The sequence below is a fragment of the Gillisia hiemivivida genome (genome assembly GCF_007997295.1).
Taxonomy (GTDB): Bacteria; Bacteroidota; Bacteroidia; order Flavobacteriales; family Flavobacteriaceae; genus Gillisia; species Gillisia hiemivivida.
The window spans coordinates 115,343-173,013 of the sequence record NZ_VORY01000004.1; the positions used below are offsets into that span (position 1 = coordinate 115,343).

51 protein-coding genes (2 of these 51 running past the window's edge) are annotated in these 57,671 nt (G+C 34.8%); 25 read left to right on the forward strand and 26 right to left on the reverse strand.

Annotation, left to right across the window (positions count from 1 at the left end):
- The 5 genes from ES724_RS05905 to ES724_RS05925 all read left to right on the forward strand — a co-directional run.
- On the forward strand, positions 1-1,252 hold the 3' portion of the coding sequence (locus ES724_RS05905; RefSeq protein WP_146930884.1) for a TIGR00341 family protein. It extends 617 nt beyond the left edge of the window; 1,252 of the gene's 1,869 nt are visible here — the last part of the coding sequence; the start codon falls outside the window, past its left edge; it ends in the stop codon at positions 1,250-1,252.
- A gap of 195 nt (positions 1,253-1,447) precedes the next feature.
- Positions 1,448-2,077, forward strand: coding sequence for a chloramphenicol acetyltransferase (locus ES724_RS05910; RefSeq protein WP_146930887.1), 630 nt, complete (start codon positions 1,448-1,450; stop codon positions 2,075-2,077).
- 74 nt (positions 2,078-2,151) lie between these two features.
- Positions 2,152-2,607 (forward strand): FKBP-type peptidyl-prolyl cis-trans isomerase, encoded by a 456-nt coding sequence (locus tag ES724_RS05915; protein ID WP_026837961.1) that lies wholly within the window; start codon positions 2,152-2,154, stop codon positions 2,605-2,607.
- Positions 2,608-3,254: 647 nt separating this feature from the next.
- On the forward strand, positions 3,255-6,059 hold the full coding sequence (locus ES724_RS05920; RefSeq protein ID WP_246136831.1) for a TonB-dependent receptor: 2,805 nt from the start codon (positions 3,255-3,257) through the stop codon (positions 6,057-6,059).
- A 158-nt stretch (positions 6,060-6,217) separates the two neighbouring features.
- Positions 6,218-7,255: a flavin-containing monooxygenase gene (locus ES724_RS05925; protein WP_146930890.1), complete on the forward strand. Its 1,038-nt coding sequence runs from the start codon at positions 6,218-6,220 to the stop codon at positions 7,253-7,255.
- A gap of 91 nt (positions 7,256-7,346) precedes the next feature.
- On the opposite strand, the gene ES724_RS05930 is transcribed toward ES724_RS05925, so the two are convergent.
- The gene (locus ES724_RS05930) at positions 7,347-10,553 is read right to left on the reverse strand and encodes a TonB-dependent receptor (protein ID WP_146930893.1); all 3,207 of its coding nucleotides are present in this window, start codon (positions 10,551-10,553) and stop codon (positions 7,347-7,349) included.
- 660 nt (positions 10,554-11,213) lie between these two features.
- On the opposite strand from ES724_RS05930, the gene ES724_RS05935 reads away from it, so the two are divergent.
- Positions 11,214-11,666, forward strand: a complete 453-nt coding sequence (locus ES724_RS05935; RefSeq protein WP_146930896.1) for a hypothetical protein — start codon at positions 11,214-11,216, stop codon at positions 11,664-11,666.
- 241 nt (positions 11,667-11,907) lie between these two features.
- Here the strand turns inward: ES724_RS05935 and ES724_RS16595 are convergent, their stop codons facing one another.
- Together ES724_RS16595 and ES724_RS16600 are read right to left on the reverse strand one after the other, a co-directional pair.
- Positions 11,908-12,750, reverse strand: coding sequence for an IS3 family transposase (locus ES724_RS16595; protein ID WP_211362747.1), 843 nt, complete (start codon positions 12,748-12,750; stop codon positions 11,908-11,910).
- A 23-nt stretch (positions 12,751-12,773) separates the two neighbouring features.
- Positions 12,774-13,208, reverse strand: a complete 435-nt coding sequence (locus ES724_RS16600) for a helix-turn-helix domain-containing protein (RefSeq protein WP_211362748.1) — start codon at positions 13,206-13,208, stop codon at positions 12,774-12,776.
- A 415-nt stretch (positions 13,209-13,623) separates the two neighbouring features.
- Here ES724_RS16600 and ES724_RS05950 point away from each other — a divergent pair, with 415 nt between their 5' ends.
- The 3 genes from ES724_RS05950 (at position 13,624) to ES724_RS05960 (ending at position 15,140) form a co-directional block, all read left to right on the forward strand.
- Positions 13,624-13,938, forward strand: a complete 315-nt coding sequence (locus ES724_RS05950) for a putative quinol monooxygenase (RefSeq protein WP_146930899.1) — start codon at positions 13,624-13,626, stop codon at positions 13,936-13,938.
- A 251-nt stretch (positions 13,939-14,189) separates the two neighbouring features.
- Positions 14,190-14,468 carry a hypothetical protein gene (locus ES724_RS05955; RefSeq protein ID WP_026837956.1) on the forward strand — a complete coding sequence of 93 codons (279 nt, stop codon included), beginning with the start codon at positions 14,190-14,192 and terminating at the stop codon, positions 14,466-14,468.
- Between the two features lie 3 nt (positions 14,469-14,471).
- A complete protein-coding gene (locus ES724_RS05960) occupies positions 14,472-15,140 on the forward strand; it encodes an ATP-binding cassette domain-containing protein (protein WP_146930902.1) in 669 nt (222 codons plus the stop codon).
- A 46-nt stretch (positions 15,141-15,186) separates the two neighbouring features.
- On the opposite strand, the gene ES724_RS05965 is transcribed toward ES724_RS05960, so the two are convergent.
- Positions 15,187-15,933, reverse strand: a complete 747-nt coding sequence (locus ES724_RS05965; RefSeq protein WP_146930905.1) for a DUF6503 family protein — start codon at positions 15,931-15,933, stop codon at positions 15,187-15,189.
- A 205-nt stretch (positions 15,934-16,138) separates the two neighbouring features.
- On the opposite strand from ES724_RS05965, the gene smpB reads away from it, so the two are divergent.
- Together smpB and ES724_RS05975 are read left to right on the forward strand one after the other, a co-directional pair.
- On the forward strand, positions 16,139-16,594 hold the full coding sequence (gene smpB, locus ES724_RS05970; protein ID WP_026837954.1) for an SsrA-binding protein SmpB: 456 nt from the start codon (positions 16,139-16,141) through the stop codon (positions 16,592-16,594).
- Positions 16,595-16,648: 54 nt separating this feature from the next.
- A complete protein-coding gene (locus ES724_RS05975) occupies positions 16,649-19,132 on the forward strand; it encodes a DUF5686 and carboxypeptidase regulatory-like domain-containing protein (RefSeq protein ID WP_146930908.1) in 2,484 nt (827 codons plus the stop codon).
- A 297-nt stretch (positions 19,133-19,429) separates the two neighbouring features.
- Here ES724_RS05975 and ES724_RS05980 read toward each other — a convergent pair whose 3' ends face one another.
- Positions 19,430-20,071 (reverse strand): protein-L-isoaspartate(D-aspartate) O-methyltransferase, encoded by a 642-nt coding sequence (locus ES724_RS05980; RefSeq protein WP_146930910.1) that lies wholly within the window; start codon positions 20,069-20,071, stop codon positions 19,430-19,432.
- Between the two features lie 157 nt (positions 20,072-20,228).
- On the opposite strand from ES724_RS05980, the gene ES724_RS05985 reads away from it, so the two are divergent.
- The 7 genes from ES724_RS05985 to miaA all read left to right on the forward strand — a co-directional run bounded on the left by ES724_RS05985 (position 20,229) and on the right by miaA (position 27,344).
- On the forward strand, positions 20,229-21,194 hold the full coding sequence (locus ES724_RS05985) for a Gfo/Idh/MocA family protein (RefSeq protein WP_146930913.1): 966 nt from the start codon (positions 20,229-20,231) through the stop codon (positions 21,192-21,194).
- Positions 21,195-21,204: 10 nt separating this feature from the next.
- Entirely contained in the window at positions 21,205-22,092 is an 888-nt protein-coding gene (locus ES724_RS05990; RefSeq protein WP_146930916.1) for a 3-hydroxyacyl-CoA dehydrogenase family protein, read from the forward strand.
- A gap of 70 nt (positions 22,093-22,162) precedes the next feature.
- Positions 22,163-23,398: a DUF1015 domain-containing protein gene (locus ES724_RS05995; RefSeq protein ID WP_146930919.1), complete on the forward strand. Its 1,236-nt coding sequence runs from the start codon at positions 22,163-22,165 to the stop codon at positions 23,396-23,398.
- A 43-nt stretch (positions 23,399-23,441) separates the two neighbouring features.
- Positions 23,442-24,101 carry a YggS family pyridoxal phosphate-dependent enzyme gene (locus tag ES724_RS06000; RefSeq protein WP_146930922.1) on the forward strand — a complete coding sequence of 220 codons (660 nt, stop codon included), beginning with the start codon at positions 23,442-23,444 and terminating at the stop codon, positions 24,099-24,101.
- A gap of 14 nt (positions 24,102-24,115) precedes the next feature.
- Positions 24,116-25,498, forward strand: coding sequence for an exonuclease domain-containing protein (locus tag ES724_RS06005; RefSeq protein WP_146930925.1), 1,383 nt, complete (start codon positions 24,116-24,118; stop codon positions 25,496-25,498).
- Positions 25,499-25,591: 93 nt separating this feature from the next.
- Positions 25,592-26,434 carry an ion transporter gene (locus ES724_RS06010; RefSeq protein WP_146930928.1) on the forward strand — a complete coding sequence of 281 codons (843 nt, stop codon included), beginning with the start codon at positions 25,592-25,594 and terminating at the stop codon, positions 26,432-26,434.
- Positions 26,424-27,344 carry a tRNA (adenosine(37)-N6)-dimethylallyltransferase MiaA gene (gene miaA, locus ES724_RS06015; RefSeq protein ID WP_146930930.1) on the forward strand — a complete coding sequence of 307 codons (921 nt, stop codon included), beginning with the start codon at positions 26,424-26,426 and terminating at the stop codon, positions 27,342-27,344. Before ES724_RS06010 ends, miaA begins: the two co-directional genes overlap by 11 nt.
- Before the next feature lie 950 nt (positions 27,345-28,294).
- On the opposite strand, the gene ES724_RS06020 is transcribed toward miaA, so the two are convergent.
- The 15 genes from ES724_RS06020 to ES724_RS06090 all read right to left on the reverse strand — a co-directional run bounded on the left by ES724_RS06020 (position 28,295) and on the right by ES724_RS06090 (position 46,178).
- The gene (locus ES724_RS06020) at positions 28,295-32,716 is read right to left on the reverse strand and encodes an Ig-like domain-containing protein (protein ID WP_146930933.1); all 4,422 of its coding nucleotides are present in this window, start codon (positions 32,714-32,716) and stop codon (positions 28,295-28,297) included.
- Between the two features lie 206 nt (positions 32,717-32,922).
- A complete protein-coding gene (locus tag ES724_RS06025) occupies positions 32,923-33,642 on the reverse strand; it encodes a response regulator transcription factor (RefSeq protein WP_026837943.1) in 720 nt (239 codons plus the stop codon).
- A 3-nt stretch (positions 33,643-33,645) separates the two neighbouring features.
- The gene (locus ES724_RS06030; protein ID WP_146930936.1) at positions 33,646-35,205 is read right to left on the reverse strand and encodes a sensor histidine kinase; all 1,560 of its coding nucleotides are present in this window, start codon (positions 35,203-35,205) and stop codon (positions 33,646-33,648) included.
- 66 nt (positions 35,206-35,271) lie between these two features.
- On the reverse strand, positions 35,272-35,862 hold the full coding sequence (coaE, locus tag ES724_RS06035) for a dephospho-CoA kinase (RefSeq protein WP_146930939.1): 591 nt from the start codon (positions 35,860-35,862) through the stop codon (positions 35,272-35,274).
- The gene (locus ES724_RS06040; RefSeq protein WP_146930942.1) at positions 35,859-36,815 is read right to left on the reverse strand and encodes a CdaR family protein; all 957 of its coding nucleotides are present in this window, start codon (positions 36,813-36,815) and stop codon (positions 35,859-35,861) included. The genes coaE and ES724_RS06040 overlap by 4 nt, the downstream gene beginning before the upstream one ends.
- Positions 36,805-37,815, reverse strand: a complete 1,011-nt coding sequence (locus ES724_RS06045; RefSeq protein ID WP_146930945.1) for a glycosyltransferase — start codon at positions 37,813-37,815, stop codon at positions 36,805-36,807. Before ES724_RS06045 ends, ES724_RS06040 begins: the two co-directional genes overlap by 11 nt.
- A 206-nt stretch (positions 37,816-38,021) precedes the next feature.
- Positions 38,022-38,843, reverse strand: a complete 822-nt coding sequence (locus tag ES724_RS06050) for an enoyl-ACP reductase FabI (protein ID WP_146930948.1) — start codon at positions 38,841-38,843, stop codon at positions 38,022-38,024.
- Positions 38,844-38,894: 51 nt separating this feature from the next.
- On the reverse strand, positions 38,895-40,547 hold the full coding sequence (gene recN / locus ES724_RS06055) for a DNA repair protein RecN (RefSeq protein WP_146930950.1): 1,653 nt from the start codon (positions 40,545-40,547) through the stop codon (positions 38,895-38,897).
- A 61-nt stretch (positions 40,548-40,608) separates the two neighbouring features.
- A complete protein-coding gene (gene porD, locus ES724_RS06060; RefSeq protein ID WP_146930953.1) occupies positions 40,609-41,499 on the reverse strand; it encodes a type IX secretion system protein PorD in 891 nt (296 codons plus the stop codon).
- Entirely contained in the window at positions 41,492-42,700 is a 1,209-nt protein-coding gene (gene coaBC, locus ES724_RS06065; RefSeq protein ID WP_146930956.1) for a bifunctional phosphopantothenoylcysteine decarboxylase/phosphopantothenate--cysteine ligase CoaBC, read from the reverse strand. The genes porD and coaBC overlap by 8 nt, the downstream gene beginning before the upstream one ends.
- A gap of 6 nt (positions 42,701-42,706) precedes the next feature.
- Positions 42,707-43,036 (reverse strand): DNA-directed RNA polymerase subunit omega, encoded by a 330-nt coding sequence (locus tag ES724_RS06070; RefSeq protein ID WP_026837934.1) that lies wholly within the window; start codon positions 43,034-43,036, stop codon positions 42,707-42,709.
- 11 nt (positions 43,037-43,047) lie between these two features.
- Positions 43,048-43,875 (reverse strand): outer membrane protein assembly factor BamD, encoded by an 828-nt coding sequence (locus ES724_RS06075; protein WP_026837933.1) that lies wholly within the window; start codon positions 43,873-43,875, stop codon positions 43,048-43,050.
- 197 nt (positions 43,876-44,072) lie between these two features.
- A complete protein-coding gene (dapA, locus tag ES724_RS06080) occupies positions 44,073-44,948 on the reverse strand; it encodes a 4-hydroxy-tetrahydrodipicolinate synthase (RefSeq protein WP_146930962.1) in 876 nt (291 codons plus the stop codon).
- Position 44,949: 1 nt separating this feature from the next.
- Complete coding sequence (locus tag ES724_RS06085) at positions 44,950-45,459, reverse strand: DUF6913 domain-containing protein (protein ID WP_146930965.1); 510 nt, start codon at positions 45,457-45,459, stop codon at positions 44,950-44,952.
- A gap of 20 nt (positions 45,460-45,479) precedes the next feature.
- The gene (locus ES724_RS06090) at positions 45,480-46,178 is read right to left on the reverse strand and encodes a hypothetical protein (RefSeq protein WP_146930967.1); all 699 of its coding nucleotides are present in this window, start codon (positions 46,176-46,178) and stop codon (positions 45,480-45,482) included.
- 168 nt (positions 46,179-46,346) lie between these two features.
- On the opposite strand from ES724_RS06090, the gene ES724_RS06095 reads away from it, so the two are divergent.
- Entirely contained in the window at positions 46,347-47,114 is a 768-nt protein-coding gene (locus ES724_RS06095; RefSeq protein ID WP_146930970.1) for a 5'-nucleotidase C-terminal domain-containing protein, read from the forward strand.
- Positions 47,115-47,117: 3 nt separating this feature from the next.
- Entirely contained in the window at positions 47,118-48,026 is a 909-nt protein-coding gene (locus tag ES724_RS06100) for a bifunctional metallophosphatase/5'-nucleotidase (protein ID WP_146930973.1), read from the forward strand.
- A gap of 90 nt (positions 48,027-48,116) precedes the next feature.
- Here the strand turns inward: ES724_RS06100 and ligA are convergent, their stop codons facing one another.
- From ligA to ES724_RS06120, 5 genes are all read right to left on the reverse strand, one after another.
- Positions 48,117-50,117, reverse strand: coding sequence for an NAD-dependent DNA ligase LigA (gene ligA / locus ES724_RS06105; RefSeq protein WP_146930976.1), 2,001 nt, complete (start codon positions 50,115-50,117; stop codon positions 48,117-48,119).
- 22 nt (positions 50,118-50,139) lie between these two features.
- On the reverse strand, positions 50,140-50,820 hold the full coding sequence (locus ES724_RS06110) for a VOC family protein (protein ID WP_146930979.1): 681 nt from the start codon (positions 50,818-50,820) through the stop codon (positions 50,140-50,142).
- 338 nt (positions 50,821-51,158) lie between these two features.
- Positions 51,159-51,770, reverse strand: coding sequence for an LOG family protein (locus ES724_RS16705; RefSeq protein WP_246136832.1), 612 nt, complete (start codon positions 51,768-51,770; stop codon positions 51,159-51,161).
- A 27-nt stretch (positions 51,771-51,797) separates the two neighbouring features.
- Positions 51,798-52,610: a peptide chain release factor N(5)-glutamine methyltransferase gene (gene prmC / locus ES724_RS16710; protein WP_231367579.1), complete on the reverse strand. Its 813-nt coding sequence runs from the start codon at positions 52,608-52,610 to the stop codon at positions 51,798-51,800.
- Between the two features lie 85 nt (positions 52,611-52,695).
- Entirely contained in the window at positions 52,696-53,184 is a 489-nt protein-coding gene (locus ES724_RS06120) for a GNAT family N-acetyltransferase (RefSeq protein WP_146930982.1), read from the reverse strand.
- 28 nt (positions 53,185-53,212) lie between these two features.
- On the opposite strand from ES724_RS06120, the gene ribD reads away from it, so the two are divergent.
- The 4 genes from ribD to ES724_RS06140 are packed head-to-tail and all read left to right on the forward strand — an operon-like array spanning position 53,213 to position 56,367.
- Entirely contained in the window at positions 53,213-54,277 is a 1,065-nt protein-coding gene (gene ribD / locus ES724_RS06125; RefSeq protein ID WP_146930985.1) for a bifunctional diaminohydroxyphosphoribosylaminopyrimidine deaminase/5-amino-6-(5-phosphoribosylamino)uracil reductase RibD, read from the forward strand.
- Positions 54,270-54,878, forward strand: coding sequence for an HAD family hydrolase (locus tag ES724_RS06130; RefSeq protein ID WP_146930988.1), 609 nt, complete (start codon positions 54,270-54,272; stop codon positions 54,876-54,878). Before ribD ends, ES724_RS06130 begins: the two co-directional genes overlap by 8 nt.
- Entirely contained in the window at positions 54,875-55,741 is an 867-nt protein-coding gene (locus ES724_RS06135; protein ID WP_146930991.1) for an EamA family transporter, read from the forward strand. The genes ES724_RS06130 and ES724_RS06135 overlap by 4 nt, the downstream gene beginning before the upstream one ends.
- Before the next feature lie 11 nt (positions 55,742-55,752).
- Entirely contained in the window at positions 55,753-56,367 is a 615-nt protein-coding gene (locus tag ES724_RS06140; protein WP_146930994.1) for an IMPACT family protein, read from the forward strand.
- On the opposite strand, the gene ES724_RS06145 is transcribed toward ES724_RS06140, so the two are convergent.
- Positions 56,364-56,762: an acyl-CoA thioesterase gene (locus ES724_RS06145; protein WP_146930996.1), complete on the reverse strand. Its 399-nt coding sequence runs from the start codon at positions 56,760-56,762 to the stop codon at positions 56,364-56,366. The two genes, ES724_RS06140 and ES724_RS06145, sit on opposite strands and share 4 nt — an antisense overlap.
- 205 nt (positions 56,763-56,967) lie before the next feature.
- Here ES724_RS06145 and dnaA point away from each other — a divergent pair, with 205 nt between their 5' ends.
- Positions 56,968-57,671, forward strand: the 5' portion of a protein-coding gene (gene dnaA, locus ES724_RS06150; RefSeq protein ID WP_146930999.1) for a chromosomal replication initiator protein DnaA. 724 nt of this gene lie beyond the right edge of the window; the window shows 704 of its 1,428 coding nt (coding positions 1-704); the start codon lies at positions 56,968-56,970; the stop codon falls past the right edge of the window.

Here is a 57,671-nt window from a genome sequence, read left to right on the forward strand (position 1 = left end):
TCTTTCACCTCAAAGCATGTTTCAGCTTTTAGCCTTTCTATTTAAAAGTTTACTACCCAACCCCACTACCAAACCAGAATTACCTTCATTCATAGGACATATAAAAACCACGAATATAAAAATAGTGAATGGAGTGCCTATAGATTTTTCTGTAGACGGCGAGAAATTAACTGCAAAAGAAATAAACATAAGTGTGCATAACCGGGAAATAAAACTTCATCAAAAAAGCGAATATGCTTCAAAAAATGAAGGAGTCGACGAAAAAAAGAATCTCAAAATAGACAAATTACCCACGGGGGAAAAAAGGGAAGAACTTACTCAACGGAAAATACCTTTTTTACCCAGAGCCACGACAGAGGAGTTTCAGGAACTATTCAAGGTTTTAAAAGAGAATGCAAAACTTAGCTCTTCCTTTTTGGTTATGATGATTCTCGCTACGCTAATTGCCACTTTTGGACTATTTGGAGACTCGTCTCCGGTAATTATTGGCGCTATGATCCTTGCGCCCATCATCGCTCCAATTGTTTCATTTTCTATGGGAATGGTGCGTTATGATATCAATATGCTAAAAACTGGAATCGTTACCATCCTTATTGGAACTATTGTAGCATTAATATTTGCAGCCGGCGTAAGTATGCTTATACCTCTCAAAGTTCTAACCTCTGAAATTGATGCACGCCTTACCCCTACCCTTTTAGATATGGGAATAGCCGTTGCCTCTGGAATTGCTGCAGCCTATGCGCATGCAAAAGAAGGGATCGCGAAAAGCTTAGCGGGTGTTGCCATTGCGGTTGCCTTAGTACCACCATTGGCTGTTGCAGGTATTGGAATTGGATGGTGGGACTGGGATGTGTTTTCTGGTGCTTTTCTACTTTATTTAACCAACCTTGCTGGAATTATCATGTTTGCCGGTATCACATTTTTACTTTTAGGTTTTGCGCCTTTTAGGCGTGCAAGAATAGGATTGGTTTATACCCTTATCACAATTAGTATAGTAATGATACCACTTTCTCTTTCATTTAATCGAATAAAACAAGAAGCTAGAATTACTTCAAAACTGGAAGGAACTAATTTTGATGATATCCTTCTGAGAAATGTAAAGGTAAGAACCGGAAAACCACTTATGGTCTCTTTAAAACTGGTAAGTCCTGAAGCTATAGATTCTAAAGAAATGACAAAAGTCAAGAAGCAAATTGAAGAGAAAATTGGAGAACCAATTATTTTAGAAGTTATAACTGCAATTGAATTTTAAACCCTCATTGAGTGTTTTGTCCTCCTGAAAAACCGGAAAGGATTTCCGAGGCTTGCCCGAAACATTCAGACGGGCTTGCCTTGAAATCTCGAAAGTATTTTTCATTTCAGCATTTATCGGGAAATAGGTAGTGAACTTGGCCGAGGATCTTGATTCAATTATAATTTAACAACATATTAAAAGCACATACCAAAGATGAAAAAGTTAGATTTTCAAAACTGGAATAGAAAAGAACATTTTGAATTTTTCTCATCCTTCGACGAACCTTTTTTTGGGGTAGTTTCTGAAGTAGATTCTACAAAAGCATATGATTTCTCTAAAAATAATGATCGTTCGTTTTTCGCACATTATCTACACAAATCCTTAACTGCGGTTAACGAGATCCCAGAATTTAAATATAGAATATTAAATAATGAAGTAGTTGTGTGCAATGAAGTACATTCCGCAGCTACTATTGGTAGACCAGATGGTACTTTCGCGTTTTCCTTTGCTGAATTTGATATAGATTTTCACGTTTTTCAGAAGAGATTGAAGAAAGAAATTGAAGAAGTTCAAAATTCCTCTGGACTTAGATTTAATGAAGATGCGAAACGCTTGGATACAATTCATATTTCCTCTTTTCCTTGGCATAAACTAACCGGGCTAACACATTCTCGAAATTTTAAATATCCAGACAGTGTTCCCAAAATCACATTCGGTAAGATGTATTCTATAGGGAATGAGTATAAGTTACCTATTGCTATTAATGTTCATCATGGATTAATGGATGGTTTTCATGTTGCGAAATTCCTTGACGTATTTCAGGAATTGTTGGATTCTGAATAAACAAAAACTAAGTTGAAATTTATATTCAAAAGCAGTGTTTACTTTCCATATATTTGAACTCTAAAAACATAAAAATGAAATATACCCTACTAGCATTTGTAATTACTCTATTCTTATCCTGTGATGATAATGACAATAAAAATGTAGACTATAAAGTTCAAAACGAACAAGATATTGCTGCATATATCGATGAAAATGATCTAAATGCTCAAAAAAGCGAATCTGGATTATATTATGTAATAAATGAAGAAGGAGCCGGTGTGCAACCTACTGCAAATTCTGATGTTACTGTTGCCTATAAAGGAACTTTTTTGAATGGATCTATCTTCGATCAAAGTAATTCGAACGGAATAAGCTTCAACTTACAACAAGTTATAAAAGGATGGACAGAGGGAATCACTTATTTTAAAGAAGGAGGATCAGGACTATTATTAGTTCCTTCACATTTGGGTTATGGTTCTAATGATAATAGAGGTATTCCTGGTGGTTCTGTACTCATCTTCGAGATTAATTTGATCTCTGTAGATTAGAAACTAATCATTTTGTAATAGATAATTTGCAAGAAACTATTTGTTTCCCTTCATCATATGTTTTTATAAACTTATTGAGTAGCGACTGCTAAAACTCTATAAGTATGTTGCTGTATACAATCGACAAACAATAAAAGAGCTTCAAAAAATGAATTTAGAAGGTGTTTTTGATCTTCATTTTCATAAAAACCATTCACATAATTAAAATCAAACACAATTCTATCCCACATTTCGAGCTATTGTAAACTCTTCAATTAAGCTTTTTCATTATTCAATTCAAAGAGAATTATTTAGTCTTCAATAATATCACATAACTACATAAGCCTCTGCATTGGAGCAAAATGGGTGCTTCAGTTATATTTTGCATATATTCGTTCCTTCGTAACTAGGAATTCCTCCTAATTATTCAAAAAATAGTGAGTTTTAAGAATGACTCATTAAACAATATAATTTTCCTAAAACTATAATTAATAGAGAATAGGGAAATTCCTTTTTTGGAGATCCAAAATTCCAGTTCAGATAATTCTAATCTGATATCGTTATTCTGCCCTATCAGTTTTCCCGATATTTTTAATTCAACTCAGAGTTGAAGTTTTACTGCTTAAATGTGTTGAAAATCAACATGTTTTCAATTAATATCTAATAAAATGAGAAAAGAATACTCAAAAAAATCATTATCCAATTTAAAAAATTTGAATAGCAAGATGTCCTTGGCGCTAAAATTCAGCTTTTGCATTTTTGCTCTCTGTACAGTTCAAATGTCTGCTTCCAGTATTGATTTTAAAGGTGCAATAGAGAATTATAATCCATACCAAGAGCGCGAGGTCTCCGGAATCGTTAGAGATAATACTGGCACTCCACTTCCAGGTGCAACGATTTTAGTTAAAGGGACTAATGTAGGCGTTCAAACAGATTTTGATGGAAAGTTTAGCCTAATGCTACCAGAAGGAAAAAACATTATAGAGATTTCTTTTATAAGTTTTAAAACTAAAGAGGTAGATGTTTCAAAAACAAAGACCATCGATATCCAATTGGAGGAAGCTGCTGCAAGATTAGACGATGTAGTAATTATTGGAAGTCGTGGGAAACCAAGAACATCTTTTGATTCCCCGGTACCTGTTGATAATATTTCAACTTCGGAATTGAAACAAACAGGAAAAGCTGTTCTGGATCAACAACTAATGGCTAAAGTACCCTCTTATAACTCTACAGAGCAACCGGTATCTGATGCTGCAGCACATTTTAGTCCTGCAGGCCTAAGGGGCTTGTTTCCTAGTAGAACGTTGGTTTTGGTAAATGGTAAAAGAAAGAATTTAAGTGCATTAGTATATAGTTATGTAACCCCAGGGCGTGGTGAAGTTGGGGTAGACATGAAGGCTATACCTTCTGCCGCTTTAGAGCGTGTCGAAATTCTAAGAGACGGTGCTGCCGCTCAATATGGCTCTGATGCCGTTGCCGGAGTGATCAATCTAGTGCTTAAAGAAAATTCGGACCCATTTATAAACACAAGCTATAGTATAACTACGGAAGGTGATGGAGAACAGTATCAAATTGAAACCGGATTTGGGGTTAAAATAGCCGATAAAGGCTTTGCGAACTTCACTTTCAGTTATTTCGATCAGAAACAAACTCAAAGAGCAGGAGAAATAACTAGTTTAGAAGATGAGGCTAGCTATTGGGGAGTTACTGATGATACCGAATATTCCAAATCAGATTTACAATCTTTCCTACAGCGTAACCCGAGTGCCGGATTTCAAGTGGGATCACCAGATATGACCATTACAAATTTCGCTTACAACACAGGTTATACCTTAGATGAAGAGACCAATACCGAAATTTATTCATTTGGTACCTTAGCTAATAGAAGCGGATCTTCTCCTCAATTTGCCAGAGTACCTTACTGGGTTCCTGGTTTTGAACAAATTTATCCGGGCGCAGATTTTTTCTTAGCACAAATGGCACCTAGAATTAATGATTACACTTTTGCATTAGGTTTAAGAACTACTTTTAATGAGTGGGATTTCGACTTAAGCTCTACTATGGGAAGGAACAGAATAGATTATTATATTGAAAACTCCTTTAATCAATCTTTCGGAGCAAGTAGTCCATCAGATTTTTATAATGGTGCACATCAATTTAGCCATGTTGTAAATAATCTAGATATAGTAAGATCGTTTGAAGATACAGGCTTAAATGCATTAACTGTAGCCTTTGGTGCAGAACATCGTACAGAACGTTTTGTTACTGAAGAAGGAGAATTTGCTTCTTATGGTGATGGAACCCCAGATGATCTAACAGATAGAACTGGATCTGAATCTTTTGGTGGGTTTAGACCCGAAAACGCTTCCAATGATTACAGAAGTAATTTAGGACTTTATACAGATGTTACCGCAGATATAACAGAAGACTTTTTACTGGGAGGTGCTTTACGTTATGAGAATTATTCTGATTTTGGATCTAATTTAAGCTGGAAAGTAAACACCAGATATAAAACCTTAGATAACAAATTAGCCATTAGAGGTTCAATAAGTACTGGTTTTAGAGCACCTGCTTTACACCAAATTTATTATACGGCCACTACTACCACCCTTACAGAAAATGGGATACAACAAAATGGGATTTTAAACAATGCAGATCCTGCATTGCGTGCTTTGGGTATTCCAGAATTAGATGCAGAAACCTCTTTTAACATTGGAGCAGGTTTAACTTACCGATTTACTAGAAAAATTGGAATAACAATGGATGTGTATCAAATAGATGTGGATGATAGAATTGTACTTTCTGGCCAGGTAACTCCAACCGGAGATCCTAGCAGTCCAATAGATCAAACGTTATCTAGTGTGAATGTAGGAGCAGCAGGATTCTTTTTAAATGCTATAAACACTCGTACCAAAGGAATAGATATTGTGTTTAGCTATGACAAAATTGAACTTGGAAAAGGTTTTTTGAGTGGTAGTATTGCTGCCAATTTTAATGAAACAGAAGTTAGAAGTACTCAGTTTCCAAAATTCATTGAGGATAACAATCTAGGAGATGCTTTATTCTCTAGAGAAGATGTTTCTCGTGTAGAAACATGGAGACCAAGATCTAAGATTATAGGTACGGTAAATTACAGCCTAGATAAATTCTCCACGAACTTATCTATGATGCACTACGGAAAAGTTACTTACAGACATCCAAGTAACCCAGCAGATGATGCTACCTATGGTGGTAAGTTATTAACTAATCTTAGCTTTAGTTATGCTTTTACAGAGAAGATCGCTTTAACTGTGGGAGCTAATAATTTGTTTAATGTATATCCAGATACCTTCGCCGATGCGTATAGCAGTAATGGCGGAGTTCCTAATGACAGAAACTTAGATTTTGTAGGAAGATTTAAATACCCTTGGCAAACTACTCAATTTGGAATTGATGGAACAAGAATATTTACTAATCTTGCTTTCAAATTCTAGAAAACTGTAATAGTTTATATAATCCGCATTCAAGTAAAATTGAATGCGGATTTTTTTATTTATAGAATATTAACATATACTATCTTCAAATATTTTAAACCTTGACCAAAGTTAGAAGAGACCGGTTAACTCTATTATCTTTGTAATAAAACCTAAAAATGCTGGATTTCATTATAATAGGTAGCGCACAAGCTGGGCTTAGCATGGCTTATCACTTAAAGCAACTAGGGAAATCTTTTCTTGTTGTAGATAAGGAAGATAAAATTGGAGAGTCTTGGTTAAGTAGATGGGACTCCCTTAGGCTTTTTACACCTACAGAATTTAATCATTTAGAAGGGATGGAATTTCCGGCTCCTAAGGGTCATTATCCTAATAAATACGAAGTAGCAGCCTATTTTAAATCTTATGTTGAAAAATTCGAGATTCCCATTCAGTTCAATACACTTATCACTTCAATAGAACAGAAAAAAGGCATATTCACATTAAAGCATGAGAACGGTGAGTTCAAATGCCCGAATGTTATTATTGCTACTGGTCCTTTTCATACTCCTTACACTCCCCCATTTTCAATTAAAATTAATAAGAAAGTTACCCAGATACATAGTAACTATTATAAGAATGTTGAACAATTACAGCAAGGCGATACTTTGGTAGTTGGTGGAGGAGATTCTGGATTTCAGATCCTTGATGAGATTTCAAAAGATGGTTTGAAAACATATTTTGCAGGTCCAGACGATGCTAAAACTTTGCCCCAAGAGATCCTAGGTAAAACATTGTGGTGGTGGTTTACAAAAACCGGATTTCTTAGTTCCAGCAAACATTCATGGATTGGTAAAGTGATTGCTAACAGTCCTCAACCTATTATAGGGATTAACATCAAAGAAATATTAAATAGAGAGAACGTGATCCCTGTTGGCCGAGCCCTAAATGCAGATGGGAATTCTATAAGTTTTGATAGGAATGAAGTAAGCACCATTAAAAATGTTGTGTGGGCAACAGGTTACCGTCCAAATTTCAATTGGATTCAAGGCTTAGAACTCGATAAGAAAGGATATCCTAAGAACAAAAGAGGAATAAGTTCTATAAAAGGTCTTTACTTTATTGGCCTACCCTGGTTGTATACCCGTGGTTCTGCTACCTTGGGTGGGGTAAAGAAAGATGCAGCTTACATTTCTAAGGTCATAGAAACAGAATAAAAGATATAGACCCCAACTACAAAAAGGATATAAATAAAAAAACTGCCCCATTTCTGGAGCAGTTTTTTTATGCTTATAATTTTGAAGGAGCTTAGAAAATATATCTAAGACCAACTTGCATTTGCCATCTAGAATCTAAACTAAAGTCGTTAGCAAAAGTGTTTTTCTGAGATGGATCAAAACTATATACCGGAGTATTAGTTTGGTCTACAGAAACACCGAGAGGCTGATCGTTCACAGGAATTTCAATAACTCCCCAATCAGAATTAATTAAGTTTCCGAAGTTTAAAACATCTAAACTCAACTGAATCGTATTTGTACCATTACCAACTTTAAAGTCGTAATCCTGTAAGAACTTCACATCCCATCGTCCTCTCCATGGGCTTATTACAGCATATTTCTCTGCATAATCTCCTCTTCTATCTCTTAGGTATTCATCTTGCTGAATATAAGATTCGAAAGCCGCTCTTTGTGCTTCTTGCTCTGCATCAGTTCCAGTAAAGTTATATCCTGAAAGATCAGATTGTGTTGGAATATAGATCAAGTCATTTAATACAGACCCGTCATTGTTGATGTCTCCTGAATAAGTATAAGAGAATCTACCACCTTGAGCATATTCGTAAAATGCTCCAAAAGATGTTCTCCATTGTTTATTTTCACCATAACTGAAAGACTTGTTCAGTTGTCCAACAATTCTGTGTTTGTCTCCATAACGAGAAGTAGAACTTACCGCTCTATTCACGTTTCCAATTGCAGGGTTTCTGTCGTAAGCATCACTAGAAATTTCAGCATCCAACGAACTTGCATCTTCAGACTCTAAATAGTTGTAAGCTATAGTAGCAAACAATCCATTACTAAAATTCTTTTGTAATTTAAAAGACCAGTTAAATGAGTAACCAACATCTGTATTAGAGAATACATAAGCATTGGTAATTCCACCAAATTCGTTTACCGCTCTATCAGAATTCAAATAAACTATTCTATTATCTGCTCCATTTAGAGTTCCTGTTGGCGTTGCTAAACCGTAGTTTCTAACCATTTGAGAATTAACATCTCTTGTATAGATAATATCTGTAGTGGCAAGGATACCATTTTCAAACTTATAATCTAATCCTAGATTACTTCTCCAAACCTGTGGAAATTGGAAGTCTGGTGCAGAAGTAGTGTAAAAGAAGAAGTTAGGATTTGCCACTTGGTTTCCAATCCATACAAATGGTAAACGACCTGTAAAGATCCCTGTTCCACCTCGTACTTGAAGTGTCTTATTTCCTCGAACATCATAGTTAAAACCTAATCTTGGGGAGAATAATAATTTTTTAGAAGGAAGTTCCAAACTGCTTAATTTAGTTTCTGCTCCATTCTCATTGAAATAAGTAATACCTGGTTGGTAGTTCCCGTCAGGAAAAGTTCCTCCAGCCGCTCTATCAATATTTTCTTGGATTTTATCCTGAGTATCAAAATATAAAGGTTGATCTACTCTTAATCCGTAAGTCAAGGTAAATTTATCTGTAGCTTTCCATTTGTCCTGAGCATAAAATGCTAATTGTCCAACATTTGTTTCAGCTAAAGCCCATGAGTCATTTGCATTGTTGTTATCAAAAACATTTTGAGCATTTGCAAGTGCTGCTGCAATTGTTCCATTATTTACAGCTTCCTGAAAACTTCCAGCTCCATCTCTAACACTCGTAAAAGCATCAAAGAAAGTACTTATCGGGCCTTGACCTGCATCAGCATTTCCACCAAAATCATAGGCTCCTAAATTAAAAGAATTATCAAATTCAAATCTTTCAAAACTAGCTCCTAAAGTGATCGTGTGGTTTCCAAGAATGAAGTTTAGGTTGTTAGTAATTTGATAAACCTTCTGATCTAATTTATTGTTGATCGAGAAAGGCTCATGCCCTGCAACTATATATCGAACTCCATCTTCCTGAATGTTTATTGGAGGTGCCGGAGCAGAAAACGGATCTCTACTATCTTCAAATCTAGTATATCCTGCTTGAAATTTGTTAGTGATGTTTCCAGAAAAATTCGAATTCAATTCAACTAAGAAAGAGTTAATCTTGTTATTGATCCTGTATCCGGAATTTCTAAACTGTAAAGTTGTTAGATCTGGTCCTCTGCGTCCAATAGCCTCTCTGTTTGCTGGCAAATCTCTTGAAGCATTTAAAAAGTTATAAATAAAAGCTACACGATGTTTATCTGAAACGTTCCAGTCCAGTTTAAAAAGTCCTTTAGTAGATTCTGTTTTATGAGTATAACCTTCATAAGCACCTGTTTCGTATCCTAAAGTTCCTAATTGAGTAGAAACAAAATCTAGATCGTCTGCAGTAACTCTAGAAACATTAGAGCCTGTTAATCCAGGTCTAGCTGCTAAAAAGTTTGATCCAAGATCTTCTCTATCATCTTTTTCGAAATTCCCGAAAACGAACAATTTGTTTTCAATAATTGGTCCTCCAACGCTTAATCCATATTGGGCTTGAGTAAGGTCCGGAACAATAATTTCATCTCCTTCAACTTTACTTCCAGTTAAATCCTGGTTTCTATAAAAACCATAAACCGTTCCTTTCCAATCGTTCGTACCACTCTTAGTTACCGCATTTACAGAAGCTCCTGTAAAACCAGCCTGAGTAACATCGTAAGGTGCAGTAGAAACCTGAATTTGCTCAATCGCATCTAAAGATACCGGCTGTGCATTGGTTTGTCCTCCTGGCGTTGCAGCATCTAGCCCAAATGGGTTATTAAAGATAGAACCATCTAAACTAAAGTTGTTAAACTGGTCGTTTCTACCTCCAAAAGACCCATTGCTGGAAGCAGTTGGTTCTAATCGGTAAAAATCGGCAGCAGATCTTGTAATAGAAGGTAATGTTTTTAATTCTCTGCTCCCTATGTTAGTTTCTGCTCCAGTACGATCACTATTAATCACTGTGTTTTTTGCACTATTAATAACTACAGCATCTAAAGAAGTTGCATCTGCAGTCATGATAACATCCATATTAAATGTTTGTCCAAGTCTAAGATCTACATCTTTTAATATATACTCTTTAAATCCAACAAAACTTACTGTGATCGTATATGGACCACCAATTCTTAAGTTTAACATGTTAAATCTTCCGTCAAAATTTGTTACCGCTCCATAAACAGTACCTGTTGGGGTATGCACAGCTTTTACATTGGCTCCAGGAAGCACCAAATTTTGATCTTCATAAATAATACCGCTAATCTCTGCTGTAGTTACTTGAGAAAACCCAGTAAAACCCAGAAAAAGAGCGGTTACAAATAAAAGTAAATTCCGTTTCATTTTTAATTTTTTGATGTTGTGTTATGATTGTTAATATTTTGCAAAAATACTGTAAATTAATTGTAAAAAGTAGCTACTAAATGCGAAATTAAAAATATAAGTATGTTTCCTCTCTATATAATATGACTATATTATTAAATTTGTAAATACTTGATTTAAAGTAAGTTATAGTTAATTATTTTGATTGATCTATAAAGCAAATGAAATCAAGCATGTGTGTCGCAACATATCGAAGACCATTATGACAAATTACAAGTTGTGGGTAGTATAGCTAAGATAAAATTATATCGGGGGTCAAGATTTGTGAGATTCTTGAGGTTTATATGAAGCTAAAGATCAAAAAAACGAAACAGGTGATTCTTTTTTAGAATCGAAAGAAATTATAGCCGGTCATTTAATTATTCGGACTGAAAGTATAGAGATAACAATTAAATTTTATCTGCAGGTGCACTGATAATTAAATTGTACTTAATGTCCGTTTTTTGTATTTTTAAGTTATAATCATCATATCTATCCCTATAATACTTGAAATTCTCATTTTAGAACGACAAGCCTAAAAAACTACCCTATATTTATTTAAATAAAATTCACAATACTGTAAATGATAATCCTCTAAGTATGAATAGCCTTAAATCACCTCTTATTTTTTTGCTACTAATAATGGGATTATCACTTTCCTGCAAGAATGGATCTGAGCATCTCGAAATTGGTTTGAATGAAAAAATCCATCATGACAACTTTGTATATTTAGTGACAGGTTTCGAGGTTTTATCTGTAGATGAATATACCAAAAGATATGTAGTAAAATTTAAAGTAATTAATAATGACGAGGTTTTAAAACATACTTGGAAAAACTCTATTGCATATATAGTAGATTCTAAGGGTAATATTTATAACAACAATAAAAAACTTCAAATTAAACTCAATGAATTAGAACCCTTTGAATGGCAAAATGAATATCACACCTACCCTAAATCTGAAGAAACCACTACATTGATCTTCGATCTACCAAAAAAGGTAGCAAAACCATACTTAAAAGTGAAAGGTGAATTTTTTATAGGAGATGTATTGGATCTCAGCGAGTATAAGAAAATGAAAGTTAAATTGTTTTAATAAGGGTTTTTAGAAATCCCATTTTAGTACTCTAAAATTATAAGCAGAGACATCTCAAAAAATTCAATCTTTTTTGTCATTACTAAATATGAACAGTTAAGTAAACGTTACAGATCAGCTTGTGCGTCTTTTAGATAGGGTTTTCAATAGTATTGTACTCCAAAACTTCCTCTGCCATTTATTAATATTCTGTCTAGTCCTAAATAATCGATACAGATTATTAAAGGATTAAATTTATTAATTAAAGCTGAACAATGACTTCATTGTTCAGCTTTTTTGATTTGTATTGTTTTCTTTTTAGTTTTTGTTGTTTGTGCATTTTATCTGGTGTGAGCATATGGTTCGACAAATGAGGTCTCAGCGAGTTGTAAAGATTTATAGCATTTTTAACTAACAATTTTTTCGTTGATAAGTCAGTGTCGTAAGCTGCTATTGCAAATTCTTGTTTTAAAATTCCATTTACACGCTCGGCAATTGCATTCTCGTAGGGGTCATACTTTTCGGTCATACTTGTACTTACGAGTTTGTCTTTTAGTATTTGTTGGTATTCATTTGAGCAATACTGCAAACCTCTGTCTGAGTGATGTATCAGAGGTTTGTTTGCATAACTTCTTTCTTTCAACGCCATTTCAAGAGCTCTTAGAGAACCTCCCACTTCGAGACTGGCCGATACATCATATCCCATTATCTTCTTTGAGTAAGAATCTGTGATCAGGGCAAGATACGATGGGTTTTTCCTATTTCCCGTATATGTTATATCGCTTACCCAGACCTGTTCCGGACGTATAAATTCAATCTCATTTACAATATTTTTATGCTTTCTGAACCTGTGATGGGAGTCTGTTGTTATGTGATAGCGCTTTTTGGGAGTTATGAGCATGTGGTTGGCCTTTAGAATTCTAAATAGTTTATCTCTTCCCACATTGATATTACTCAGTTCAACCCTGAGCATGTGATATAGTTTTCTTGTGCCCAACCTAGGCATTAAATTCCTTATAGAGCGCACCAAGCTAATAACCTGCTGGGCTATTAGCTCCCTGTTCTTCTTTGATTTTAGTGCTCTGTAATATACCTGTCTATTCACCCCGAGTAATTCACAGGAAGAGATTATGGTCTCTTTTTGTTCTTCTTTGAAACATTTGATAACTCGGGTGTGTAATTTTTTCTGATTTGGATGTCATATTCTTTTTCAGCCATATCCACTAGCATATCGAAGATAATTACCTTCTTATCCGCTCGTTCTGCGAGGTATTCTGCTCTTGCTTTCTGCTTTTCTAGCAGCTTTACTTTTGACTCTAGTTCCAGGATTCTTTGTTCAGGTGTTTTTGCCACGGTTATTTTTGATTGGTTCTCCCAATCAAAGTTACCATATTTTCTAAGCCATTCCTTAATTGTGGATTTAGCCTGAATACCATATTTATGACAGGCTTCTGTTCTTCCTAGCTCTCCGGACTCAATTTCTTGGACTACTTGCAGTTTGAAGGAAACTGAATAATCTTTTTGGGTGCGCTTCACATACCCTTGGTTTTCTGATGTTTTCATTACACTAACTTTTTAGTGTATCGCTATTTCAGGACGTGACATTCCTTCACAAAAAAAAATCATAGCATTTTATCACTTAGGGATTTATGCGAATAAAGACTTATTAGATTGGTTTGTAAGTGAATTTCCCAAGCATAGTAAATTATACCTCGATATGGGAAAAAGCTGTATTAGATTAAAAAACCAGAACAAATTCCATTTGAGCTAATTGACGAACTAGCTTCGTAAATGAGCTGAAAAGAATGGATTGATGTTTATGAATCTAAGATAAAAAGATCATATGCTTACATTAGGATAGGATTAAATTAAATTTTATAACAAAATATAAAGCAAGAATTACATATAACATATGATTATAAAATTTGTTATATCTTGTCTTCATTATAATTAATCTAACCCTGCTAAAAAAAATATTATGTATAAATACGGACTTAGCGTAAAATTCAAATCTACTGAAGATAACAGACAGAAATTGTCTTCTGTATTATTGAAAGCTTCAGAATTAGTTTCAAGGGCAAAAGGCTGTCAATTATATTTAGTGAGTTTAGATGAAGACGAACCAGACACTGTATGGACCACAGAAATATGGGATTCTAGAGAAGATCATGAAAATTCTTTATCTGTTATTGGAGTAAAAGAGCTTATTTCTCAAGCTTCTTGCCTATTTGCTGCTCCACCTGAAAAAGTTAAGGAAATAAAAATATTAGGCGGTTATGGGATAAACCCATAGTCGTCAAAGTGTCTAAAATTGTTTGGATCCTCGTCTTTAAACTAAAATTAATGATCTTTATAATTACAGTTCTTACCTAACTTTTTTTTTAGCTTTCCAGAGCCATTACACTTCTTGCAGCATGCTATTTATAATCCAAATTTCCTGGAATTTGGAAGTTTGAATCCTCTACATCGTATTCAAAAAGGAATCTGAGAAATAAAAAAGTCATAACTTCATCAAACCAATTTAATTTCTAAAATATCTAGGGAATGAATGTAAGAGCAATCTGGAGCTATTATATAGATATTAACATCGTGAATTTGATCTTTTCTATATTTATCATGCACCTATTTAATAGGTATTGGGGCATCTTCATGTTTTGCTCTCTTGGAGTTTTTGTAGGTCGTTTTGCCTTTAAATATTTTAAAAACAATGAATACAATCTTTATTACAATCTTGGTTTTAATAAATTGAAGTTGCTTAAAATAGTCTGGATACTCAATCTTATTGTTGGCATCCCGCTACTAATAATCGCTTTATTTATATAAATTATGGATCATCTTTTAGAAATAAGCGGAGCTTATAAATCCTTTGGTAAAAAAAGAATTCTAGAGAACATTTCCTTTGAGCTGAAAACAGGAGATATTCTGGGCGTCTTCGGAAGAAATGGTAGCGGGAAATCCTCGCTTTTAAAGATGATATTTGGCACCTTGCCTGCAAACCACATCCAAATAAAATTTGATTCAGAAATTATTGAAGCAAATGAAATAATTCCACGTCAACTTATTGGTTATCTGCCGCAAGACAGTTTTTTGCCAAAGAGTACGAAGGTTAGAGGTATCATTGCTCTTTTTTGCGATGATGAAGAAAAACAGAACAAAGTCTTTTATGCTCCCGGAGTTTCAAAATTCGATCATCTTAAAATAGGGCAGCTTTCCATGGGCCAATTAAGATATCTGGAAACATTGCTGGTAGGTTCTTTGGAGCATCCATTTATAATGCTAGATGAACCCTTTTCTATGTTGGAGCCTCTTTACAAAGAGCTTCTTAAAGAACTTTTACGTAATCTAAACCAAACCAAAGGGATTATTGTAACAGATCATTATTACCATGATGTTTTAGACATCACCAATGCAAATTTTCTTCTTAAAGATGGACATAAAATAGAGATTTCAGAAAAGATGGACTTAGTTAATAATGGTTATATCTCGTCTCTATAGAACCTTATGCATAATATCTTAATGAATATTTTCGGGGAAACTGATCCTAAGATTTCTTCAGAATCACCTTAACATCTTCAGTCTCAATATTAGACAGCAATTTCAATTTACCTTCTTCAAACAATTCATCAAGTTGACATAGGTCTGTATTAAAATCTTCTTGAGTATAATTTTTATAATCTACAAACCTAATTCCTTCGATCACACGTGGATTATAAGCCTCTCTAAAACGAAGCCCACCTTCATTGATATGAAACTTATAAGCAAGATAATCTATAGTAAAATTCTCTTTATGGATCCAATATAAAAACTCATCATGATGATCTGTACCTCCACCGTTCTGACTAAAAGTAACTTTTAATTGGTAATAAGGCATTCCATTAATTTCTGCATCTCCCACCAATTCCTTATTAACAGCTTTATCATTTAAACCGTAAGGTAAGTGTGCAAAATAATGCACAGAATTTACACTACTAATATATTTAACCATCATACTGTCTGGTACGGTAATTAAACTATCATTCAAAAATCGCTGGTATCCGGTGTTGCTAACTACATCCCGAATGGTATCTAAAGAGTCTTTAATTTCTCGCTCTAAAAGGAATTCCCCACCATTACGAACACTCTTATATTTATTTTCTCGAAATTTAAAGTCGATCGTTGCTTTTTTGTAAGTATCACCACCCGCGGTAGCTATAGTTTTATTGATGATCTCGTCTGCAGAAAACTGCTCTTTTTCATTCTGGCAGGAAGCAAATAGCACAAGTAAGGCAAATATTAAAAGGTATCTCATAGTATAGTTAAAGTAGGCGCTAAGATAAAAAAATTAACACAATAGACATTTTATAATCTAGTATATCAACATTCTAAGACTACATTTCACCTAACTCCTTACACCTTAAATAATTCTTCTCGAATTAATTAGAATAGGTCAATCTTAAAACTTTACAAAATCATTATAGGAATTTCTAAAGAAACCTTCCTATTTTTGTGCCTCTATGAAGAATACCATCAACATAAAGAACCGTAAAGCGAAATTTGAATATGAATTTCTGGAAACCTATGTAGCAGGAATAAAACTTGCAGGGACAGAGATCAAAGCAATTCGTATGGGGAAAGCATCTATTACCGAAAGTTTTTGTGAATTCCAGAATAACGAACTCTTTGTAATAAATATGCATGTAGAAGAATATTCTCATGCCACACACTTTAACCATAACCCCAAAAGTGAGCGTAAACTGCTTATGCAAAAACGGGAACTTAAAAGTCTGGAGAAAAACGTTAAGAATTCTGGATTAACAATTATTCCTATCAGACTCTTTATCAACGATCGTGGTATTGCAAAACTTAAGATCACCTTAGCAAAAGGTAAAAAGTTATACGACAAACGGGAAACAATCAAGGATAGGGATAGCAAACGCAGACTAGATAGAATTAAAAAAGACTTTAATTAAGCCCCATACTCATTCCTTTTATTTAGCTATTTTGCAGTGTTAAAACCTCTGTTTATGAATGGTAGCTTAAAATCTCTCCTGTTTCTTTTACTTATTTCTCAATTTACATTCGCGCAAGTTACCGGTACTGTTAGGGATATTAACGACCTTCCACTCCCCTATGTGAATATTTATACTGAAGATGGTACACAGGGAACCACCACAAATGAAGATGGAATTTTTGAGCTCCGTCTATCTAAAACTGGCGAATACGAATTAGTTTTTCAATTTCTAGGCTATCAAACCCTCAAAAAAAAGATAGTTGTAGATAAATTCCCTTTTCAATTAGATGTCCAATTAACTTCAGAAACAACCAATCTGGATGAAGTAACTATTAACTCTAAAGATAATCCTGCTGATAGAATTATTAGAAATGCCATCGCAAGCCGAAAGGAAAACCTCGCAAAATTAGAACAATACACAGCCAATTATTATTCCCGTGGTTTATGGCGAATTAAAAATGCACCAGAAAAGATCCTGGGTCAAGAATTGGGAGATCTGGGTGGCGGTTTAGATTCTACCCGGAGCGGAATTATTTATTTAAGCGAAACTATTTCTGAAATCACTTTTCGTGCTCCAGATGATTTTAAAGAGAAAATAATAGCCTCCAAAGTAAGTGGAAATGACAATGGCTTCAGCTTAAATTCTGCTGAAGAATCTGATTTCTCTTTTTATAACAATACTATAAACATCAATGCAGAGATCGTCTCTCCCATTGCCGATTATGCCTTTAACTATTACGATTATAAATTGGAAGGTGTCTTTTATGATAATGAGGCACAGCTCATCAATAAGATTCTCGTAACTCCTAAACGTCCCAAGGATCGTGTTTTTAGCGGTTTTATTTATATTGTAGAAGATACATGGCAGATCTTTGGTACAGAATTAAAAACTACGGGACAAGCAATCCAAGTGGCCCCAATAGAGGAACTCACTTTTACTCAAAACTTTAAATATTCTGAAGAAAATAAATTCTGGATCAAGATAAGTCAGGCGGTAGATTTTAGCTTTTCGATGTTTGGTATTGGTGGTGATGGAAGATTTACTGCGGTTTATAGCAATTATAATTTTGAACCTCAATTTGAAAAAAGAACTTTTACCAGAGAGGTTTTGAGTTTTGCTGAAGAAGCCAATAAAAAAGATTCTTTATACTGGAATAAAATAAGGCCCGTACCTTTAACTGCTGAAGAACTTACAGATTATGTAAAGAAGGATAGTCTCCAAGAATTAAAAAGTTCTAAAAAATATCTGGATTCTGTAGATACCGCTCAAAATAAGTTTTCTATTTCCGATCTGCTTTTTGGCTATAGCTATGGGAACTCTTATAAAAAGCAACGATTTAATATCTCGTCGCCATTGTTTGGAACTCATTACAATACAGTTCAGGGATATAACACCTCTTTAGATGTCTCTTATAGAAAGAACCAAGATGATAATTTTGGGAAATATTGGAGAATCTATTCCAAGATGAATTATGGTTTTAGTGATGATCGTTTTCGAATAAAAGCAGGTTTTCAGAAGAAGTTCAACAATATCTCCAAACCCATTTTAAACCTGGAAGCTGGGGTAGAAACTGCGCAAATAAATCCTACGCTTCCAATTTCTGAAAGAATAAATGATATTACTAGTTTGTTCTTCGAACGAAATTATTTGAAATTATACGAAAAACAGTTTGCTGAAATCTCCTATCAGCAAGAGCTTTTTAACGGATTCCGTTTGTTTTCAGATGTTAGCTATCAGCAACGAAACGCATTATTTAATACCAGTGATAATTCCTGGATAAATCAAGATGATATCGCCTACACCTCCAATAATCCGTTACAGCCAGAAAATTTTGGAAGTGTGCCGTTCGAAGATCATCATATTTTCAAAATCAATATTTCCGGAAGAATAGATTTTGCACAGAAATATTTGAGTTATCCGGATAGCAAGGTAAATGTTGCTTCTAACAAATTTCCAACTTTATGGCTAGCTTACGAAAAAGGTTTTGGAAGTGATATTTCTGAATATAGTTTCGATCAAGTTCGCGCAGCTATTACCCAAAACATAAAACTAGGTAATAAAGGGAATTTTGGATATACACTAAAGGGTGGTGCATTTTTGAATGATAATGAGATAGCATATTTAGATTACCAGCACTTTAATGGCAATCAGACCCGAATTGGAAGTGGTAGTTATCTGAATAAATTCAATTTATTGCCTTATTATAAGCTTAGCACCAAAAACAACTATTTGGAAATGCACGCCGAACAGGATTTTCAAGGTTGGATCCTTGGGAAACTTCCCTTGATAAATAAATTAAATTATAATTTAATTCTTGGAGCACATGCGCTGTCTATAGAAAATAACAAAGCCTACACAGAGTTTTCTGTGGGGATAGACAATTTAGGATTTGGGAAATATAGGTTATTGAGACTGGACTATGTAGTCTCTAATTATCAAGGAAAAACAGAAGCTGCTTTTATTTTCGGACTTAAATTCTTGGGGATATTTGAGTAAGAAAGATTTTCTTTGAGATTCTTCACTTCATTACATTGCGTTCAGAATGACAACATGAGAAACTTGTCATTCCGACGAAGGAGGAATCTCCAGCATACTTTAATTCTGATTCCTTGAGATTCTTCAATGCGCTACGCTACTTTCAGAATGACAACACAAGAAACTTGTCATTCCGACGAAGGAGGAATCTCATAAAACAGTAAATGAATATAAAAAAATAAAGACCCAGAAACAATTCCGATAGCTATCGGAACAGGATTACGAGATGCTATTAGAATAGTAACCCTCAATGAGGATTTAATTTTTATCCTCCAAAAGAGGAACAAATCTAAAGTCACCAAATTCTTTCTTCTCGAATTCCTTGGCAGACTTTCTCACAAAAAGGGTCATTACCTGCACATCTTCACCTACCGGGATCACTAAGCGTCCACCTATTTTTAATTGAGCTAGTAATGGATTTGGAACATAAGGTGCACCGGCGGTCACTATAATCTTATCATAAGGTGCATACTCGTCTAATCCCTTGTACCCATCTCCAAAACTCAAATATTTGGGTCTGTAGCCAATTTTAGATAAAAATACCTTGGTTTTTCTATATAATTCTCGCTGGCGTTCTATACTATAAACCTTCGCCCCTAATTCACATAAAACGGCGGTTTGATAGCCACTTCCTGTACCAATTTCCAGAACGCTATCTCCCTTTTTGATCTCCAATAATTCGGTTTGAAAAGCTACAGTATAAGGTTGAGAAATAGTTTGATCTGCAGCTATGGGAAATGCCTTATCTTGGTAGGCATGATCTTCAAAACTACTATCCATAAAGAGATGTCTAGGGATCTTATTGATTGCAGCCAAAACCTTCTTATCCTTCACCCCTTTTGCCTCTACAATTGCTGCCAATTGTTGCCTTTTCCCCTTATGTCTAAATGTATCCTTCAACTTAATAAATTCCAATTATGGCATAAAATTAAACAATCTAAGCCAAGGCTTCAAGCTAAGTTTTAATTATTATTTAACGATTGTACTAAATCATTTACACTCAAAATGGTATTGGCTTTATGCGAAGAAATGCTATTTTTGTTGAAAACGTAAAAACATGCTAAAAGCTGGTGTATTTGGTGCAGGACATTTGGGGAAGATCCATTTAAAACTGCTCCAGCAATCTTCGGAATATGACTTAATAGGATTTTATGACGGAGATAAGCAAAGAGCCAAAGAGATAGAAGACGAATTTGGATACAAAAGTTTCGATTCTGCTGAAGCTCTTATAGAAGCTGTAGACATGATAGATGTGGTAACCCCTACTATCACTCACTTTGAAACCGCTAAAAAAGCGATCACTGCCGGAAAACATCTTTTTGTAGAAAAACCTATCACCTCCACCTATGAAGAGGCTGAAGAATTGATCAGTTTGGCTAAAAAACATAAGGTTAAAGGGCAGGTTGGTCATGTAGAACGTTTTAATCCGGCATTTACTGCGGTTAAAGATAAAATTGGACAACCGATGTTTATAGAAGCACATAGATTGGCAGAGTTCAATCCGCGCGGTACAGATGTGCCGGTGGTGTTGGATCTTATGATTCATGATATAGATGTGATCTTGAGTGTTGTAAAGTCTAAGGTGAAAAATGTATCTGCCAGTGGTGTTTCGGTAATTAGCGAAACCCCGGATATTGCGAATGCCAGAATTCAATTTGAAAATGGATGTGTTGCCAATTTAACAGCAAGCCGAATATCTCTTAAGAATATGAGAAAAGCGCGCTTCTTTCAGCGTGATGCATATATTTCTGTAGATTTTCTTGAGCGTAAATGTGAAGTGGTTAAGATGAAGGATGCGCCTAAAGATCCAGATGATTTTGCTATGATCCTTCAGAATGCGGAAGGAGTGAAAAAACAGATCTATTTTGAGAATCCTACTATAGATACCAACAACGCCATTTTAGACGAGTTGGAATCTTTTGCACAAGCAATAAACAATAATACAGAACCTGTTGTAAGCTTAGAACAAGGGGCAGAAGCCTTGAAAGTGGCTAACATGGTGATAGAAAGTTTTAAAAAATAAAAAATATAGTATGAAAAATATAGCAGTAATTGGAGCAGGAACAATGGGTAACGGAATTGCCCATACTTTTGCACAAAGCGGATACCAAGTAAATTTAATAGATATTTCTAAGGAAAGTCTTCAAAAAGGATTGGATACTATTTCTAAGAATCTGGATAGAATGCTTGCTAAAGAAAAGATTACAGAAGCTGATAAAAAAGCAACTTTAAAAAATATTCAGACTTTCATTGATATCCCTTCAGGAGTAAAAAATGTTTCTCTGGTAGTAGAAGCTGCTACAGAAAATGAAGATCTAAAATTGAAGATCTTCGAACAATTAGATTCTAATTGTGATGAAGATACTATTCTTGCTACTAACACTTCGTCGATCTCTATTACACAGATCGCATCAAAGATCTCTAATCCATCTCGGGTAATTGGAATGCACTTTATGAATCCGGTGCCGGTGATGAAATTGGTTGAGATCATAAGAGGATACAATACCAGTGATAAGGTTACTAAAACCATAATGAATCTTTCAGAGAAACTTGGAAAGAGCCCTGTAGAGGTTAATGATTATCCTGGTTTTGTGGCAAATAGAATTCTTATGCCAATGATCAACGAAGCTATTGAGACCTTATACACTGGGGTTGCTGGCGTTTATGAGATAGATACCGTGATGAAACTAGGAATGGCTCATCCAATGGGACCATTACAGTTAGCAGATTTTATAGGACTGGATGTGTGTCATTCTATCCTTGAGGTGATGTACAATGGTTTCAAAAATCCTAAATATGCTGCATGTCCACTATTAACAAATATGGTACACGCAGGAAAACTCGGAGTAAAATCTGGGGAAGGTTTCTATGATTATTCTGAAAACAGAAAAGCGGAAAAAGTTTCAAACCAATTCAGCTAAAACACTAGAGGCTCAAAAGCTAAGCGACATTTAAAATTGCTCGCATTATAATTTCTGAAACTAAAATTCATTGGCTAAAATAGTTCCGTTTAAAGCAGTAAGGCCTACTAAAGATAAGGCAGGAATGGTTGCATCCAGACCTTACGAAGATTATAGTGTGGGGGAATTAAAGGCCCAACTGGAATACAATCCTTTTTCTTTCTTGCATATCATAAATCCCGGCTATAAATTTCAGCACGAAATTACCGGTGAGAAACGCTTTCAGCTTGTAAAGAATAGATATCTGGAATTCAAAGAAGAAGAGATCTTTATTCAAGACCCTTCTGCTTGCTATTATTTTTATAAAATAGTCACCAGAACAAAAATGTTCTCCGGAATTATTGCAGCAGCAAGCGTACAAGATTATGAGGATAATCTCATAAAAAGGCATGAAGACACTATAGCCTATCGGGAGAATCTTTTCAAGGATTATTTAAAAGTAGTAGGTTTTAATACAGAGCCGGTGCTCCTCACCTATCCAGATTCAGAAGTTATAGACAACCTGATGAAGAAAGTGATGCAGGGAGAACCAGAATATGAGTTTTCTACTTATAATAAGGAAACCCATTATTTATGGAAGATCTGTGAACCAGAGTCTGTTAATCAGATAAAATCTGAATTTGAATCTATGCCTACACTTTATATAGCAGATGGGCATCATAGAAGTGCCTCCTCCTATTTACTCGCTAAAGAATCTAAGGATGCAAATCCTAATCATACCGGAAACGAGCCTTATAATTACTTTATGAGCTTTCTTATTTCTGAAAGCAAACTACAGATCTACGAATACAATAGATTGATCAAAGATCTAAACGGTTTAAGCAAGGAGGAGTTTTTAATGCAATTGGATCTTTGGTTTAGGATAGAAAGCAGAGGATTAGAAGTATATACTCCTAGTAAAAAGCATCAATTTAATATGTATCTGGATGGGGAATTTTATTCTTTATATCTGCGGAAAACGAATTACGAATTCACAGATTCCTTGAGTAGTTTAGATACTTATATCTTGTATCAGAAGGTATTAAAACCTATTTTAAACATCCAGGATCTCCGTGATGATGACAGGATTGCTTACATCCATGGAAGAAATGATCTTATAGAGATCAAGACTCAGGTAGATAATGGTAATTTCGCTGTGGGATTTGGCATGTTGCCTTTAACAATAGATGAAATAAAAAAGGTGGCAGACGAAGGCTTGACAATGCCTCCAAAAAGCACATATATAGAACCTAAACTAAGAAGTGGATTAACGGTTTATGAATTTTAGGACCAATAATTCTTTACAGGATATTAATTACTTAAATTAGAGAATGGAAATTTCCCAAAACATTAAAAAATATAAAGAAGAACTTGGAGAAAAAGTAGCCTTAGTTGCGATTTCCAAAACCAAACCTAACAGTGACCTCCTGGAAGCATACGAGGCAGGGCAGCGTATATTTGGAGAGAATAAGATCCAGGAAATGACAGACAAGTGGGAAAGCCTTCCAAAAGACATAGAATGGCATATGGTTGGGCATGTACAACGCAATAAAGTGAAATACATGGCACCATTTGTGAGTTTAATACATGCCGTTGATAGCCTTAAATTATTAAAAGAAATCAATAAGGAAGCAGAAAAAAATGAGAGAACTATCTCTTGTTTGCTTCAGATTAAAATTGCTGATGAAGAATCTAAATTCGGTCTAGAAGCAGAAGAAGCAAAAGAAATCTTAGCTTCAGATGAGATATTGGAATTGAAGAATGTTCAAATAACAGGATTAATGGGATTGGCTACTTACTCTGACGATGAAGCAAAAGTAAGAGGGGAATTCGATTATTTAAGATCTGTTTACGTTGACCTCAAGAAAAAGCAACCCCAATTCAAAGTGCTTTCTATGGGGATGAGTGGCGACTATAAAATAGCAGTAACCTGCGGAAGTAATATGGTGCGAATTGGAAGCGCTATATTTGGAGAACGAAGTTATAATTAAGAAGAAGAGAATTTTTGTACGCAATATTAGACATAGAAACTACCGGTGGTAAGTATAATGAAGAAGGAATTACAGAAATAGCCATTTACAAATTTGATGGTTCTAAAGTAGTAGATCAATTTATTAGTCTTGTTAATCCAGAACAACCCATTCAACCTTTTGTAGTTGGGCTTACGGGTATTAATAATGACATGCTTCGCAATGCTCCCAAATTTTACGAGGTAGCCAAGCGAATTGTAGAAATTACTACTGGCTGTATCATCGTTGCCCATAACTCCAAATTCGATCATAGAATACTAAGATTGGAATTTCGCCGACTAGGTTTCGATTTTGAGCGAAAAACTCTTTGTACCGTAGAATTATCCAAAAAACTAATCCCTGGACAAGCATCTTATAGTTTAGGAAAACTCGTAAAGTCTTTAGGAATTCCATTAAGCGACAGGCACAGAGCAAATGGAGATGCACAGGCAACTGTAAAGTTGTTTAAAATGCTAATGGCAAAAGATCTGGAAAAAGAGATCCTTAAAGCCTCTGTTAGGAATGAACCTTCCAAGCAAATAGATACTAAACTCATTCAGATCATAGATGGATTACCATCTATCACTGGGGTTTACTATTTACATAATGATGAAGGTGAGATCATTTACATCGGTAAAAGTAAGAACATAAGAAAGCGTATCAATCAGCATTTTACTAACGATCAACATAAGTCTAAAGAAGTTCAGAAGGAAGTAGCCTCTGTAAGTTTTGAAGCTACGGGGAATGAATTGATCGCTCTGCTGAAGGAAAATGAAGAGATCAAACAGATTAAACCCAAATACAACAAAGCACTAAAAAAGAATATTTTCAATTATGCCTTGTATCATTTTGTAGATGAGGATGGGTATATCAATCTAAAGATCGCAAGATCTGATGCTCGTAAAAAAAGCATTACTACTTTCACAAACTTGCAACAAGCAAAATCTGTACTTCATAACATAGTAGACAAACATCAGCTTTGCCAGAAGCTAACAGGTTTACACCTGGGAAACGGAAATTGCTTCAGCTATACCATAAAATCTTGTAAAGGTGCTTGTATAAAGGTAGAAACTCCGGAAGAATATAATTTACGTGTATTGGAGGTAATAGCCTTACATAGTTTCCATAATCAAAATATGCTGGTGATAGACCGAGGTAGGGAAATAGATGAAAAAAGCGCGCTTTTGGTAGAAGAAGGAGAGTTTAAAGGAATAGGTTTTTTTAACTTAAACCATCAAATGAATAATTTAGATATTGCACGTTCTATCATCACTCCTATGACCAATGATAGAGATGCTAGGCATATCATCCAGAGTTACCTAAGAAAAAATAGCAAATTGAAGATTATTCAATTTGCTACTCAAGATACTGGCATTTAATACCCATCCAACTTTTTTTATTTTTTCAATTCTTGGTTTTATTTCTTAATTGTAGAAAATAGCTAACTTTATACATAATTAAAAATCTCCTTTTTGGAAAAACCATCCTTAGATAAGAACCTTACTACCTGGAAAAGAAAGCTCTATATTATTATATATGGGACAAGTACTAAACTAGGAAGGTTGTTCGATATTGTGTTATTGGTATTAATCGTACTTAGTATTATCCTAGTAATGCTGGAAAGTGTAGCCAGTTATAATATTAAATATCACGACCAGTTTTATTTTGCAGAATGGGTAATTACTATTTTCTTTAGTATAGAATATATTCTAAGGATCATTAGCATAAATAAACCTACCAAGTATATTTTCAGTTTTTATGGGATTGTAGATCTCCTCTCCACAATCCCATCTTATATTATCTTTTTTGTTGGAGGAAGTAATATGTTCTTGGCAGTACGAGCCTTGCGCTTACTTAGAGTATTTAGAATCCTGAAAGTCACTAGATACATTGGGGAATCACAAAAGTTAATAAGTGCTTTAAAGAACAGCAGGGCCAAGATCAGTATCTTTCTATTTGCCGTAGTTATTATTTGTATTATCACAGGTACTTTAATGTATTTGGTGGAAGGTCCAGAAAATGGCTTTACAAATATACCGCTAAGTATCTACTGGGCCATAGTTACTCTTACAACAGTTGGGTTTGGGGATATACATCCTCTAACTCCTTTAGGAAGATTTATCGCCTCGTTTATTATGATTATAGGTTATGGAGTGATTGCAGTTCCTACAGGAATTGTTGGAGCAGAAATGTCAAAGGACATGAGTAAGGCTGATGAAATAAAACCTTTTATATGCCCAAACTGTGGAGAAAAAGAACATAAGCCATCTTCAGAATTTTGTCATAATTGTGGTAAAAAATTAAATGAAAACTAAACTTCTTATTAGCATTGTTGGGCCAACGGCCATTGGAAAGACGGCTTTAAGCATTAAACTTGCACAAACTTTTTGTGCAGAGATCCTTTCTGCAGATTCCAGACAATTCTATAAAGAAATTCCCATTGGTACTGCCGCTCCCAGCACAAAAGAACTGGCTGCAGCACCGCATCATTTTATCCACAATAGATCTATAGAAGAGGATTACTCTGTTGGAGATTATGAGCGGGAGGCGATAGAAAAGCTAGACAAACTTTTTGAAGATCATGAGCTGCTCGTATTAGTTGGAGGCAGCGGACTTTATATTAAAAGTTTAATTGAAGGCTTGGATAATTTCCCAGAGATAGATCAAGAAATCAGAGAACAGCTAAACGACAGGCTATTAAATGAAGGTTTAGAACCTTTAAAGACACAGTTAGAACAACTGGATCCAGAATATTACAATAAGATAGATCATAACAACCCACATAGAGTAATTCGCGCTTTAGAAGTTTGTATAGGTTCAGGAAAAACCTTTTCCTCTTTTTTAAATCAGCCTAAACCTACCAGGGATTTTAAAACAATTTCAATTGGTCTTAGCGCTCCCAGAGAAGAAATATACGAGTGTATTAATCAAAGAGTAGATATTATGATGGATGAAGGTTTGCTGGAGGAAGCACAAGAATTGTATCCAAAACGCAGGTTGAATGCCTTAAATACGGTAGGCTATAAAGAATTATTTTCTTTTTTTGAGGGCAGGATAGATCTCGAAACTGCTGTAGAAGAGATAAAGATGAATTCACGCAGATATGCTAAAAGACAACTGACGTGGTTTAGAAAAAATGAAGAAACCACTTGGTTTAATTATAAAACCCCTTTCTCTGAAATTGAAAATTTCATTAAGTCTGAGATTCAGGAGAAATATATGTAGCTGAAATTGCTTAAAGCAAATTTTAATGTCATCCCGACGCAGGAGGGATCTTGTTTTTTGTTTTGAATAAGAAAATCCCTCGACAGGCTCCCATTGACGAATTAAATTGATATCAAAGAGATCCTTCACTACGTTACTCTTCGTTCAGAATGACACATTTTTTGTCATCCCAACGACAGGAGGGATCTCGTATATTGTTTTGAATAAGAAAATCTTTCGACAGGCTACCATTGACGAACTAACGTGATATCAAAGAGATTCTTCACTGCGCTACTCTACGTTCAGAATGACATCTTTTTTTGTCATCCCGACGACAGGAGGGATCTAGTTTATTATTTTTAGTAAGAAAATCCTTCAACAGGCTAAGGAGGAGGCATGAAAGTGATAACATAGAGATTCTTCACTGCGTTACTCTTCGTTCAGAATGACATCTTTTTTTGTCATCCCGACGCTAGGAGAGATCTCTGATAAAGATGATACAGTTTCCTGGATATTATTCAATTCGTTTCACTTAAGATCCTGAAATAAATTCAGGATGACGCGCTTCAGTGATATCATGAGATTCTTCACTGCGCTACTCTACGTTCAGAATGACATCTTTTTTGTCATCCCGACGCTAGGAGGGATCTCTGATAAAGATGATACAGTTTCTTGGATATTATTCAATTCGTTTCACTTAAGATCCTGAAATAAATTCAGGATGACGCGCTTCATTGATATCATGAGATTCTTCACTGCGCTACTCTTCGTTCAGAATGACATCTTTTTTTGTCATCCCGACGCTAGGAGGGATCTCTAAATAAAGTAAACTCCATTGGAATTCTTCAATATGTTCAGAATGACATCTCTTTTTGTCATCCCGACGACAGGAGGGATCTCGTATATTGTTTTGAATAAGAAAATCCTTCGACAGGCTAAGGATGACGAATTAAAGTGACATCTGCTTAAAGCTAATCTATTATCACTCTCTTAATTTCCATTCCTTCTGAAGTAAATAATTTTAGAACATACACGGCATTTTGTACTCCGGTAAGATCCATGCGGTATTGAAGATCTGTTTCAGAAAAATCTTTGAATAGGATCATCCTTCCACGAAAATCAAAAACTTCTACTCGCTGGATAGTTACTCCCGTAGGCGTTGCAAACTGAAATGGTCCTGATGTAGGGTTTGGATAGATAAAGATAAACTCTACCTCTGGTTCCGGTTTTATAGTACAATCACCCGTAACAGTAACTGTCGCGGTTGTGCTAGTGAAATTACCACTAGCATCTGTTGCAGTAAAGATCACCGTGTTCTCCCCTAGTTCTTTACATCCAAAAGTCAGTTGACTTAGGCTAAAGCTTAAATTCTCGCATTTATCTGAAGATCCATCATCCAGCATCTCTGGAGTAATAGTTACAGATCTAAATTCATTTAAAGCTACGCTAATGTCTTTAACTCTAAGTATAGGTGGAGAAACATCTTTAACTATAATCTTTATCTCACATGTGTCCTGAATCTCATTGTTAGAATAAGATAGTGTAACTATATTCTCTCCCAGATCTTCACAAGTAAAAACCTCTTGATCTACAGAAAATTGAAGATCCGCAGGTCTTGCGGTGAATAATTCCTTTGCAATTAAAGTAGCATTTCCATTTCCATCTAACTCTAAGGTAACTGATTCTTTACAAATAACTGAGTTGTCTGAAACTTGTATAACTTCGATACTTGCCGTGGATGGTACAGAATTTTGATTTCCATCATTGGCTGAATAAGTAAAGAAATCATTTCCGAAAAATCCTGTGTCTGGCACATATTCAAAAGAACCATCTGGGTTCAGTGTTAATGTTCCCGAAGTTACATCAGATATTAGGACAGCTGTAAGTGACTCCCCTTCTGGATCTGAATCATTACTGAGCACACCGCTAGAACTAGTTACTGTTAGGGTATTATTTTGCATTGTAGAATAACTATTATTAGTAGATATTGGTGGAGTGTTTGCTGTATTTTCTTCCGTTAAAATCACATTAAAGGTGCAAATGGACGAATTCCCAGAGATATCCTCGATCCGCACAGTTACTACAGTATCTTCAAATATCAGCGTTCCTACATCCGGAATTTGCTCGATCTTAGCCACTGCACAATTATCTGAAGTTTGAGCCTGTAAAGAATAATTAGGTAATGCAAAACCATCATCAGGATTATATGTTTCACTCACATCTCCAGGGCAAACAACCACAGGATCTATGCTGTCTTTTGCCATTAGATCTACGGTACAAGTATCCGTTTGACCTTCAAATTTTGCAGTAATTGTTAACGTAAGCGAATTATTTACTCTGAATCCAGGAGTTATATTTTGAGTTACCACTGCACCTTCTATATTGGTAGTTATGCTAGATGCTATATCTGGGATAAGGTAGCTACAATTTGAATCCACCTCAAAAATTTGATCTCCAGGACAATTCAGAATTTGAAGTTCGGATTCTTTATAAAATTTAACCTCAAAATTACAGCCACTCATATTATTATTTTCATCGGTAATAGTGAATTCAATTATGGTGTTTTCAGAAACAATATTGCCTGGTTGCGGTGTTTGAGTATATGTAAAACTATCTGAACAATTATCTGTAATTATTAATTGAGAGTAATAATCTTCAATCTCATATTCTTTTGAATCCGTATATGGAATAAGTATATCATTAGGGCATGTGACTACTGGTGGAATTTGATCTTCTAAATTAACTAGAAACTGGCAACTTCCAGCTTCTTCCCCATTAACCCCATCAAAAACTTTAATTGTTACTGCTAAAACATCCTCATTTCTAACTTGGGTTTGAACAAAGAAAGGTTCATTCATGAAATTCTGAAAGTTGGTAACTCTACCTGAATAATCTGGAACACTGTAGGTACAGTTTTCATCTAATTCCAAGACCGTAGTTTGGTTAGGATCCAGGCAATCAAAAGTTGGGTCTGGTTTTTCTGCTACATTTATTGAAACCTCACAGGTGTTAGAAACATTTCCCGATTCATCTTTGGCGATAAGAGTAATAAGAGTTGTTTCAGTAATTGATGTTCCAGAAGCGATACTTTGAGTTATAACTGGATTTGAATCACAATTATCTGTTGCAGTTAATTGTGAAACAAAGTCTGGTACTGCATAGGTTTCCCCATTTTCCAACTCCACATTTATGTCCTGAATATTACATGAAGTAAATTGTGGAGCAGTAACATCTATAAGGTCAACAACTAAATTACATTCTCCAACAAAACTCCCTCCCTCACCATCATAAATTTTTATATTAACAGACAGTGAATTTCCACTTCTATTCTCAGATTGAACGAAGAATGGTGAATTTTCAAAATTGTTGAAATTTGTAATCAAGTTGTTATACGAAGGAGAATCGTAATTACAATTAACATCTAAATTTAAATCTGGCGCAGCATCTGTATCTGGACAAGTAAAAGTAGGATTTTGCTTTTCTGTTATAATTATTGAAACCTCACATTTATTAGAGATATTTCCCGACTCATCTTTGGCGATAAGAGTAATAAGAGTAGTTTCTGTAATTGGTGTTCCAGCAGCTATACTTTGAGTTGTAACTGGATTTGAATCACAATTATCTGTTGCAGTTAATTGCGAAACAAAGTCTGGCACTGCATAGGTTTCCCCATTTTCCAACTCCACATTTATGTCCTGAAGATTACATGAAGTGAATTGTGGAGAAGTAACATCTATAAGGTCAACAACTAAATTACATTCTCCAACAAAACTCCCTCCCTCACCATCATAAATTTTTATATTAACAGACAGTGAATTTCCATTTCTATTCTCAGATTGAATGAAGAATGGTGCAATTTCAAAATTAGAGAAATTTGTAATCAAGTTGTTATAAGACGGTATATCGTAATTGCAATTAACATCAAAATTTAAATCTGGTACAGCATCTGCATCTGGACAAGTAAAAGTAGGAGAAATGCCTTCATCTTCAATAATAACTTGAAATGTACAAGCTTCAGATACATTTCCAGCATCATCGGTAGCCGTTATGGTAACTGTCCTAGTTCCAGTAATACTTGTATCTTTTGGAGGGTTTTGAGTAATTTTGAGATCTTTATCACAATTATCTATCGCATTAAAAACTGCTAAACCTGTATAATCTGGCAAAATAAATTCCCCATTCGTTAAAGTGGCATTTTGATTTGGAACACAAGAGATAATTTCTGGTTTTTCAATATCAAAAGAAGGGGTTCTTTTATAAATTTCTAATTCGAATTCTATTTTTTCAGGAACGAAAAATATAAAACCAAAAATATTTCGATATTCTCCAAATATTTTTGAATTATTTAAAAATAATCTATCACAAAGGTTTGTAGTTAAATCAATTGGGAAATCAATTTGATCTTTAATTGTTTTGTTACTTAAAAAAATCAGATTTGGATCAAAAATTTTAATGGAAAACTCATTATTTTCCTGCCCCTCATATATTTCCTCAATTAATGCAGCTAATTCGGTTGTAGATAGTCTCTCATAGTTTATAAACTGAGAGAAATTAACTCTACCGTTATAATCTACTACATGTAGAAAATCTTCCTTATCCACGACCAAACTTCCTGGAGACTTTATATTGGTGTTAGGCAAAGATTTTACAAAATTCAAGTCATTATCAAAAACTCTAACCTCCCCATTAGTATTACTAAGTGCTTGACTAACGTAAACATTCATTTTTGAATCTACTGCAATTCTAAAGGGTTTATCTACTTGGGTTTCATTTATATCTATTTGAGAAAAATATACAGCATCAAATTTTCTTATTCTACTCTTATTAGCCTCACAGGTTCCTGGTAATGAATATTCCGCAGAATATATATTGTCATTTTTATCAACTGCTAGTCCTATAGGTCTAAAATAACTTGTAGAAATTATAGCTATTTGAACTCCGGAATTATCAAATACCCTTATTTTTCCATTATTTAAACATGTAGATCCATCATCTTCATCATAATCGGCAATAAAAACCAAACCATTACTATTTACAACTATATCCGTAGGACTTTTCAACTGATTTCCAACAATAAATTTAGCATCTGATACAGAACCATCAGGATTTCTTTTTGAAACGCCATTCCCAAATGTTAAAGAATAAATGAAATTATCAGGACCATTTGTTACTGCAATTTGAATATCACTAGTTTCTCCTGAAAGTGGTAATACTGTGGGCTGGGGTATTGAATCGAACCACACATAACTAGGAGGAATGGGAACCTGCCCCACCACACTCAATGAAGAAAAAAATATCAAAAACAACACGCTAAAAAACAGTATAGAATTCTTCCCAAGGTGAGCACCTTGAGTCAGCTGAACCCATATGTTGTTAGCGTAGTTATGTTTCATATCTATTGCTCGGGAATTACAAATATAATGCCGATTCCCGTATAATATTGTGCTTGCTTGTTAACTTTAAAATACAAAAGGACTGTATAAAAGTTGTAATAGCTTTTTAGAAGTATAAAATCTCAAGAAATCATTCCCAAAATTCAAACCCCAAAATGCCCATTAACTTTTATACAGTCCCTCTAGGAAACTGAAATTTCTTATGTTTAGGCTTCGCCCTCTTTATTCTTAACTACCAATCTAAATCCTTCCCCATGAATATTCAAGATCTCAACGTTCTCGTCTACTTTTAGATACTTACGAAGTTTAGCGATATAAACATCCATACTTCTAGATGTAAAATAATTATCGTCTCTCCAGATCTTAGTAAGCGCCAATTCTCTTGGCATAAGATCGTTTTCGTGTAACGCCAACAACCTTAATAATTCGTTCTCTTTTGGAGATAATTTAATAGGCTCCTTATCCTTATAAGTTAAGAATCTTAACTTAGAGTTTAAATGCAAACCACCAATCTGGAATTCAAATTGTTTGCTGTCTGCAACACTATCTGTAGCTTTACGCTGCATAATAGCTTTAATCTTCATAAGAAGTACTTCACTATCAAAAGGTTTGTTCAGGTAATCATCTGCCCCTACTTTGTATCCTTTTAATACATCTTCCTTCATCGCTTTTGCGGTTAGAAAAATAATAGGCACATCTTCATTCTTATCTCTAATTTCTTTTGCAAGAGTAAATCCGTCTTTATAAGGCATCATTACATCTAGGATACAAAGATCGAAATCGTCTTTTTTAAACTTCTCAAAACCTTCCATCCCATTTTTAGCATGAGTAACTTCGTAGTCGTTCATTGCTAAATAATCTTTTAGTACCGTTCCAAAATTTGGATCGTCCTCTACTAATAAAATTTTCTTGTTTTCAGTTTCCATATATTATGTTATTAATGGTAATTTAATTATAAATGTACTTCCTTTTCCACGTTCGCTTTCCACATGAATGGTAGCGTGATGGTCGTCCAGGATTCTTTTTACATATGCAAGACCTAAACCATGGCCTTTTACATTATGAATATCTCCGGTATGTTCCCGGTAAAATTTTTCAAATATTTTTTTCTGAACAGCTTTGCTCATTCCAGAACCTTGGTCTCTGATCTTCAAAATTATGGAATTTCTAACGTTTTCAGTATAAATATCTATTTTAGGCTCATCTACAGAGTATTTTATAGCATTATCTAAGACATTTACGATCACATTTGTTAAATGATTTTCATTTCCTAAAACCGAGGATTTTAAAGCTCCGAAATGGTTTTTAACATAGCCACTTCTATCTTCCACGATCAACTCTACATGTGTTAGTGCTTCTTCAACTAATTCATGAAGCTGTAAGCGTTCCTTTTTAAGGTCCAGCTCATTCTTCTCTAACTTGGAGATCTGCAATACATTTTCTACTTGTGCATTCATTCTCTTATTTTCATCTCTAATCATTTGCAGGTATCTAGCCACCTTGCTTTGATCATTAACTACTTTTGGATTCTTGATCGCATCTAATGCTAAATTTATAGTCGCAATAGGCGTTTTAAACTCATGCGTCATATTATTTATAAAATCGGTCTTAATCTGCGAGATCTGTCGTTGCTTAATTAATTGCGATAAAGCACTGGAATAGGCAATCACAATAATAAGAGTAAATACTATAGACAAAGCTGCCATTAATATAACAGAAGAAAGTACCACTTCCTTCTTTTCAGTAAAATTAACCAATAGCTGATAATTGCTTTTTCCCGATATATTTACAAATAATGGAACCGAATAAGTTGCAGGGGAATCGAGTATGAAATTATCTGAATGAACTTTAGTCGCTAGGGAATTGGCATAAACGCCATATTCAAAACCAGACTTCAAATTATAATTTTGCAGTTTCTCTTTCAAGGATTTTTCTACCAATTGTTTAGAAAGTCTCTTATGAATTGGTATTTTAGAGGTAAATTCAGAAATATAGGCACTTAACATGTCTTTCTCTACCTCCTCCATTCTCATTAAGCGATCTAAACGTTCCTCTGCGGATATACTCCCGGAAACCTTATCTTTATTCAAAAAATCGTTTACCCTATTATTTATTAGCTTAGCAAGCTGTATACTATCTGAAGTAGAAACCAAAAAATCAGAAGATTCTTTATGGTTTGTTTCTAATATCTTGTTATAATCTTGATTTGCATTCTCCCCATACTCATTTAAACCGAAATATTGTTCCAGATTGTCACTGTTCAATTTTAATGCTGTGCTATCTTCAAAATCAAAATTAAACCAAAAAGCTTCTAATTCTTTGTTTTGAAGTTCTTTAGAAACATTAATAAGTACCTGTTTAGCATTATAAGAAAACTGCTCTTCCTTATCATCTACGGTGCTTTTTATCCAATACCCCTGAACGAAAATTATTCCAATGAGCGATAAACTCATAAGCACAACAAGGAGGAAGAATAATCGTTTATTCATGCCTCAAAAGTAAGATTTTAACATTTAGAGAATCACCCCTTTAACCAAATGTTAACAAAACTGAGGCTAATTTTTACCAGTGTTTATCAGAATTTCATGAAGATTTCGCACTTGCTCTTTTGTTGAAGCGAGATTTTTATTAATTATCTCGAAATTACACAATTTTCGTTTTTTCTCATCGCTCCATTGATGCTTCATTCTCGCTTCAATTTCTTCTAAAGAACTTTTATCTCGAGCCTGTAATCTTTTAATGCGTTCTTCCATAGGAGCAGTAACTAAAACTACAAGATCACATTTTTTATAGCCTCCAGTTTCAAAGAGAATAGCGGCTTCGTAGATTACGTAAGAGCTGTCTTGCTTGTTTTTCCATTTAAGAAAATCTGAACCAACTGCTGGATGCACAATTTCGTTTAATTCCTGAAGTTTTTCTGGGGAATCAAAAACTTGATCTGATATATATATTCTCTGTAAATTCCCATCCTTATAAGCCTGTTCCCCAAACAATGAGCTGATCTTAGCTTTAACCTCTGGGTTGGTATTCATTAAAGTTTTCCCAGCATCATCGGCAATATAGATAGGCACTCCTAATTCTTTAAAATAATTAGCTACAGTGGTTTTCCCACTACCCATCCCACCGGTAAGTCCTACAATCCTCATCTTTTAATTACGAATTGAATTTTCTTCTCGTTAAGTCGAATGTTATTTACTTGTGTTGGTTCCTCTAGAATTTGAGCTATCAGAAACCCGTCGCTGTCCTTTGCATTCTTAAAGTCTACAGCAACTAAAAATGAAGAGGAGTCAATTTTTTCAAAATCTTTTAAACTCACCTGGTAATAAATAACAACATCTTTTGGAAAGATAACAACATTGGTTCCCTCTGGCACATTCAGTAGCTTTATAGGGATCTCCACTTTCCCTTCTGTAAATTTTTCGGTTCTAACAGAATAATTTACCTCTTCTTGGTATAATGAAACCTCCTTGAGGTTCCCAGTTTCCAGTTTCACCTTCCCCTTCACATCATTACTAATATTATTGATCTTTAAAGATTTGGTCTTTATCGTTTTTAGCGTATCCAAAATGGTAGCGGCTCCACTTACCATTATAGAATCTGGCTGTAGTTTTATTTCTTCTAATGCTGAATAACCTACCGCAAAACTGAGATCTATGGAGGATAAAATCGCTACTTTTTTAACCGCTCGCTGCTCAAAGTTTATTTTTATATTCTTCTGAAGAAAAACAACTTTTTCATAATCTAGATCTAACTGAGATAAAATAGCTGCTTTTTGTAGCTCAAGATCATAGACCAAAGATTTTCCTTCTTCGCTGGCATCACTAATATCTATGGTGATTTTCTGAGGAAACACTCTGTTCCATGCAATATAAAAACCGCGGTCCCTAATTCTAAGATCCAGTGTTTTTGGAGTATCTCCTACCAGGATTTTATCCTTGGGAAGATTGGTATAGATAATAGGCATTTCTATCACCTCTGTATATTCCTTGGAAAATTGAACAACCACCCATATCACTGCAGAAAATCCAAGAAAAAATGAGAAGGTCTTTAAAGGCCCTCTTTTAATCCATGGTTTTTTGTCTTTTAATTTAGTTTTCATTTGTAAAAAATAGAGTTGGGAATGCTTCCTGAGGTTGCATTTTTAAAAATTTCAGTTTCCAAATAGAGTTTAAAAATCCCACTCCATATCCTAAGAACTGAATGAATGTTGCTATTATTGCAGCAATTCCAATATAACCACTTTTATTTTTTATTCCGGCATCTATTCCAATTATTAAAAAATAGAGCAGATAAAGCCATATTAAAAAAGAAAATCCTAGCAGCCATAAAATAACTGCAAAAACAAATCCAGAAATAAACAAAGTGGGAAACCAAAAAGTGATCTTAGCCGATTGGGGGTGCCAAGAATTTAAAATTGGACGTACCATCCCAAACTTATTCACCTGCGTATAGAATTTATTCCAATCTATTCTTCGTTTGTGAAAGACTACTGCTTTGGGAATAAGGATGGTTTTAAAACCTTCTTTAAGTAAGCGCAATGCAAGATCTGGATCTTCCCCAGGGTGGATCAATCCAAAACCACCAGATTCTAAAAATGCCTTTTTAGATAAGCCCATATTAAAACTTCGCGGCTGGAATTTATTTACTGCTTGTTTGCTCCCGCGAATTCCTCCTGTAGTCAATAAGGAAGTCATCGAGTAATTGATCGCTTTTTGAAGATCTGTAAAACTTTCGTGTGCCGCATCTGGGCCACCAAAACAATCGTAATAATTTGTAGATAAAAAAGAATCTACTTCTTGCAAATAATTTTTCGGGAGTATTACATCTGAATCTAAAATAAGGAAATAGTTCCCTTTAGCCAGCTTCATTCCATAATTTCTGGAATCTCCGGGGCCAGTATTCTCTTTGTAATAATAACTGATATTCAATTTGTCTTTGAAGTCTTCTAGTACTTCTTCCGAAGAAATACTAGAACCATCTTCCACGATCACTATTTCAAAACTGCCATCAAAATCTAATTCCTTCATGCTTTCCAGAAGCTCTCGGATCTCATCTGGCCTATTGAAAACAGGGATTATAAAAGAATATTCTAATTGCATTTCTTAAAATTACAAACTTAAGTAAAATGATATTTCAATTAAGATTACAAAAAAACTGTCCAAAAGTAATGACTAACGTCAAGCTGTCACGAGGCTTCGGGAGTTTTCAGCTTCTAATTAAGATCCTGAAACTCCCGAAGCCTCGGGACAGGATGACACACAGCAAATACCTTCTGGACAGCTCCTTAATATTATTATGAGAAAACTTAATCCATATCCTTCGTAAAAGTTTCCATTACTTGCTGGCTTACACCCATATTAGAGAATCCACCATCATTGTAAAGATTTTGAAGAGTTACTCTTTTGGTAAGATCTGAGAATAATGAAATCGTGTAATTAGCACAATCTATAGCAGTTGCATTTCCAAGAGGCGACATTTTCTCGGCATACGCGATAAAACCATCAAATCCTTTTACTCCTTGTCCAGCTGTAGTTGGGGTTGGAGATTGAGAAATAGTATTTACTCTTACTTTTTTATCCTTTCCGAAGAAATATCCAAAACTACGTGCGATAGATTCTAAATATGCTTTGTTATCTGCCATGTCATTGTAATCCGGGAACACACGTTGTGCTGCCATATACGTTAATGCCACAATACTCCCCCACTCATTCATTGCATCTTTTTTGTAAAGCGCTTGCATTGTCTTATGGAAAGAAACCGCAGAAACATCCCAACCTTTGGTAGTAAAATCATAATTCATATCTGTATAATGATTTCCTTTTCTCACATTTACAGACATTCCTATAGAATGTAATACAAAATCTAATTTCCCCCCCAAGATCTCTTGAGCTTTATCTACTAAATTTTCAAGATCTTCTACTTTCGTAGCATCTGCAGGTATAATTTGAGAATTCGTTTTTTCAGCAAGCTGATTAATGCTCCCCATTCTCATAGCAATTGGTGCATTGGTAAGCACAAAACTTCCTCCCTCTTCATGAACCCGCTCAGCAGTTTTCCAGGCGATAGAATTTTCATCTAAAGCTCCAAAAATAATTCCTCTTTTCCCTTTAAGTAGATTGTATGACATGTATGTTGTTTTTTTTGAGTTGTATTAGCTGGCAAATATAACAAACTTGAATTAATTTAGAAGGGCTTTTGCATGTGCCATCGCCGATTCACTTTTAGTGTTCCCACCAAGCATCATTGCGAGTTCTTCTATTCTATCTTCTGTTGCAAGTTCTTCAATTTTTGTAACGGTAGTTTCGCCGATATCTTCCTTGAATATTTTAAAATGTTTGCTTCCCTTCCCTGCAATTTGTGGTAAATGGGTGATCGCAATTACTTGCATACTCAAGCCCATTTTTTGAAGGATATCTCCCATTTTTTGTGCGATATCTCCAGAAACCCCTGTGTCTATCTCATCAAAAACGATAGTTGGCAACTTACTTTGCGTAGCAAGAATACTCTTTACCGCCAACATGATCCGTGAAAGTTCACCCCCAGAAGCTGCTTTTTTAAGCTCGTTAAAATCTCCTCCTTTATTTGCAGACAGATACCAATTTAAAATATCTTGCCCATTAGCAAAGAATTCTGATTGTTGTTTAAGCTCAATTTTTAATCGTGCATTTGGCATTCCAAGTTCTGCTACAATTCTTTCTACGGTAGTAATAAAGTCTGGAATGATCTTTTTTCGATTATTATATATCTCTAAAGAAATTCTTTCCAATTCCTTTCTGCTTTTTAAAAGCTCTTGCTGCAGCTTTTCAAGATCGGCATCGGCATTTTCTGTAAGTGCTACTTTTTCATTTAAGGTATTCGTGATCTCTAATAATTCCTCTACACTCCCCGCCGCATGTTTCTTCTGTAAATTATGAATAAGTTGCAATTTCGAGTTTACTTGTTCCAATTCCTCAGGATTGGCTTCTACCCGCTCTAAAGAATTCTCCAACTCTTGCGCTACATCGTCCAGTTCTATAATCACACTCTCAATTCTCTCCTGCAGTGCAGCATAGTTCGCTGAAAATTTGGAGATCTTAGAAAGATTTGTTTTCACTTCTTTAAGCCCAGACAGGCTTCCTATTTCCTCTTGTTGGATCTGGTTTACCGCAAAACTTAAATGTTCTGTGAGTGTTTCCACATTACTGAGCTCTTCATAGCGTTCTTCCAGCTCCTCTTGTTCTCCAGCCTTAAGTTTCGCTTCTTGCAGTTCATTCAGTAAAAAAAGATTGTAATCATGCTCTTTTAGGGCTTGAGACTGATCTTCTTTTAAAACACTTAGTTGCTGTTGTAGTTTTTTATGCTCCTTTAATCCTTTTTTATATTTCTGAAGAACTTCTTGATTCTTAGCCAGGGTATCCAATACCTGAAACTGGTATTGGTTTTCACCTAAACTTAAGGTTTGGTGCTGCCCATGAATATCTATTAAAAAGTCTCCCAATTTTACAAGAACTGGTAAGGTAACAGGAGTATCATTTATAAATGCTCTGGATTTACCTGAAGCTAAAATCTCTCTTCTAATGATAGTATGTTCCTCAAAATCCAGATCTTCGGCTTCGAAAAAGCTTTTCAAGGAGTAATTGGAAATATCAAACACACCTTCTATGATGCACTTATTCTTTGCATTTCTTATCGCGCTATAATCTGCCCTTTTCCCTAGCAAAAGGCCCAAAGCCCCAAGCATAATAGATTTTCCGGCGCCGGTTTCTCCGGTTATTATGGTAAAGCCCTGCTGAAGATTGATTTTTATATCTTCAATTAAGGCGTAATTTTTTATGGATAATTCGGTAAGCAAGGTGTTATAATTTTGAAGCTAAAGATACGTGAGAATTTCTTCGGAATCAAAAGGGAAATTGCTAGAATTGAAGCTTGCTCCAGTTTTCTGCATATAAAGGAGCTATTTCGTTCAAAGCCTTTTTTAATTCAGTAACCGGAACACTTGGACCGCCACTAAAAACCTGTTCTAATTCCTGAGCTTTAGCATCAAAGAAAACTCTCATTAATAAAGAGTTTGGCCGGCTCTCACTCATCTTCTGTAGATTTAAAATTGAAGCTGCAACAGCTTGTTTTCCTTTTGCCACATCTTTATGCATGGTATCTAAACCTAATCTATGATATTGATACAAAGTTGTTCTATAGCCTAAAAAAGAATTAGACAAAAGATCTGCATTTAATCTATATCTGGAACGTGTTCCATCAGATCCTCTCCAACCAGAAGAATTACCCTGCTGCGCGGTGGTCACTATTCTGTTTGCTTCTTCATAAAAAGGAGTTCCACCCTCTAATTCAAATGTATCTGCATCTAAGCCTAATATGGTATAAACATAATAAGAGATCACAGAAACCAGGTTCGAAGAATAAGTATTCTCGCTATAATTTAATGGTTCGAATTCACGGTAAGTAAATGCGAATTGTTCGTCGTTAAAATTGAAAACCGGAGAAATTAAAGAAGACCCGAAGACCGGTCTTGAAGATTGCACTTGGATAGTTCCAATAAAAGATTCATTATCGAAACTAGAGATATTTATAAAAACACTGCAATTAATGCGTTCCTGACTTTGGTAAGATGCTCCTGTCCAAGTCGTCTGGTTAAGAAATTCTGACAAGGAAGTTTGCAGGGTTTTAAAAACCGTTAAATTACTTTGCCCGGTCTGCTCTGCATTTACAATTACCTCACAATTAAGTTCCTGTGCACTCGCAAGAGACACATAAAAGAACAAACCTAGTATCAAAATTAATTTACTCATGGAATAAAGATATAACTTCCTTTAATATATCCTGTGCAACTTCAGATTTAGACTTTAACTGGAAATTTTTAATTTCAGTTTTAGAAATTATACTGATCTTATTAGTGTCCTTTGCAAAGCCGGCGCCAGTATCTTGAAGAGAATTGAGCACGATAAAGTCTAAATTCTTTCTTTCTAGTTTAGATTTTGCATTCTCTACTTCATTATTAGTTTCTAAAGCAAAGCCAATCAGTTTTTGGTGTTCTTTAATCTTACCTAAGGAGGCTAAAATATCTTGAGTAGGAATCAACTCGATGTTCAAATTAGATTCCTTCTTTTTTATTTTTTGATCTATGACTTCCTTCGGCTTATAATCTGAAACTGCTGCTGCAGCTATAACAACATCTTGCTGTTCAAAATAAGTATGTGCTGCCTCGTACATTTCCTGAGCACTAGTAACTCTAATAAGCTTAATACTGGAAGACTCCAATTGTAAATAAGTAGGTCCGCTTATAAGAATTACCTGTGCTCCTAATTTTGCAGCTTCCTTGGCAAGCTCAAATCCCATTTTTCCACTGGAATGATTTCCTATAAATCTTACAGGATCTATAGCTTCGTAGGTTGGTCCTGCAGTAATAAGTATTTTTTTATTCCGAAGAGGTAATTGCGATAAAAGGTCTTTTTCCAGAAAAGACACTATATTCTCTGGTTCTGCCATTCTACCTTCTCCCACCAAGCCACTTGCAAGTTCCCCAGATTCTGCTGGGATCATTATATTTCCGTAGGATCGTAAAGTTTCTAAGCTGGTTTTGGTTGCAGGATGTAAGTACATATCCAGATCCATTGCCGGTGCAAAATAAACCGGACATTTAGCTGAAAGATATGCTGCCAGTAAAATATTATCACTAGTGCCTAAAGCCATTTTAGATAAGGTGTTGGCTGTGGCAGGGGCTATAAGCATAAAATCGGCCCAAAGGCCGAGTTCTACGTGATTGTTCCAAGTGGCATTCTCATCTTCATTTGATGTGAAGGTAGAAATTACCTCATTTTTGGAAAGTGTGGATAAAGTAAGTGGGGTAATAAAATCCTTAGCCGAAGGGGTCATAATAACTTTGACCTGTGCTCCGGCTTTTATAAATAATCTTACCAAAGAGGCTGTCTTGTAGGCAGCGATACCGGCAGTTATTCCTAACAGTATTTTCTTGCCTTCTAGCACTCCCATCTTAACTTATGCTTCAGAAGATTCAGAAGTATCTCTGTAGTAAATTTTATCATCTAACCATTCTTGAACTGCCAAAGAATGTGGTTTAGGCAATTTTTCGTAGAATTTAGACACTTCTATTTGCTCCTTATTTTCAAATACCTCATCTAAGCTATCGTTGTAAGTAGCAAACTCGTCCAATTTCTCCAAAAGCTCTTTTTTGATCTCAGAGTTTATTTGAGTAGCTCTCTTTGCGATCACAGAAATAGCTTCATAAATATTATTTGTTGGAGCATCTACTAAATTCTTGTCAATTGTAGTAGTATTAATTGGCGCATTAATCTTTTTTAAATCCATCATCTATCTTATTAAAAATTTTGTAATCTCGATTCTAAGTCCTGATTATTTATTTGTATCTGTTCGTAATATACACTTCCTTCAGGATAATATTTATTATAGTTAGTGTAATATCCTTTTGCTGTATTCAATCTTTCTTGCATTAAAACCTCGTAACTGTTTATTGCCAGTTCGTAAGCAGAATCGAATCGAAAATAAAAGGCTGCTTCTCTAAAAGGAGAACCAGGATACTCTGTAATAAAATTATTAAAGGCTACAATAGCCGACTTATAATTCTCGGTATGGTGATATTGCTTAGCTATCTCATAGGCTTTCTTCTCTAGCTTAATACGTAACTCTGCTACATAATTATTAGCCTGGTCTAAAAACTCTCCGTTAGGATATTTATCTATATATTTTTGTAGCTCCCCAATCGCTTTTACCGTCTCTGCTTGATCTAAATTGAAACTAGGAGAATCTAAGTAATAACTTTTCGCGCTTTTAAAAGTAGCTTCTTCTGCTTTATCACTATTTGGGTAGGATGCCACAAAACGCTCGAATTGGTATCCAGCTAATTGGTTATCGCCTAATTGATAATAAGTATCTGCATACAAAAAGGTTAATTTTTCACCTTGAGGCTTCCCTCTATATTGTGGAACTATTTGTTCAAAAATACGAAGTGCTTTCCTAAATGTAGACTTACTGTTTTCTACAATTGCCTGATTGTAAAGCTCCTCTGCCAATGTGTATTTTTTACCTGCATCGTCGCTCTTTAGTACCTTTTGGTATTCACTGCAAGACGCCAGCATTAAAAACACACCCAATAATAATAAACCTTTTTTCATACTTAGTAAAAACATCTTGCAAAAGTACTCTTTTCTATGATATTAAAAAACTTAAAACCTAGCAAATAGCACTACCCAGGTAATCAAGAACCTCGGAGCAAGCCCACGAGATATATCCCTATGTTTCGGGAGAAATATAATTTTAAATTTTCGATACAAACCCGCCTGAATGTTTCGGACAGGCCACGAAGAATTAAACCCTCCATGAGGGATTAAAATTGATCTACGAATGCTTGTATTTCCTGCTTTAGTTTATCTGAAACTTTCACTAGCGGTAAGCGAACTACTGGTTTACAAGAATTCTTTGCTTCTAGTAACGATTTAATTCCTGCTGGATTGCCTTCAGCAAAGATCATATCTATAGAAGGCGCTATTTTATAATGCAACTTATAGGCTTCTTTCACCTTCCCATCTAATCCCAAACGAACCATCTGGGAGAATTCTTTCGGCAAACCTTGCCCAATAACCGATATTACTCCGTGACCTCCTGCTAGCACCATTGGTAAGGTGATCATATCATCGCCAGAGATCACTAGAAAATCTTTTGGAACCAAAGAAATAAGTTTCATCGCTTGTACTAAATCTCCTGCAGCTTCTTTAACGCCAATGATATTTGTAAAATCTGTTGCTAATCTTTTAATGGTTTCTGGTAAAATATTGGATGCTGTTCTCCCAGGAACATTATATATAATTATTGGTTTTGCTGAAACCGCTGCCAATGCTTTATAATGCTGATAGATCCCTTCTTGAGATGGCTTGTTATAGTATGGAGAAACAGAAAGAATAGCATCGAATGCATCGAGATCTGTACTTTTAAACTCATTTACCAAAGCCGCAGTATTGTTACCGCCAATCCCTAAAACCAATGGTAATTTCCCATTGTTAGCTTCTATGATTGTCTTTTTAACTAGTTCCTTCTCAGAGTCACTCAAAGTTGCACTTTCCCCGGTGGTTCCAAGAACTACGATATACTCTATCCCATTTTCAATTTGATCTTTCACCAAATTCTTAAGTCCTTCTACATCTACCGTAAAATCCTCTTGAAAAGGGGTGATAATTGCAACTCCGGTACCTATAAATCTATTCATTCTAATTTTTTTTAAACTGTTTCAAAATTTTTATTAATTCTGAAGCAAAGAGCTCTACTTCATCTCCAGAATTTATAACCACATCCAGGGTTTTCTCGTGTTTTGGGTTATTCCCAACTTTTAAACCTGCATTACAAGTTGCCGTTAAAAGATTTAATTCCAAATTGTATTCTCCTGCAAAAGTAATAAGTAAATCGATGTTATTTTTGCTAAACTCCAACAATTCTTTATTATTGAAATTCCCGAAAACATTTAAGTCTTCTTCAACAAAAGTTAAGCCGTCAAATTCAGGGAAATTCTCTTCTTTTTTCTTAAATAACAAAACTTTAAAATCTGAATTCTTCAGATTTAATTCTTGTTTCAATTTCAATAAAACCGGCAATGCCTTTATATTATCTGAATTCAATAATACTGCAGCAGATGCTATTGGCATTTTAAATTCAACTGAAGATTCTCTGTTAGAATTGGAAATTCTTCTTTTGGCAAGAGAACGTTTAAGGCCTTTAATCATATCTAAATGTAAAAACTTATTTACGTGAAATCATCCAACTTCAGTCTTTTTTCCGAAGTAATAAAAAAGAGCACTAGAAACAACGCACTTCCCATTCTTATAATACTTTCAGCAATCTCCACACTGATATCCTTAAAGTAGAAAACACCCATATCTCGTAGTATATTGGCAAATATTATACTAATTGCCAATGAAATAAAATACATAGATTTTTTAGAAAAAGAGTTCAAATAATACACCATTGCCGTAATGCCTAATGCTCCAAGATTAAGATAATAAAAAGTATAAATTGTGGAAGTTACATCACCAGAGATGTAAGTTTTCATTTCGTTAATATGAAGCAATAACAAATAAGTATTTAAACCAATTATACTAAAAAGGTATAACACCATAAAATAACTCATGTTTTTTAACTTAAAATGCTTGGTAGCTTCCATAATTAATGGAAGAAAGCTTACTGCCTGAAGAAGCAAGGCGACATCACCAAACACCCAAAATTTATTAAACATTCCCAGCGAATAGGAAATTAAAGTTAGGCCTAGAAATAAGTAGAAATAAAAATTATAAGCCTTTCGTTGATGGATGAACCACAGAAAAGCAAAAATATAGTACCCAATATGGCTCACGATATCCAACCAAAATATATTAGCAATTAATGCATATATACTAGCCATCAATAAGGCGAAAAAGCCAATTGAACTTATTATTCTTAATTGCATAGGGATAATTAATACGTTAAGAGGGGACTACTTCCTTGATTTTTTTTCTGAATTAGTTTCACTATAACCAATCTACATTAAGATTCAAGATTTTAAAAGTAAGCGTTTTAGAGAAATATCATTTCAAATATCTGTTTATATTTGTGCCTTTTGATTAAACCCGTATTAATGACAATTAGATTCTACTCCTTCTTACTGCTTTTATTGTCGATATTTGCCTGTAAGAACAACGCCCATATTACCTCCTCACCTTCTTCAATAACTGGAAAAAGAATCCCTATTAATAAAACAATTCCTGCCAATCCGGAAATTGAAGCATTTATTAAGCCTTATGCACTTCATTTAAATAACACCTTAGATAGCACTTTAGCCTACAATCCTAGTAATTTAAGCAAAAGTGATGGAAAGCTTAATACTGCTTTAGGGAATATGATGGCAGATCTGGTAATGGAGCAGGCAAATCCAATTTTTAGATCTCGTACCGGGAACAAAATAGACATGGTTCTTCTAAATAAGGGCGGGATCAGGTCTGGAATCGGGAAAGGTGCTGTCACTTCAAGAACGGGGTTTCAACTAATGCCGTTTGAAAATGAGATCGTAGTAGTAGAGATCTCCGGAAAAAAAATGCTTGAAATGCTTAGCTATCTTGAAGTCGCAAAAACCGCACATCCTATAAGCGGACTCGAATTAAAAGTTGATAAAGATTTCAAAACCATAAGTGCAATTATTAAAGGAGAATCTATTAAGGCTGAAAAAACTTATTTCGTAGCAACTTCAGATTATTTACAACAGGGTGGCGACAATATGGTATTTCTAAAAAATCCTATAAACCTGCATAAAATAGACTACAAGCTTAGAAATGCGATCATAGATCATTTCAAAAAAGTGGACACTCTTAGAGCTACTATAGATAACCGATACATCCAAATTCTTTAAACAATGAAAAGAAGAAATTTTATTCAGCAAACAGCTGCAACCGGAGCTTTTATAGGATTGGGTGGGTTATCGCTTTCTTTTTCTGAAAACACCAAGAAGCATATTACCATTTTGCACACCAACGATGTGCATAGCCATATAGAACCTCTTGGACCAAATGACCCTAGAAACCCTAACATGGGCGGTGTTGCAAGAAGAGCCACATTAGTAGAGCAAATTAGAGCTGAAAATCCAAATACGTTACTTCTAGATGCAGGGGATATATTTCAGGGCACTCCGTATTTCAATTTTTATGGAGGGGAATTAGAGTTTAAGCTAATGAGTAAATTGAAATATGATGCCGCAACATTGGGGAATCATGATTTTGATAATGGCTTAAACGGACTTCTATCACAGATGCCGCATGCCGAATTCGATTTTATATCTTCTAATTACGATTTCAGCAATACCATTTTGGATGGTCAAACTTCTCCTTTTAAAATTTTCAAGAAAGATGGTGTGAAGATTGGTGTTTTTGGCGTAGGTGTAGAACTAAAAGGATTGGTAAACGAGAGTCTTTATAAAGAAACCGAGTATTTGGATCCTGTGGAAATCGCTACAGAAATGACTCGGATTTTAAAACAAGAACAAAATTGTGATCTTGTAATTTGTTTATCTCATTTGGGTTATGAATACAAAAATGAATCTAAAATATCTGATGTGCTGCTAGCAAATCAAACAAAAGATATAGATCTGATCATTGGTGGGCATACCCACACGTTCCTAAATAAACCGACGATCCTCCAAAATCTTGAAGGTAAAAAGGTATTGGTTAATCAGGTAGGCTGCTACGGTCTTTATTTAGGCCGTATCGATTTTTACTTAGACAATGGGAATAAAGTAGATAGTAGTGGAGTAAGCATTGGCGTCTAAATCAAGAAAATTAGGGCTAGCCAACAAGGAATTTTCTGAGTTTTATAACAAAGCAAACATAGGAGCTATCGGGACAGTGAATTAGACCCACTATGAGGGATTCAATTTTTCAAGGAATTCATCTTCACTTAAAATTTCTGTTCCTAGTTTTTCTGCTTTCACCAATTTACTAGGACCCATATTTTCTCCCGCTACCAGATAATTGGTCTTTGCAGAGATAGAACTCGACACTTTTCCTCCATTATCTTCTATTAATTTTTTTAGATCTGTTCTGGAAACCTTAGAAAATACACCTGAGATCACAAAAGTGTTTCCCTGCAAAATATCGGTTTGATTTGCTAGTTTTTCGGCAGATATTTCTAATTGCAAGCCAAAATCCATCAGTCTTTTAATAGTGTTTCTATTTTCTTCTGAGGCAAAAAAATCGATAACACTCTGAGCTATTCGCTGTCCAATTTCATCTACATTTATAAGATCTTCTGTAGTTGCCTGCATTAAATTTTGAATGCTTTTATAATGCTTGGCCAGTTTTTTAGCCACAGTTTCTCCCACATAACGAATTCCTAACGCAAACAATAAGCGCTCGAACGGAATCTCTTTAGATTTTTCAATTCCAAGGATCAAGTTATCTGCAGATTTATCTGCCATTCGTTCCAATGGTAAAACATCCTCTTTTTTCAAGGTATATAGGTCGGCATAATTATGAATTAATCCGGCCTTTACCAATAAGGCAACTGTTTCTCCCCCAAGACCTTCAATATCCATAGCTTTTCTGGATATATAATGCTGAATTCTCCCAACTATCTGGGGGAAACATCCATTATCATTCGGGCAATAATGATGCGCCTCACCTTCTGCTCTAACCAGATCTGTCCCACATTCTGGGCATTGCTTAATGTATTGAGTTTCTTCGGAATTAGGGTCACGATGCGTGAAATCTACTCCAATGATCTTAGGAATGATCTCTCCTCCTTTTTCGACAAAAACAGTATCTCCCTCTCGAATATCCAATTTTTGAATCTGGTCAGCATTATGCAGGGAAGCTCTTTTTACAATAGTCCCTGCTAACTGCACAGGATCTAAATTAGCCACAGGTGTAATTGCACCTGTTCTACCTACCTGGTAAGTTATCTCTCTCAATACCGTCGATTCCCGTTCAGCTTTGAACTTATAAGCTATTGCCCAACGTGGAGATTTTGCAGTGCTCCCCAACTCGTCTTGCTGATGTAAATTGTTCACTTTTACTACCACGCCATCTGTTTCATAAGGCAAATCGTGTCTATGAATATCCCAATACTGAATAAATTCAAGGACCTCATCTATATTTTTCGTCAGCTTAGCTTCCTTGGGCACTTTGAATCCCCAATTTCTAGCCTTTTCCAAGCCTTCATATTGAGAGCTTAGATTTAAATCTCGGCCAATAAGACTATAAAGCAAACAATCTAAAGGTCTTTTTGCAACCTCGGCACTATCCTGCATCTTTAAACTGCCAGAAGCAGTATTTCTAGGGTTGGAATAAGGTTCCTCCCCAATTTCTACTCGTTCTGCATTCATTTTTGCAAAACCTTCATAAGGCAAAACAATTTCTCCTCGAATAGCAAATTTGTCGGGGAAATCTCCTTTCAAATTTAATGGCACCGTTCTTATTGTTCTTATATTATTGGTTACATCATCTCCTTGAACGCCATCCCCGCGAGTAACTGCACGTATTAATTTACCTTTTTCATAGGTTAAACTTATGGATGCACCATCGTATTTCAATTCGCACACATATTCCAATTCCCCGTCCACCATTTTTTTAACTCTGGCTTCCCATTCCTCCAATTCCTCTTTAGAATAGGAATTAGAAAGTGATTGCATAGGAAAATCATGAACTACAGTTTCAAAGTTCTTTGTAATAGCTCCACCAACGCGCTGGGTAGGCGAAGAAGCATCAAAGAATTCAGGGTTTTTATCTTCCAGATCTTGTAATTCTTTCAATTTCATATCAAAATCGAAGTCACTAATTTCCGGAGAATCCAACACATAATATTTGTAATTATGTTGCTCCAATTCGTTACTAAGTTGCTTGATCTTTTCTTCTGTAGTCATTTATAAAAGTTATGCTGAATAATTATTTTGACAAAGGATCTATCATCTTCAATTTTTCACCTGTATATTGAAGCTTATATTCCTTTTCGTTATGTTCTAATTGAATTTTAAATTCTGAATTATAGGCGGTATCACCAGTAGGAAACCAAGTTTTAAGGTTGCTATTTATGGTAATTAACAATCCTGTATTATCTCCAATAGCACAAAATTTTTCGAAATCCCCATCAAAAACCTCTAAGCCTATATTAGCACTTAAAAACTGGTGTTTTTCTTGAATATCTTCAGTGGCTAAACCTATCTCACTGATGCCCAAAATACTTTTTTTCGAAAAGCTTTCTTCTGATTTACCATTAAAATCTCGTCGTGAAATAAATTCCATAATATTCTTATCGGTATCATAAAAATAAAGAGATTTCGCATTCCAGCCCTTAAAATCTATGATTTCTAGATCCTCGTATTTCAAAACTTCCACTTTACTCTTCAACCATTCTAAAGCTTTTTCTTCTGCTTTATCTGGAATATGAAATGCAATATGGTAAGGCGTAAAACTTTCAGCTTCCTGAAGATTCAAAACAGAATAACCAAGTTGTAATTCGAAAGAGTTTATTGTAGAATTAAGTATTTCAAGACCAAGAACATCCTTGTAAAACTGTTGCTGCTTTACGATATTCTTACAACCTACATCTAGTCTTGTGATCTTCATTATTTGTTTTATTGTTGTCCAGTCAAACTGAGCTTGTCGAAGTTTCTATGTTCGTCACCCTGAACTAGTTTCAGGGTCTCTCTTCTGGATTGGTTTGGATGCTGAAACTCCCGAAGCTTCGGGACAGCATGACGAAAAATCTGATTAAAGTTGATTAAAATAATTATAACAAAACCAGGCAATCAAATTTTTTATCTTCATAGTTCATTATATTGCTATACTGTCATACTGAGCTTGTCGAAGTTTCTTGAAAGCTAGACATCGGCAGGCTCAGTGTGACAAGCTCCCATTAACATAATTAGCGCTCAATTAGACCAAACATATATCATCTAGGAAACCTATGTCTGATTTTTATTCATCCATTTTGGCACCGGCATTGGCTCAAAATGTCTCATTTTATCTATTAACTCTTCAATATTATTAGCTACTAAAACCAGATTCATATTAGATTTTTTCAGCAGACCTTTTGCGACCATTTTATCCATCATCTCCAAAAGATCATCATAATAATTATTGCTATTTAAGATCCCAATAGGATGTTTATGCAAGCCTAATTGCCCCCAGGTAAGAATCTCAAAAAGTTCTTCCAGAGTTCCAAATCCACCGGGTAATGCAATAAAACCTTCACTTAGATCATGCATCTTCAGCTTGCGCTCGTGCATGTTCTTTGTTGTAATAAGCTCTGTTAAACCGTTATGCACTACTTCTTTTGTTTTCAAAAAATCTGGGATCACTCCAGTTGCTGATCCACTATTGTCTAAGACTCCTTTGGCAACTTGTCCCATTAAGCCTAGTTTGCTCCCACCATAGACCAATTTTATATTACTCTTAGCCAAATATTCACCAACATAGTAGGCTTCTTCAAAAATCACAGAATCTACACCATCACTACTGGCGCAAAACACTGCAATACTTTTCAAGTTGTTCTTATAATTATTATGAGTTTTCAAATAGGAAACAGTTTTAAAAATTAGATGTTATTGTTTTATTCCTTTTATCATCCTGAAATTACCGAAAATATCCTTTTTAAGAGTGGTTTTAAACCCGAATTCTTTCAGTAATTTTTCAGTTTCTTTGGCGAGAAATTGATTTATCTCAAAATACAAACTTCCTCCTTTATTTAAACTGGTTTGTGCAAGATCAGTAATAGCTTCGTAAAAAATAAGCGGTTCATTATCCCGAACGTACAGCGCTCCTTCTGGTTCGTTTTCAAGGACATTCCTGTTCATTTCCTTTTTCTCCAGATCTCTAACATATGGTGGGTTAGAAACTATAATATCAAAAGAATCTAGGGATTTATTTAAATGAAGAATATCTTGATTTTCAAGTTTCACTTCCACACCGTTTGCTTCGGCATTATTGGAAGCTACTTTTAAGGCTTCTTTAGAAATATCTAAAGCTGAAATCTTTGCATTTGGTAAATTCTTGGCCAAACTAATTGCAATGCATCCGCTTCCTGTACCAATATCCAATATTTTTATAGCTGAAGTGTTATTATCAGAAAGGTCTGAAAGGATCCAAGAAACTAATTCTTCTGTCTCTGGCCTTGGGATCAACACATTTTTATTTACCTGAAATTTTAGTCCGAAGAATTCAGTTTCTCCTATAATATACTGTATTGGCTCATGTCGCTGTAGCTGCAGTAAAATCTTATCAAAAAGCTTTATTTCTTCAGAAGATAACTTCTTTTTAGGATTCAGGGCCAACTCCAAACGAGTCACACTTAAATAATGTGCTATTAGAATATTGAAAAATGAATTGATCTCCTCTAAAGGATATTCATTTTTCAAACCAGTACAAAATTGTTTTTTATAATCTAAAAGTAACAATACTCAGAAGCGTTTTTTAATTAAGACCAAAGAAAACTCTACTTATCTAATCTAGATCTTTGAGCATCCACATGGTACAGTTGTAATGTCCAGTATCCCCCATTGGCTTCTCTAAAGAATTAAATCCTGAACGACTGTATAGTCGGCGGGCATCTTCCATGTATGGTAAAGTTTCAAGGTAGCATTGCTTGTAACCCATAGCCTTTGCATAATGCAAACAAGTATTCATCATTGCAGCTCCAATACCTCTACCTCGAGCAACTGGTAAGAAATACATTTTTTGTAGCTCACAAATTGTTTCTTCGCCATTTAGTAATGGACCAATTCCTGCGCCTCCAATAATTTCACCTTTTTCTTCTACAATAAAATATTGCATCTTGTCTTGATCGTAGGTAGCAAACATATCGTCCAACGATTTGTCCTCATAAGCAGTACCCACTTTAGGCACTCCCATTTCTACTAAAACTTTTCTCACCACCTGTGCAACACTCTGGTTGTCTTTAGGTTGAATCTCACGAATCTTAAAACTGCACATTCTTACTAATTAATCTTATTTTTGTGAAGTGAAGATACACGAAAAATATATAAAACGGTGCATACAATTAGCTGAAAATGGAATAGGAACCACCTACCCTAATCCTATGGTTGGAAGTCTTATAGTTCACAACAATAAAATCATTGGTGAAGGCTGGCATCGCAAAGCAGGAGAGCCCCATGCAGAGGTGAACGCCATAAATTCTGTTAAAGATAAATCACTATTAAAAAAGGCAACTATCTACGTAAGTTTAGAGCCTTGTTCACACTATGGAAAAACACCTCCTTGTAGCGATTTAATAATTGTTAGCGGCTTTAAAAAGATCGTGATTGGAAGCATAGATCCTTTTCCTGCAGTTTCTGGTAAAGGCATTAAAAAACTGATGGACGCAGGTTGCGAAGTTATTTTGGGGATTTTGGACAAAGAATGCAATGCCTTAAATAAACGCTTTTTTACATTTCATAAACACCAAAGACCCTATATTATTTTAAAATGGGCACAAAGCATAGATGGCTTTTTAGCACCTATTTCTTCTGAAGAAAATCATCACCGAGAACCCGTTTGGATCACTAATAAATACTCCCAGCAACTAGTTCATAAATGGCGGAGCGAAGAAACTGCTATTTTGGTGGGTACCAATACTGCCGTTATGGACAATCCAAAGTTGAACACAAGACTTTGGGAAGGAACAAATCCTGTAAGACTAGTCATAGATAGGCGATTGAGATTAACAGGGGATTCTGCACTTCTAGACGAAAGCACTAAAACCATTGTGATTTGCGAAGAAGAGGCTCACAAAATAAACCCTAAAACTTCTTCTGAAAATTTAATCTTTGAAACAATTGATTTCAATAAAGAGGTCACTGCCGAAATTTGTAAGATCCTGTATAAACATGACATTCAATCTGTAATTATTGAAGGAGGAACTAGAACCATACAGTCTTTTATAGATTCTGGTCTTTGGGATGAGGCTCGCGTATTTACCGGAGATGCACATTTCAAAAGAGGGATTAAAGCTCCCCTACCACCAGGAACATTTAAAGAAAATAACACTCAAACAGGAGATACTTTAAGAATTTATTCCAATGATTAAAACTATTATATTCGATTTTGGCGATGTATTTATCAACCTAGATAAACCTGCAACCTTTAGAGAGCTCCAAAAACTAGCTATTAAAGAGCTTCCGGAAGATATGCTTCATATTAACAAGGAATATGAGATGGGCCTAATTTCTTCGGAATCATTTATTAGTTCCTATATAAATAACTTCTCATCCCTATCACAAGAAAGAATTATTGCTGCCTGGAACGCAATCCTAATAGATTTTCCAAAATACCGATATCACTTTATAAAAAAACTTGCAAAAGAGAAGAATTACCGACTAATACTTTTAAGCAACACCAATGAGATTCATATAGATTGGGTCAAGGAAAAAGTTCCATTCTTTGAAGAATTTAAATCTTGTTTTGATGAATTTTATTTATCTCATGAAATAAATCTAAGAAAGCCAAATTCAGATATTTTTGAATTTGTGCTGAATAAACATCAACTAAAAGCTGAAGAATGCTTGTTTATTGATGACGTTCTAGAAAACACCAACGCTGCCAAAAAATTAGGGATACATGTTTGGAACCTAGAACCAACTCGAGAAGATGTTATTGATTTATTCACTACCAATAAAGCATTATTTTGATATATCTACTCTTAAGCATTCTTTCCTCCAGTATAATTTTTGTTGTTTTTAAATTATTTAAAAGATTCGAGGTCAATACGCTTCAAGCGATCATCTTTAATTATTTTATTGCGTGTTCAGTCGGGTATTTTGGATTTATAGAAGATGCCAACATAAGTGAAATCCCATCTAAGCCTTGGTTCTATGGCACCCTGATCCTTGGTCTTCTATTTATCATCGTCTTCAATCTTGCAGCAATAACCACGCAGCGTAGTGGACTTTCAGTAGTTTCTGTAGCCACAAAAATGTCTGTAGCAATTCCTGTATTATTTGGGATTTTATATTTTAATGAAAGCACAGGAATTTTAAAAGTATTAGGGATCATTCTGGCATTAATAGCTGTTTATTTAAGTTCTATAAAAGCCAAAACGGGGATTGCGATCAAGAAAAAAAATCTCATTTATCCAATCTTGGTATTTATAGGTAGTGGGCTCATAGACACTCTTATTAAATTTATAGAGTCCGGATATGTAAATAAGACTGATGTTGCTCTTTTCTCTTCTACTATATTTTCTGTAGCAGGAACTATTGGGATTTTAGTATTGATTTTTCAAGGAATTAACGGGAAATTAAGGATTACCGGAAGAAATATACTTGGAGGTATCGCTCTTGGAATCCCGAATTTTTTCTCCATTTATTTTCTAGTCATGGCTCTTAGAAATAAAGGATTCGAAAGTTCAACAATATTTACAATAAATAATGTCGCGATAGTTTTGGTTTCTACTATTCTTGGAATTATATTATTCAAAGAAAAATTAATAACCAAGAATTGGATTGGGATCATCCTAGCAATTATTAGTATTCTTATGGTTGCAAATAGCTGAATTTAAATATTGTGAAAGACACTTACAAAAGTATCACCGAAGCTTCTGAAGAAGTTATTTTCAAGGATCGGAATTCAAAATTCTTTGGGTATGCCTTTCCTATTAAATCTGAAGACGAAGTAAAAGGAATTATAGAAGATCTTAAAAAGAAACATCACCAAGGAAGACATTGGTGTTATGCATGGCAATTAGGAAAAGAAGAACAAGATCATCAGTTTAGAGCTAATGATGATGGGGAGCCGTCCAATTCTGCCGGAATGCCCATCTATGGTCAAATTCAATCTTTTGATGTCACCAATATTTTAATTGTGGTTGTACGCTATTTTGGAGGTGTAAAACTAGGCGTTGGCGGATTAATAAATGCTTACAGAACTGCCGCGCAAATGGCTTTGGAAGAAAGCAATATCTTAAAACGCACCATAGACGATCTATACTTGCTAAAATTCGATTATCCGGAAATGAATGTGGTTATGCGAATTATAAAGGAACACAATCTTAATGTGATAGACCAGCAATTAGCATTGGACTGTAAAATATTTATTTCAGTAAGAAAAAAAGAATCTGAAACTATTTTCGAAAAGTTTTCTAGTGTTTACAAAGTCGAAATTAAAGAGTTAGAGCATTAATTCTTCAATTTATCTAAAATATATTCTGGGCATCTAATTGGTTTTCTAGACTGCATATCCATAAATACTAAAACCGTGCTTGCCGTTGTTAGCAACTCTCCTCCCTGATTAAAGATTTCATAATCGAATTCAATTTTAACACTTGGAGTTTTCATTAGTTTTGTTACAATTTTAAGTTCATCATCAAACAATGCTGACTTAATAAATTTAAAATGTAATTCATAAACAGGTAACATCACCCCCTCTTTTTCCATAGATTTATAGGAGACTCCTAGTTCATCAAGCCAGTCCAGGCGTGCTATTTCTAAGTAATCTGCGTAATTACCATGATGCACCACACCCATTTGGTCTGTTTCTGCATATCTGACCTTAACATATGTATTATGACTTTTCATAGAATTTTATCGGGATAAGTTAGATAGGTTTTTGTACATTCATCAAACGAAGTAAGTATGCATAAAATTTTCTTAAAATTCAAGGGTGAAAGCATTTTTTTATTAGATATTTTGTTCACATATTTGTTCTGCGAGAAATTAAAGCCCAATTTGTGCTTACCAATTTTCAATGATCTACTAACCAATTTATAACCAAGTAATAAGCATGTCAAAAACTGCGCAATCAGTTTGGAATAGCTGTCTAGCTTTTATCAAAGATAACATTACCCCCCAAGCTTATAAGACTTGGTTTGAACCTATTCAAGCAGTAAAACTTACGGACTGTGCATTGAGCATACAGGTACCCTCTAAATTCTTTTATGAATGGCTGGAGGAACACTATGTAAAACTTCTAAAAGTTTCATTAACTAAAGAGCTAGGAGAAAAAGCAAAGCTGGTATATGTTATTAAAATGGAAAACACCTACGGGAACAAAATTCCATTTACAGAGAAAATACCTAGCACACAACGAAGCCAAATGACTTCTCAAGAAGTAGACGTACCAATTAAGAATAAAAATCCAGAGCTAAGAAACCCCTTTATTATTCCGGGGATTAGAAATGTTAAAATTGAATCTCAGCTTAATCCAAATTATAGTTTCGAAAACTTTCTTGAAGGTGACTCCAACAGGCTTGCACGTTCTGCAGGTTTAGCAGTATCTAATAAACCAGGAGGGACTTCTTTCAACCCTTTATTGATCTTTGGAGGAGTAGGACTTGGAAAAACGCATTTATCCCATGCTATTGGGGTAGACATTAAAGATAAGTATCCAGAAAAGACGGTTTTATACATCTCTGCGGAAAAATTTACGCAACAATACATAGAGTCTGTTAAAAAGAATAATAGAAACGATTTTATTCATTTCTATCA

Excerpts from the sequence above, each read along its gene's own strand:
- ES724_RS06040 (WP_146930942.1), bottom strand. The coding sequence starts at position 36,815 with ATGAAAACTAAATTAAAAGACAAAAAACCATGGATTAAAAGAGGGCCT.
- ES724_RS06020 (WP_146930933.1), bottom strand. The coding sequence starts at position 32,716 with ATGAAACATAACTACGCTAACAACATATGGGTTCAGCTGACTCAAGGT.
- ES724_RS06000 (WP_146930922.1), top strand. The coding sequence starts at position 23,442 with ATGGAAATTTCCCAAAACATTAAAAAATATAAAGAAGAACTTGGAGAA.
- ES724_RS06095 (WP_146930970.1), top strand. The coding sequence starts at position 46,347 with ATGACAATTAGATTCTACTCCTTCTTACTGCTTTTATTGTCGATATTT.
- miaA (WP_146930930.1), top strand. The coding sequence starts at position 26,424 with ATGAAAACTAAACTTCTTATTAGCATTGTTGGGCCAACGGCCATTGGA.
- ES724_RS05930 (WP_146930893.1), bottom strand. The coding sequence starts at position 10,553 with ATGAAACGGAATTTACTTTTATTTGTAACCGCTCTTTTTCTGGGTTTT.
- ES724_RS06110 (WP_146930979.1), bottom strand. The coding sequence starts at position 50,820 with ATGAAGATCACAAGACTAGATGTAGGTTGTAAGAATATCGTAAAGCAG.
- ligA (WP_146930976.1), bottom strand. The coding sequence starts at position 50,117 with ATGACTACAGAAGAAAAGATCAAGCAACTTAGTAACGAATTGGAGCAA.
- porD (WP_146930953.1), bottom strand. The coding sequence starts at position 41,499 with ATGAGTAAATTAATTTTGATACTAGGTTTGTTCTTTTATGTGTCTCTT.
- ES724_RS06050 (WP_146930948.1), bottom strand. The coding sequence starts at position 38,843 with ATGTCATACAATCTACTTAAAGGGAAAAGAGGAATTATTTTTGGAGCT.
- smpB (WP_026837954.1), top strand. The coding sequence starts at position 16,139 with ATGAAGAATACCATCAACATAAAGAACCGTAAAGCGAAATTTGAATAT.
- ES724_RS05950 (WP_146930899.1), top strand. The coding sequence starts at position 13,624 with ATGTATAAATACGGACTTAGCGTAAAATTCAAATCTACTGAAGATAAC.
- ES724_RS05975 (WP_146930908.1), top strand. The coding sequence starts at position 16,649 with ATGAATGGTAGCTTAAAATCTCTCCTGTTTCTTTTACTTATTTCTCAA.
- ES724_RS05965 (WP_146930905.1), bottom strand. The coding sequence starts at position 15,933 with ATGAGATACCTTTTAATATTTGCCTTACTTGTGCTATTTGCTTCCTGC.
- ES724_RS05960 (WP_146930902.1), top strand. The coding sequence starts at position 14,472 with ATGGATCATCTTTTAGAAATAAGCGGAGCTTATAAATCCTTTGGTAAA.
- ES724_RS06070 (WP_026837934.1), bottom strand. The coding sequence starts at position 43,036 with ATGGATTTAAAAAAGATTAATGCGCCAATTAATACTACTACAATTGAC.
- ES724_RS06145 (WP_146930996.1), bottom strand. The coding sequence starts at position 56,762 with ATGAAAAGTCATAATACATATGTTAAGGTCAGATATGCAGAAACAGAC.
- ES724_RS06090 (WP_146930967.1), bottom strand. The coding sequence starts at position 46,178 with ATGCAATTAAGAATAATAAGTTCAATTGGCTTTTTCGCCTTATTGATG.
- ES724_RS05920 (WP_246136831.1), top strand. The coding sequence starts at position 3,255 with ATGAGAAAAGAATACTCAAAAAAATCATTATCCAATTTAAAAAATTTG.
- coaBC (WP_146930956.1), bottom strand. The coding sequence starts at position 42,700 with ATGGGAGTGCTAGAAGGCAAGAAAATACTGTTAGGAATAACTGCCGGT.
- ES724_RS06120 (WP_146930982.1), bottom strand. The coding sequence starts at position 53,184 with ATGTGCAGTTTTAAGATTCGTGAGATTCAACCTAAAGACAACCAGAGT.
- ES724_RS05955 (WP_026837956.1), top strand. The coding sequence starts at position 14,190 with ATGAATGTAAGAGCAATCTGGAGCTATTATATAGATATTAACATCGTG.
- ES724_RS06030 (WP_146930936.1), bottom strand. The coding sequence starts at position 35,205 with ATGAATAAACGATTATTCTTCCTCCTTGTTGTGCTTATGAGTTTATCG.
- ES724_RS05935 (WP_146930896.1), top strand. The coding sequence starts at position 11,214 with ATGGGATTATCACTTTCCTGCAAGAATGGATCTGAGCATCTCGAAATT.
- ES724_RS06025 (WP_026837943.1), bottom strand. The coding sequence starts at position 33,642 with ATGGAAACTGAAAACAAGAAAATTTTATTAGTAGAGGACGATCCAAAT.
- ES724_RS05985 (WP_146930913.1), top strand. The coding sequence starts at position 20,229 with ATGCTAAAAGCTGGTGTATTTGGTGCAGGACATTTGGGGAAGATCCAT.
- coaE (WP_146930939.1), bottom strand. The coding sequence starts at position 35,862 with ATGAGGATTGTAGGACTTACCGGTGGGATGGGTAGTGGGAAAACCACT.
- ES724_RS05915 (WP_026837961.1), top strand. The coding sequence starts at position 2,152 with ATGAAATATACCCTACTAGCATTTGTAATTACTCTATTCTTATCCTGT.
- ES724_RS06085 (WP_146930965.1), bottom strand. The coding sequence starts at position 45,459 with ATGATTAAAGGCCTTAAACGTTCTCTTGCCAAAAGAAGAATTTCCAAT.
- ES724_RS16600 (WP_211362748.1), bottom strand. The coding sequence starts at position 13,208 with ATGAAAACATCAGAAAACCAAGGGTATGTGAAGCGCACCCAAAAAGAT.
- ES724_RS06075 (WP_026837933.1), bottom strand. The coding sequence starts at position 43,875 with ATGTTTTTACTAAGTATGAAAAAAGGTTTATTATTATTGGGTGTGTTT.
- ES724_RS06100 (WP_146930973.1), top strand. The coding sequence starts at position 47,118 with ATGAAAAGAAGAAATTTTATTCAGCAAACAGCTGCAACCGGAGCTTTT.
- dapA (WP_146930962.1), bottom strand. The coding sequence starts at position 44,948 with ATGAATAGATTTATAGGTACCGGAGTTGCAATTATCACCCCTTTTCAA.
- ES724_RS06130 (WP_146930988.1), top strand. The coding sequence starts at position 54,270 with ATGATTAAAACTATTATATTCGATTTTGGCGATGTATTTATCAACCTA.
- ES724_RS05925 (WP_146930890.1), top strand. The coding sequence starts at position 6,218 with ATGCTGGATTTCATTATAATAGGTAGCGCACAAGCTGGGCTTAGCATG.
- ES724_RS06045 (WP_146930945.1), bottom strand. The coding sequence starts at position 37,815 with ATGCAATTAGAATATTCTTTTATAATCCCTGTTTTCAATAGGCCAGAT.
- ES724_RS05910 (WP_146930887.1), top strand. The coding sequence starts at position 1,448 with ATGAAAAAGTTAGATTTTCAAAACTGGAATAGAAAAGAACATTTTGAA.
- ES724_RS05990 (WP_146930916.1), top strand. The coding sequence starts at position 21,205 with ATGAAAAATATAGCAGTAATTGGAGCAGGAACAATGGGTAACGGAATT.